This is a genomic window from Holosporales bacterium, from assembly GCA_031263535.1.
Taxonomy (GTDB): Bacteria; Pseudomonadota; Alphaproteobacteria; order UBA3830; family JAIRWN01; genus JAIRWN01.
The window spans coordinates 1-53,797 of record JAISFO010000033.1 but is presented as its reverse complement, the minus strand read 5'-3'; the positions used below and the strand labels follow the sequence as shown (position 1 = coordinate 53,797).

The 53,797-nt window shown below is 43.3% G+C and carries 50 protein-coding genes, 1 tRNA gene, 1 other RNA gene and 1 pseudogene; 36 read left to right on the top strand and 17 right to left on the bottom strand.

Going from position 1 to position 53,797, the window contains the following annotated elements:
- Positions 1-828: 828 nt before the first annotated feature.
- Positions 829-1,797, bottom strand: a complete 969-nt coding sequence (locus tag LBL30_04155) for a hypothetical protein (protein MDR1032282.1) — start codon at positions 1,795-1,797, stop codon at positions 829-831.
- Between the two features lie 249 nt (positions 1,798-2,046).
- A complete protein-coding gene (locus tag LBL30_04150) occupies positions 2,047-2,310 on the bottom strand; it encodes a hypothetical protein (protein ID MDR1032281.1) in 264 nt (87 codons plus the stop codon).
- 247 nt (positions 2,311-2,557) lie between these two features.
- On the opposite strand from LBL30_04150, the gene LBL30_04145 reads away from it, so the two are divergent.
- The gene (locus LBL30_04145; protein ID MDR1032280.1) at positions 2,558-3,934 is read left to right on the top strand and encodes an amino acid carrier protein; all 1,377 of its coding nucleotides are present in this window, start codon (positions 2,558-2,560) and stop codon (positions 3,932-3,934) included.
- Positions 3,935-3,942: 8 nt separating this feature from the next.
- On the opposite strand, the gene accC is transcribed toward LBL30_04145, so the two are convergent.
- From accC to LBL30_04120, 5 genes are read right to left on the bottom strand one after another with little or no spacing between them, the layout of a single operon-like run.
- The gene (accC, locus tag LBL30_04140) at positions 3,943-5,286 is read right to left on the bottom strand and encodes an acetyl-CoA carboxylase biotin carboxylase subunit (GenBank protein ID MDR1032279.1); all 1,344 of its coding nucleotides are present in this window, start codon (positions 5,284-5,286) and stop codon (positions 3,943-3,945) included.
- A gap of 12 nt (positions 5,287-5,298) precedes the next feature.
- Entirely contained in the window at positions 5,299-5,802 is a 504-nt protein-coding gene (accB, locus tag LBL30_04135; GenBank protein ID MDR1032278.1) for an acetyl-CoA carboxylase biotin carboxyl carrier protein, read from the bottom strand.
- 35 nt (positions 5,803-5,837) lie between these two features.
- Positions 5,838-7,235 carry an insulinase family protein gene (locus LBL30_04130; protein MDR1032277.1) on the bottom strand — a complete coding sequence of 466 codons (1,398 nt, stop codon included), beginning with the start codon at positions 7,233-7,235 and terminating at the stop codon, positions 5,838-5,840.
- 6 nt (positions 7,236-7,241) lie between these two features.
- Positions 7,242-8,675: an insulinase family protein gene (locus LBL30_04125; GenBank protein MDR1032276.1), complete on the bottom strand. Its 1,434-nt coding sequence runs from the start codon at positions 8,673-8,675 to the stop codon at positions 7,242-7,244.
- A gap of 52 nt (positions 8,676-8,727) precedes the next feature.
- Positions 8,728-8,940 carry a hypothetical protein gene (locus LBL30_04120; protein MDR1032275.1) on the bottom strand — a complete coding sequence of 71 codons (213 nt, stop codon included), beginning with the start codon at positions 8,938-8,940 and terminating at the stop codon, positions 8,728-8,730.
- Between the two features lie 100 nt (positions 8,941-9,040).
- Between LBL30_04120 and rnpB the strand changes: the two genes are divergently transcribed.
- The 19 genes and pseudogenes from rnpB (at position 9,041) to LBL30_04025 (ending at position 25,961) form a co-directional block, all read left to right on the top strand.
- Positions 9,041-9,422, top strand: an RNA gene (rnpB, locus tag LBL30_04115) — RNase P RNA component class A.
- Positions 9,423-9,443: 21 nt separating this feature from the next.
- Positions 9,444-9,899, top strand: coding sequence for a hypothetical protein (locus LBL30_04110; protein MDR1032274.1), 456 nt, complete (start codon positions 9,444-9,446; stop codon positions 9,897-9,899).
- Entirely contained in the window at positions 9,896-11,044 is a 1,149-nt protein-coding gene (gene neuC, locus LBL30_04105) for a UDP-N-acetylglucosamine 2-epimerase (GenBank protein ID MDR1032273.1), read from the top strand. The genes LBL30_04110 and neuC overlap by 4 nt, the downstream gene beginning before the upstream one ends.
- The gene (locus LBL30_04100; protein ID MDR1032272.1) at positions 11,041-11,442 is read left to right on the top strand and encodes a hypothetical protein; all 402 of its coding nucleotides are present in this window, start codon (positions 11,041-11,043) and stop codon (positions 11,440-11,442) included. The genes neuC and LBL30_04100 overlap by 4 nt, the downstream gene beginning before the upstream one ends.
- On the top strand, positions 11,391-11,924 hold the full coding sequence (locus tag LBL30_04095; GenBank protein MDR1032271.1) for a hypothetical protein: 534 nt from the start codon (positions 11,391-11,393) through the stop codon (positions 11,922-11,924). The genes LBL30_04100 and LBL30_04095 overlap by 52 nt, the downstream gene beginning before the upstream one ends.
- Positions 11,921-12,612 (top strand): annotated as a pseudogene (locus LBL30_04090) (PIG-L family deacetylase). Before LBL30_04095 ends, LBL30_04090 begins: the two are co-directional and overlap by 4 nt.
- 4 nt (positions 12,613-12,616) lie before the next feature.
- Positions 12,617-13,660: an NTP transferase domain-containing protein gene (locus tag LBL30_04085; GenBank protein MDR1032270.1), complete on the top strand. Its 1,044-nt coding sequence runs from the start codon at positions 12,617-12,619 to the stop codon at positions 13,658-13,660.
- A complete protein-coding gene (locus tag LBL30_04080; protein MDR1032269.1) occupies positions 13,660-14,394 on the top strand; it encodes an SDR family oxidoreductase in 735 nt (244 codons plus the stop codon). The genes LBL30_04085 and LBL30_04080 overlap by 1 nt, the downstream gene beginning before the upstream one ends.
- A gap of 51 nt (positions 14,395-14,445) precedes the next feature.
- On the top strand, positions 14,446-15,753 hold the full coding sequence (locus LBL30_04075; protein ID MDR1032268.1) for an aminotransferase class III-fold pyridoxal phosphate-dependent enzyme: 1,308 nt from the start codon (positions 14,446-14,448) through the stop codon (positions 15,751-15,753).
- A 24-nt stretch (positions 15,754-15,777) separates the two neighbouring features.
- Entirely contained in the window at positions 15,778-16,116 is a 339-nt protein-coding gene (locus LBL30_04070; GenBank protein ID MDR1032267.1) for a hypothetical protein, read from the top strand.
- 381 nt (positions 16,117-16,497) lie between these two features.
- Positions 16,498-17,178: a pseudaminic acid cytidylyltransferase gene (gene pseF, locus LBL30_04065; GenBank protein ID MDR1032266.1), complete on the top strand. Its 681-nt coding sequence runs from the start codon at positions 16,498-16,500 to the stop codon at positions 17,176-17,178.
- A gap of 127 nt (positions 17,179-17,305) precedes the next feature.
- Positions 17,306-18,559, top strand: a complete 1,254-nt coding sequence (locus LBL30_04060; protein MDR1032265.1) for an MFS transporter — start codon at positions 17,306-17,308, stop codon at positions 18,557-18,559.
- 152 nt (positions 18,560-18,711) lie between these two features.
- Positions 18,712-20,166 carry a hypothetical protein gene (locus LBL30_04055; protein ID MDR1032264.1) on the top strand — a complete coding sequence of 485 codons (1,455 nt, stop codon included), beginning with the start codon at positions 18,712-18,714 and terminating at the stop codon, positions 20,164-20,166.
- 24 nt (positions 20,167-20,190) lie between these two features.
- Complete coding sequence (gene trmD / locus LBL30_04050; GenBank protein ID MDR1032263.1) at positions 20,191-20,913, top strand: tRNA (guanosine(37)-N1)-methyltransferase TrmD; 723 nt, start codon at positions 20,191-20,193, stop codon at positions 20,911-20,913.
- 125 nt (positions 20,914-21,038) lie between these two features.
- Positions 21,039-21,112, top strand: a tRNA-Gln gene (locus tag LBL30_04045).
- Positions 21,113-21,252: 140 nt separating this feature from the next.
- Complete coding sequence (gene prmC, locus LBL30_04040) at positions 21,253-22,101, top strand: peptide chain release factor N(5)-glutamine methyltransferase (protein MDR1032262.1); 849 nt, start codon at positions 21,253-21,255, stop codon at positions 22,099-22,101.
- An 87-nt stretch (positions 22,102-22,188) separates the two neighbouring features.
- Positions 22,189-23,913, top strand: coding sequence for a cation:proton antiporter (locus LBL30_04035; protein MDR1032261.1), 1,725 nt, complete (start codon positions 22,189-22,191; stop codon positions 23,911-23,913).
- 4 nt (positions 23,914-23,917) lie between these two features.
- Positions 23,918-24,946, top strand: a complete 1,029-nt coding sequence (locus LBL30_04030) for an aspartate kinase (GenBank protein ID MDR1032260.1) — start codon at positions 23,918-23,920, stop codon at positions 24,944-24,946.
- A 1-nt stretch (position 24,947) separates the two neighbouring features.
- Complete coding sequence (locus tag LBL30_04025) at positions 24,948-25,961, top strand: nitronate monooxygenase (protein ID MDR1032259.1); 1,014 nt, start codon at positions 24,948-24,950, stop codon at positions 25,959-25,961.
- A 20-nt stretch (positions 25,962-25,981) separates the two neighbouring features.
- Here LBL30_04025 and lptD read toward each other — a convergent pair whose 3' ends face one another.
- From lptD to LBL30_04010, 3 genes are read right to left on the bottom strand one after another with little or no spacing between them, the layout of a single operon-like run.
- On the bottom strand, positions 25,982-28,198 hold the full coding sequence (lptD, locus tag LBL30_04020) for an LPS assembly protein LptD (GenBank protein MDR1032258.1): 2,217 nt from the start codon (positions 28,196-28,198) through the stop codon (positions 25,982-25,984).
- Positions 28,182-29,264, bottom strand: a complete 1,083-nt coding sequence (locus tag LBL30_04015; GenBank protein MDR1032257.1) for an LptF/LptG family permease — start codon at positions 29,262-29,264, stop codon at positions 28,182-28,184. Before LBL30_04015 ends, lptD begins: the two co-directional genes overlap by 17 nt.
- A 3-nt stretch (positions 29,265-29,267) precedes the next feature.
- A complete protein-coding gene (locus LBL30_04010; protein MDR1032256.1) occupies positions 29,268-30,353 on the bottom strand; it encodes an LptF/LptG family permease in 1,086 nt (361 codons plus the stop codon).
- A 95-nt stretch (positions 30,354-30,448) separates the two neighbouring features.
- Between LBL30_04010 and LBL30_04005 the strand changes: the two genes are divergently transcribed.
- Positions 30,449-31,744: a peptidylprolyl isomerase gene (locus tag LBL30_04005; GenBank protein MDR1032255.1), complete on the top strand. Its 1,296-nt coding sequence runs from the start codon at positions 30,449-30,451 to the stop codon at positions 31,742-31,744.
- The gene (gene rsmA, locus LBL30_04000) at positions 31,713-32,606 is read left to right on the top strand and encodes a 16S rRNA (adenine(1518)-N(6)/adenine(1519)-N(6))-dimethyltransferase RsmA (protein MDR1032254.1); all 894 of its coding nucleotides are present in this window, start codon (positions 31,713-31,715) and stop codon (positions 32,604-32,606) included. Before LBL30_04005 ends, rsmA begins: the two co-directional genes overlap by 32 nt.
- 27 nt (positions 32,607-32,633) lie before the next feature.
- Here the strand turns inward: rsmA and LBL30_03995 are convergent, their stop codons facing one another.
- Positions 32,634-33,044, bottom strand: coding sequence for a hypothetical protein (locus LBL30_03995; GenBank protein ID MDR1032253.1), 411 nt, complete (start codon positions 33,042-33,044; stop codon positions 32,634-32,636).
- 55 nt (positions 33,045-33,099) lie between these two features.
- Positions 33,100-33,684, bottom strand: coding sequence for a hypothetical protein (locus LBL30_03990; GenBank protein ID MDR1032252.1), 585 nt, complete (start codon positions 33,682-33,684; stop codon positions 33,100-33,102).
- Between the two features lie 766 nt (positions 33,685-34,450).
- On the opposite strand from LBL30_03990, the gene groES reads away from it, so the two are divergent.
- From groES to LBL30_03975, 3 genes are all read left to right on the top strand, one after another.
- Positions 34,451-34,741 (top strand): co-chaperone GroES, encoded by a 291-nt coding sequence (gene groES / locus LBL30_03985; GenBank protein MDR1032251.1) that lies wholly within the window; start codon positions 34,451-34,453, stop codon positions 34,739-34,741.
- A gap of 31 nt (positions 34,742-34,772) precedes the next feature.
- Entirely contained in the window at positions 34,773-36,410 is a 1,638-nt protein-coding gene (gene groL, locus LBL30_03980) for a chaperonin GroEL (GenBank protein ID MDR1032250.1), read from the top strand.
- Between the two features lie 331 nt (positions 36,411-36,741).
- Positions 36,742-37,122 (top strand): hypothetical protein, encoded by a 381-nt coding sequence (locus LBL30_03975; GenBank protein MDR1032249.1) that lies wholly within the window; start codon positions 36,742-36,744, stop codon positions 37,120-37,122.
- Here the strand turns inward: LBL30_03975 and LBL30_03970 are convergent.
- Positions 37,112-37,855: a hypothetical protein gene (locus LBL30_03970; GenBank protein ID MDR1032248.1), complete on the bottom strand. Its 744-nt coding sequence runs from the start codon at positions 37,853-37,855 to the stop codon at positions 37,112-37,114. The two genes, LBL30_03975 and LBL30_03970, sit on opposite strands and share 11 nt — an antisense overlap.
- 639 nt (positions 37,856-38,494) lie before the next feature.
- Positions 38,495-38,746, bottom strand: a complete 252-nt coding sequence (locus tag LBL30_03965) for a hypothetical protein (protein ID MDR1032247.1) — start codon at positions 38,744-38,746, stop codon at positions 38,495-38,497.
- Between the two features lie 254 nt (positions 38,747-39,000).
- Here LBL30_03965 and LBL30_03960 point away from each other — a divergent pair, with 254 nt between their 5' ends.
- The gene (locus tag LBL30_03960) at positions 39,001-39,666 is read left to right on the top strand and encodes a hypothetical protein (GenBank protein MDR1032246.1); all 666 of its coding nucleotides are present in this window, start codon (positions 39,001-39,003) and stop codon (positions 39,664-39,666) included.
- Here LBL30_03960 and LBL30_03955 read toward each other — a convergent pair.
- Positions 39,618-40,631 carry an NAD(P)/FAD-dependent oxidoreductase gene (locus LBL30_03955; protein MDR1032245.1) on the bottom strand — a complete coding sequence of 338 codons (1,014 nt, stop codon included), beginning with the start codon at positions 40,629-40,631 and terminating at the stop codon, positions 39,618-39,620. The genes LBL30_03960 and LBL30_03955 overlap by 49 nt on opposite strands.
- Before the next feature lie 72 nt (positions 40,632-40,703).
- Here LBL30_03955 and tsaE point away from each other — a divergent pair, with 72 nt between their 5' ends.
- The 9 genes from tsaE (at position 40,704) to LBL30_03910 (ending at position 51,084) form a co-directional block, all read left to right on the top strand.
- Complete coding sequence (tsaE, locus tag LBL30_03950; protein MDR1032244.1) at positions 40,704-41,195, top strand: tRNA (adenosine(37)-N6)-threonylcarbamoyltransferase complex ATPase subunit type 1 TsaE; 492 nt, start codon at positions 40,704-40,706, stop codon at positions 41,193-41,195.
- Complete coding sequence (locus LBL30_03945; protein ID MDR1032243.1) at positions 41,188-43,842, top strand: hypothetical protein; 2,655 nt, start codon at positions 41,188-41,190, stop codon at positions 43,840-43,842. The genes tsaE and LBL30_03945 overlap by 8 nt, the downstream gene beginning before the upstream one ends.
- On the top strand, positions 43,824-46,136 hold the full coding sequence (locus LBL30_03940) for a UvrD-helicase domain-containing protein (protein MDR1032242.1): 2,313 nt from the start codon (positions 43,824-43,826) through the stop codon (positions 46,134-46,136). Before LBL30_03945 ends, LBL30_03940 begins: the two co-directional genes overlap by 19 nt.
- A 92-nt stretch (positions 46,137-46,228) precedes the next feature.
- Complete coding sequence (locus LBL30_03935) at positions 46,229-47,137, top strand: hypothetical protein (protein MDR1032241.1); 909 nt, start codon at positions 46,229-46,231, stop codon at positions 47,135-47,137.
- Between the two features lie 131 nt (positions 47,138-47,268).
- On the top strand, positions 47,269-47,694 hold the full coding sequence (bamE, locus tag LBL30_03930) for an outer membrane protein assembly factor BamE (protein ID MDR1032240.1): 426 nt from the start codon (positions 47,269-47,271) through the stop codon (positions 47,692-47,694).
- Between the two features lie 64 nt (positions 47,695-47,758).
- Complete coding sequence (gene fabD / locus LBL30_03925; protein ID MDR1032239.1) at positions 47,759-48,712, top strand: ACP S-malonyltransferase; 954 nt, start codon at positions 47,759-47,761, stop codon at positions 48,710-48,712.
- Between the two features lie 20 nt (positions 48,713-48,732).
- Positions 48,733-49,470 carry a 3-oxoacyl-[acyl-carrier-protein] reductase gene (fabG, locus tag LBL30_03920; protein MDR1032238.1) on the top strand — a complete coding sequence of 246 codons (738 nt, stop codon included), beginning with the start codon at positions 48,733-48,735 and terminating at the stop codon, positions 49,468-49,470.
- 111 nt (positions 49,471-49,581) lie between these two features.
- The gene (locus tag LBL30_03915) at positions 49,582-50,523 is read left to right on the top strand and encodes a beta-lactamase family protein (protein ID MDR1032237.1); all 942 of its coding nucleotides are present in this window, start codon (positions 49,582-49,584) and stop codon (positions 50,521-50,523) included.
- Between the two features lie 12 nt (positions 50,524-50,535).
- Positions 50,536-51,084, top strand: a complete 549-nt coding sequence (locus tag LBL30_03910; GenBank protein ID MDR1032236.1) for an NUDIX hydrolase — start codon at positions 50,536-50,538, stop codon at positions 51,082-51,084.
- A 16-nt stretch (positions 51,085-51,100) separates the two neighbouring features.
- On the opposite strand, the gene LBL30_03905 is transcribed toward LBL30_03910, so the two are convergent.
- Entirely contained in the window at positions 51,101-52,303 is a 1,203-nt protein-coding gene (locus tag LBL30_03905; GenBank protein ID MDR1032235.1) for a hypothetical protein, read from the bottom strand.
- A 407-nt stretch (positions 52,304-52,710) separates the two neighbouring features.
- Between LBL30_03905 and LBL30_03900 the strand changes: the two genes are divergently transcribed.
- Entirely contained in the window at positions 52,711-52,893 is a 183-nt protein-coding gene (locus LBL30_03900; protein MDR1032234.1) for a hypothetical protein, read from the top strand.
- 225 nt (positions 52,894-53,118) lie between these two features.
- On the opposite strand, the gene LBL30_03895 is transcribed toward LBL30_03900, so the two are convergent.
- Positions 53,119-53,797: hypothetical protein (locus LBL30_03895; protein MDR1032233.1), on the bottom strand; the 679-nt coding region annotated here is incomplete at its 5' end.

The following is a 53,797-nucleotide window of genomic DNA, read 5'->3' as shown; positions in this document are numbered from 1 at the left end:
AAGCAGATTGAGCTTGAAGGTAAGAAGTGGGGATTTCGTGTGATGGGTGTTTACACGTTCTAAGCTTCTTAGGATTTTAGAGTATAAAAGCCCTTGCCTCATGAGGTAGGGGCTTTTTGGTTTAAATAATAATTGTTTAGTAGGGTTACTAACTAAGGCGGACATGAGTAAAGGTGAATCATTACAGATATCTAAATACTCAGGCAAACTAGCTAATAAACTCAATAATATGTCGCTAAGGCGGCACCTAGAAGGCTCTGAGGTTTCATCGGTTGCCAATTTTGCAAACTAAATGCTTCTCTTTGTAAAATCAATGACCGCTGCTGGATTAGCGCTTAACTGTTTATTAATGTATGCGGTTAGGAAAACTTTGCAGTTTCTAAACCATCTCAAGCATTTAGAAAGCTTCGATGATTCAGTATTATATTTACTGAGAGTGGCCCTGAGGCCTCCGAGCCGTCGCTGAAACGATATACTATAAAATTTACTTAACCATCTAAAGAATCACCATGATGACTATCGCATTTTTCAGAAGATCCTTCTGTAACCAATGCAATATCGGCTAGCCTTTTCAATAATAGAATTATCGCAATGTTTAAGTTTTAGTATAGCGCAAAACTGCCAATCATTAGCTATAGGGCTTTCTATCTAATTCCAGCGTGGTTTGCGCCTATCATGACTACACTCATGAAATATCTGAAGGAAGATTACAACATATTGAGCCATTAACGTAATGGATTCTTATATTTCAATTTTCACAAAGAGGAAGAGGCGTGAATGAAGGAATCATCACGCCTCTTGGTCTTCGGCATTTGATCTGAAAGAGCGTTATTTACTATCTAGCTCAGGGTTATGTTCTATTCCTAAAATCTCCCGCAAGCGAGTGGCTATTGTAGCATCGGCAGACAACAACCGTGATGCTTGCGACTCCCTAGCAGCATTTACTTCTGGACTTGCACTAAATGGCATAAGATGCTTCAGCATAAATTGATCTGAAGACGGAGCCTTAGGCAAATCGTCAGCAGCAACAACCAGCGCAACCTCTACATCAGTAAAATCCTGGCCTAGATAATATGCAACAACTGAACGCCAACCATCGATGTATAAAGTATCAAAGGTCGTATCTGCAATATCACATTGATTGCTCGAATATGACACTAAACTACGATCTGCCAAGATGGGGCGCCCTATCGCCAAACCTTTTAAGAACGCATGCATTGGTTCTTTATATTTCGGATCAGCTCTCTGCTCTATATAAACTAAATTATTTACTAATAAATCATAATCACCCATCAGCATTGGCACGACGGGTACATACCCAACTGTATGAAATAGATACATTTCAAGCCTTATCGATTGCGGGTTATCGCCGCGATTAAGAAGTATTGCTTCTATCATCGTATTAGTCAGAGCAGATAAAAATTCAGCGGTAATGCTTCCTAATGGATAAACTACTGCATTTAAAGCATCGCATAACTTGCCAATTGAGATTCTATCGTTAGCAACACCTTTTGCTGGAATTAAAAGATAATCTACGAACTCCTTCTGCGCATTGGGTTCTAATAGATAATAAGCCTTAAGTAGGCTGGTAGGTGTGAAATTATACTCATCCAACATCGCAGAAAAAATTGACTCTCGCTCACTATTCCTTGGAGGTAAAAACCTAGTTAATGTTGCAAAAGTTATCTCTATTAGATCAGGATTATAGTATCCCGCTTCCTCGAAGCTAGCCAACACAGAAGGCATACTCAATCTCAAAAATAAAGCTGCCCGGTCTCTATTTTTTGCTATAGCCAAAGATTGTTTAGCTAAATTTAAATCTGAGCCAGCTTGTTGAACATCGTCCGCTGTAGCCTGGCTTGATCTATGCTCGGCTTTTTTTGTTCGCAATTGGTCGCGTCGCTCTGACACTTTATCATCAGCTTGTTGTCTTTCGTCACTTACAAAAAACCGCACATCTCTCGCTTGAGTGAAAAAAACCTCACGAGCTCAAGATCAGGAAGTCCTGCAAATAACTTCATTGCATTTTTCGAAAATAGCTGAAACTTATTTTGTATTTTTTTTAAACTCACCCGATTGGTTCTGCGCTTTTTGGAAAAAACTAGCTATCTCTAAAACAGTCGTTGCGTCTTGTGGATTTCCAGCAATACGAACTCGTGGAAACACCTCAGTTTCTGCTTCGCTCTGGGCAAATGAATCGCCTGCCGTCTTTATTCTCTCAGGACGTCGAAACATTGCATCTACTGTTGAGCCGCTAAAGCAGCTGAAGGCTACAGCCGCAGCGTTTGCTAATAACAATTTCTTATTCATTTTATTCTCCTAATGTTAAAATGCTAACGATGTACTTATATACTATATCAATATCATTTGTCAATAACTTTTTTAAAAAAAATACTAAACAAATCATTAAAAGTTTTGTGCAGCGCCTCTTGTGCTAAAAATCAAGCTCATTAAAAGCTAAATCAGCCTTCTGTTTGCAAATCACCTCATCAAAGCATTGCCGCAATCTTTTTTTTACGAAAAAGCCCTAACATCCCATTATAACGCGTAAACAGCCTTGCTAAACATATCTATAGCGGATAGTTTTGTGGGCATGGAGCTAATAGAGCAATACATTATCACACTTAACGAGTGGATTTGGGGATGGCCGCTAATAACGCTGCTGCTTGGTGCAGGAGCTTATTTTACCGTTAAACTTAAAACACTTACGCTCGCCAATTTGAAGCTTGGCATTAGATACGTTTTTGAGAAAGAAAACCACAGCCACAGCGGCGATATTTCAAGCTTTGCGGCCCTATGTACAGCGCTTTCGGCAACGCTTGGTACCGGCAATATTGTTGGCGTTGCGGTCTCTATAACCGTAGGCGGGCCTGGCGTGATATTCTGGCTTTGGGTTTCATCTCTGCTTTGCTTATCCATTAAATATGCTGAAGGCGTGCTGGCCATAAAATACAGAATAACCAACCAATATAAGCAAATTATAGGCGGTCCGATGCGCTATATAGAGGTTGGTTTAAAAAGCCGATTGCCTGCAAAAATGTATGCCCTGTTCGGGGTTTTTGTGGCCATTCTTGGGATAGGGACGCTGGCGCAAAGCAACTCTATAGTGGCAGCGGCAGGAACATTTGGCATGTCGTCGACCATTGCCATAACGCTGCTTAGCGCCATAGTTGTTGCCGTGACCATAGGCGGGCTTAAGCGTATATCTCAAGTCGCTCAGCAGATTGTCCCAATCATGACCGTGATATATATCGGTGCCGCGATTTTGATATTGCTGCTGAAAATCGACCAGATACCGCAGGCTTTTTATCTGATATTTCAAGGAGCTTGCTCTCCTCAAGCGATTTTAGGTTGTGGGGCGGGGGTTACTGTTGCAAACGTTGTGCATATAGGAATCAGCCGAGGTATTTATGCTCATGAATCTGGCCTTGGAAGTTCGGCGATCGCTGTTGCTACAGCGAAGACAGACTCTTCTGTCAAGCAGGGCTTAATATCAATGGTCGGGGCGCTTTTATCTGTCGTTGTGTGCACTATGACAGGGTTGGTTTTGCTTATAACAAACGCTGATACTGGATTTTTCAGCGTTACAAGAAGCATAGACGGCAATCTGCTGACCTCATGTGCTTTTGTGGCTGGGCTTGGCATGGGCGAGTTTGGAAAATACATCGTTAGCCTTAGCATCATCTTCTTTGCATTCACCACAATAATAGGGTGGAACTTTTATGGAGAAAAATGTATTCAGTACTTGCTAAATGATAAGTATGTTATTCCCTATAAAATCGTATTTGTATGTTGCCTAATCTCAGGGGCTTTTTTGAAAATCGATACGGTCTTTGTGATTGCGGATATAGTGATTGGCCTTATGATAATCCCCAATGTACTTGGAATTATTGGCTTAAGGAAAGAGCTTACAAAGGAAAGCCTTATTTCTTAAAATAGGGCCTACTGTAAAGCCGCCATCATTCTTTCAAGCGTGGTGATGTCATATCGGCCTGAAATAACTTCTGGATTATCGATAATGCGCAAATGCAGGGGAATAAGGGTTTTTACTCCAGAAATAACGTATTCGCTTAGCGCGCGTTTAAGCCTGGCCAGGCACCTTTTCCTGTTTACTTCATAAACAATAAGCTTGGCGGCCAAGCTGTCATAATACGATGGAATCTTATAGCCAGAATAAAGATGGCTGTCGATTCTGACCCCTGGACCGCCTGGGGAGTGATAACTGCTGACTAGTCCTGGCGAAGGAGCAAAGGTATCGGGGTCTTCTGCATTAATCCGACATTCTATGGCATGACCGGAGAGCTTTACGTCTTGCTGAGAGAACGATAGCTTGTCATCTGCGGCAATTTTGATCTGCTCTTGCGCTATATCTATGCCGGTTATTTGTTCGGTTATTGGGTGCTCTACCTGAAGGCGAGTATTCATCTCTATAAAATAAAAATGGCCGCTAGCATATAAAAATTCAATCGTTCCAACGCCACGGTATCCAAGCTGCTTAATTGAATTAGCGACCAGTTTACCAAGCTCAGCTCGTTGCTCAGGCGTAATAACGGGGCTGGGCGATTCCTCAAAAACTTTTTGATGCCTGCGCTGCAATGAGCAGTCACGCTCACCCAAGTGTATAACATTGCCAAAGTTATCGGCGATCACCTGAATCTCTATGTGCTTAGGGTGCGGCAAGTATTTTTCTATATAGACCTCGCTGTTACCAAAGGAAGCTTCAGCCTCGCTTTTGGCCATTTGGATGGCCTCAGCTAATTCAGACTCGCTACGGACGATCTTCATGCCGCGGCCACCACCGCCGCTTGTAGCCTTAATCAGGATGGGATAGCCGATATTACGGGCGATACTTTGTGCTTCAGGTAAACTGGATACGCCGCCGTCAGATCCTGGAACGATTGGGATACCCAGCTTAGCGGCGATTTTTTTAGCCTTAACCTTATCGCCCATATCTGTAATGTGCTGAGGCGAAGGGCCGATGAAAACCAAGTTGTGATCCCTAACAATCTCGGCAAACTCGGCATTTTCGCTTAAAAATCCAACACCTGGGTGTATAGCGTCAGAATTAGTTACCGTTGCGGCGGTAATGATAGCCGGTATATTTAAATAACTGTCTTTGCTTAAAGGGCCGCCTATACACACGCTTTCATCGGCTAAGCGTACATGCATAGAATCAGCGTCGGCGGTAGAGTGCACAGCAACTGTATGAATCCCAATGTCGCGACAAGCACGCATAACCCGAAGGGCAATCTCGCCGCGATTGGCAATGAGTATCTTTTTAAACATCGACGGGTGAACCTAAACAATGACTATCAAAGGTTCACCATACTCCACTGGCTGTCGGTCTTGTACCAAAACCTCTTTCACAGTCCCTGATTTTGGGGCTTTGATCATGTTCATAACCTTCATGGCCTCGATCACCAGCAAAGTCTGACCTTCGGATACCGTTTCACCAACCTTCACAAATGGATCCGCCCCTGGAGACGGCGCAACGTAAACAACACCTACCATAGGCGACCTAATGGCTTCGCTTTCTGTGCCTACCTCATCGGGCTCTGATGTTGATTGGGCGGTTGTTGCTGTGGAAAGGGTGGCTTCAGGCTGAGCCTCCTGCGGCAATTGCACTATGGCAGAAACAGCAGCAGGGGCGGCCAATGCAGCATTTACCACCTGCACATTCTTGGCAACCCTTATGCGTAGATTGTCAAGCTGATACTCAATTTCGGTTAGTCCTGTCTCTTTTAACAGATCGGCAAGCGACCGAACTGCTTCGGCATCGATTTGATCTTTTTTACTTTCCATATCTTTAAATTATATATGAAAATCAGAGGACAGGTCTATTGCTTAGTCTGCGGCGTAGGCGTGGTAATTTCTGGTTGACCAACGATTATGCAGGTTATTTTGTCTGGATCGATCAGTTTTTTGTTAAACACATCTTGAATATCTTGCAAAGTTAAAGCGCTGACCTTAGCCGGATAATCGTATAAGTATGACAAAGGCAGCCGAGCCACATGCATGCTCATAAGATAACTCGCAAGCGTTTTACAATTAGAAAATGCGTTATAAAAATCCTTTAACAACTGTCCTTTAGCTAAAGCAAGCTCATCTTCTTCGATTTTTGAGTTGTCTTTCTTGCTGGCATCAAACTTCAGTTTATAAACAACATCTTTCATCATATTGACAACTGTATAGGCTGTTTTGTTGGAAGTTTCCCCAATCCCCACAAGCATGTCTGCATTAACATAATTCTTGACGTTAGTCATAATATAATAGGCCAGCCCTTCGTCTGCGCGGATTTTTTTAGCAAGTCGAGAACATTGATACGGTCCACCAAGTATCACATTCGCTGCTCGATAAGCCACGTAATCCGGATGACCAGTAGAAATTCCTTCTGTATAAAATGCTATAATTGATTGCTTTGTGTCATTATGTACAATCTTCAAGTCGCTAGAGCACTTTGGAGTAACTCGCGCAAGTGTTTTGCGTTTTCCACCAGACGGCACATCAGCAAACAGACGATCAACCAAGTTGACAGCCTCCTTGGCATCAATATTGCCAACTAACACTACAAATATATTTTGAACATTTAACACCGACGACCAAAACTTTCTTAGTACGTTTCCGCTTACACGTTTATAAGTCTCTTCTGTCGGCAACCTTCCATAAGGATGCTTAGGAAAAGCAGATTCTCTAATTGCCTTTCTTGCCAAATATTTTGGATCTTCTATTAAAGATTTATATTTATCGCACAGCTGATTAACAGCAATCTTAACCAGCTTATTGTCAAATGTTGGTTTGGTTATTACGTCTTTTATTATATCGGCAGCTTTGTAAAGCGAATTTTTAAGGGCCGTAACGCTACAGAACATATCGTCATCAGATGCCGAAAAGAAAAGCTCAGCGCCTAAATTAAGCAAAGCTTTATTGATATCCATTTTACTCATATTACCGGCACCATCGCGAATGGTTTTGGTAAGGACTTCCATAAGCCCCTTTTTGTCATCCGACTCATACGCGCTACCCAAACCTGCGAATCTAACTTTCAAAGCAATCATCGGCGTTCGATGATCTTCATAAAGCCAAATTTTGATGCCATTTTTTGCCACAAGCTTTTGGACGGCTATAACTGGTCGATTCTGAGCCTCTTGAGCCGGCGGCACGCCTTCATCTGCGCATATCACCGAGGAGGTCAAAACGCCAAGCACAACAAGCACATATTTTTTCAATGAAACCATTGCGTACTATCTCCTTCCGCCCGCAGAAACTGCAGAAAATTGCGAATCTGGCCACATAACAACAACCGCCACTGGTGGGCGCATCAAACATTCTCTTGCAACCTGATTAACAAAATCCACGGTCAACGTTTTTAGAATATCTAAAATCTTTGAATAAGAATCGTTTTCAAACATAGCCTCGAAATACCGTCCTGACGACATATAACCCTGCATTGCATACATGATGGATATAACGCGTCTGTTTCTGGCAAGATCAAACTCTTCAACCGTTAAGCCACTTTGGCATTTTTGTTTAATCGCCTCCAAAAGGCGTTTTTCAAGGATGTTCATCTTGGTATTGGGTGCAGGTGACGCAGCGATTTCAATTCTGTAAGGGTGCCTCAAGTTCATCTCAGCTGACAACCCTATTTTGGCCGCAATCTTGTGTTTTTCAATCAATTCTTGATACAGCCAGCTTATATCATCACCAGCGATTGAGTTAAGAAACAGTTCCAGCGCAACAGCCCGCTGTAAATCTTTATTATAGCAAACATCCGGCTGCCAAATCAGCGATACAACGGGATGCCCGAACTGATTGTTGTACTTCTCAAGCCGCAGAAAGGTCTTGCTAGAGTAATGTTTAGCGTTTTCTTCATCGTAAGCTTTGCTGGGTGCCGCCGACCTTGGAATGTCGCCAAAATATTTCTCGACCAACCGCACTACTTGATCGAAAGACACATCCCCAATGACGATGATTTTGGTGTTTTCAGTACAGTAATGCCTCTGTTTAAACAGCGTTGCGTCATCAAGGGTCAATTCGCTTACTTCAGGCAACCATCCAGCTATCGGCCGTTGTAACGGAGTTCCAAGACATAAGGCATTCGACAGATAATTGGACAACAGCTCTTTAACCTGACGTTCGTACATACGCACCTCTTCCAGTACGACACTACGTTCGCTTAACGCCTCTGCAGGAGGAACCGCGCTTTCCTTAAACCTATTTGATTCGATATCTGCAAAAAGCTCTAAGTGCTCCTTAGGTCCGTACTCCCAGAACACGGTGCGATCCAGCGCAGTATAAGCATTTATAGTTGCAGAGTTTTTCAGCAAATCGCCCAACAACTTTTCCTTTGGATATTTGGTGGTTCCTTTGAACATAAGGTGCTCAAGATAGTGGGCAACGCCGCTTTTCCCTGCCGGATCGTCCATACTGCCCGACATTACACATACGGAGAAGTACACCATAGGGGCAAAGTGATTCTCAAAGACCAGCAACTCTATACCGTTTGCTAGCTTAGTTTTTTTGGCTTTCTTGGGATCCAGGTCAGAAAAGTCTAATTGAAAATTTTGAGCGTTTTTAGTCTTATCGGCCGCAGGCTTCTGCGCATTGCACCAACAACCGCAGATTTGATATATAGCCAGAAGAAAGCAGAAAAATCCCCTAATCATTCTCTCCCTCATTTCCAATAACACCAAAACACCCTAGAACAGTCTGGCTCTAACATACGTGCCTTCACTTAGACGACTTGCGTTTCTTTTTCGTATCCTTTTTCGGCAAGATATCTTCACCATTTTCTGGCGCAGGACAATCATAAGCATCAGGAGGAACTATCAGCGCGTTATCTTTAATTTGGTAAACATTGGTTGCCCGGATTCCCATTTTCTCAAAGGCTTTGCAGCCGCTTAGTAAAAAGATAACGCAAAGCAAAAGCACCCTTAAAATCATATTGTTCCTACACTGATAAACTGTAATATCTTGGCTTTAAGGTATCTCAACGATCTTTTCTTTGCAACATGGATGTTTTGTGTCATAAAATACAATTGGGCGAGAAAGTTGGGTGATTGCTGCAGTTTTATGCAGAGGAAAGTCCGGGCTCCACAAAAGCAAGGTGCCAGATAACGTCTGGCGAGGGTGACCTCAGAGAAAGTGCCACAGAAAATATACCGCCGGGTTTGCGCTCGGTAAGGGTGAAAAGGCGGGGTAAAAGCCCACCACGCCGTTGGTAACAGCGGCGGTAAGGCAAACCTCACCTGGAGCAAGACCAAATAGGGGCATGTGTCAGTTTTGACGTGCGAGCTTTTGCGCATATCATGTCCGGGTTGGTTGCTAAAGCCAGGCGGCGACGCTTGGTGCAGATGAATGATTACCGTCACATAGCTTGGAAGAGCCATGTGCTACAGAACCCGGCTTACAGACTTTCTTTCCACCAACATTTTAAAAGGCGCTTGATGCGTAAGGTCGTTTTTTTATTGCTTTTATGCATGCCTTGTTGCTGGTGCACGGCGGATGATACTAAGATTGACTACATGAGCCTGCGTTCGCAAAGCGTTAACATGCGGGTCGGGCCAGGGAAACAGTATCCGATAATATGGCACTATAACGTCATTAAACTGCCTGTATTGGCTTTAGCTCACTTTAACGACTGGGTTAAAATACGCGATCATGAAGGGACAGAGGGCTGGGTTCACAAAAACTTTCTAAGCCCCAAAAGGACTGTAATTACTTTACCTAAGGTTACAATGATGTATAAAGCGCCCAGCGCTGATTCCCCCATTATCGCAAAGCTTGAGAAAAATGTTATTTGCGAAACGATCTCGGCGAAAGACAGCTGGGTTAGAGTCGGCGTTAACGGCCTGAAAGGGTGGGTTAATCTGCGTTCTTTGTGGGGATGTTGCGGTAAATGAGCATCAAGAAAATCTGCGTTGTAACCTCCACAAGGGCTGAATATGGAATCATGTCGAACTTAATCGACAAGATTTCACGCGATGCTGATTTGGACCTGCAGCTGGTCGTAACTGGAACTCATTTATCCGAACGGTTTGGTTATACTTGTTCGGAAATTACAACTGCGATTACCAAAAAAATAGACATTTGCATCGAGAAAAAGCCCGCATACGCTATGTCGGTTGCTGTTGAAAAGTTCTATGAAGCCTTTGGCGAGCTTAAGCCTGACGTGCTTATTGTACTGGGGGACAGGTATGAGATAATGGCCGTGGTCATTGCCGCTATGCTAAGCAAGCTGCCAATAGCGCACATTGGCGGAGGCGAATCTACATTTGGAATAATAGATGAAGAAATTCGCCACTGCATCACTAAGATGAGCCACTTACATTTCACGATTTGTGAAGAGTATAGAAATCGCGTAATTCAGTTAGGCGAAAATCCAGAGTATGTTTTTAATGTTGGCTCTCTTGGCGTTGAAAATATCAAAAACACAAAACTACTCTCCAAAGATGAACTGGAAGAACAGCTGCATTTTAAATTCAGCCTAAAAAACCTGCTTATTACTTTTCATCCCATGACTTTAGCACATGGTTACAGCCAGGCTGAGCAATTTCAAACATTGCTGGATGCTTTGTCCGAGCTGAAGAACACAAAGATCATTTTCACAAAACCCAACTCTGATGATGGAAATGAAGAAATATTTGATTTAACAGACGAGTATGTATCGCTGCATGAAAATGCAATAGCTTTCGAGTCTCTGGGCCAGCTTCGATATTTTTCCACTCTGCAGTTTGTTGACGCCGTTGTCGGCAACTCTTCCAGCGGAATAACAGAAGCGCCAAGCTTTAAAATAGGCACAATTAACATTGGCGACAGACAACAAGGCAGGATACAGTCCAAATCTATTATCAACTGTGAAAACACCAAAGAAGCAATCCTATGCGCTATGCAAAAACTATATTCAACTGAGTTTCAGCAAGCACTTAAAACAGTACGCAATTTTTACGAAGGAAACGACGCGGCGAACAGTATCATAAATAAACTCAAAAAAATCGATGCAAGTAAGCTGTTGAAGAAGGCGTTTTTTGATTTGCGTGCCAAATGAGAATCGTATTTATTGGCACCGTTGAGTTTTCCGCTCGGATGTTGGCCAAGCTTATCGCTATTGAAGCAGAGGTCGTTGGAGTAGTTACTAAAGAAAGATCAAGGGTTAACTCTGATTTCTGCGATCTGATTCCTCTGTGCAACAAAGCAAACATTCCTTATAGATTTGCAATCGATGTCAATGCCAAGGAGACAGTCGACTGGATCAAGTCGCTTAATCCAGATGTTATTTTCTGTTTCGGCTGGTCTAGCTTAATAAAGCAAGAGTTACTCAACCTAACAGAAATTGGCGTGATTGGCTTTCATCCAACAAATCTTCCCCAAAATAGAGGCAGGCATCCTTTAATTTGGACGCTGGCTTTAGGATTAAGCGAGACAGCCTCAACCTTTTTTTTATAATGGATGATGGTGCAGACAGCGGCGATATTTTGAGCCAGACGCCGATAAATGTTTCTTACGAAGATGACGCCAGAAGTCTATACAATAAAATTGCGACTACAGCCGAATCTCAGCTGGAGAAATTGCACGATAAGCTGAAATGTCGTAAATTTACGCGATCCAAGCAGGACGACAGACAGGCTAATTATTGGAGGAAAAGAGGCGAACATGACGGCGTGATCCGTTTTAATATGTCTTCAACGGCAATTTATAACCTCGTCAGAGCTTTATCTAAGCCGTATATTGGCGCACATTTGATTTATGACTCAAATAAAGTGACAATTTGGAAAGTTAAGGAAATGCCGTGCGAGGTGAGCAATATTGAATTTGGCAAGATTTTGGCAGTACCTGACAATTCAATAGACATCAAATGTTATGATGGGAGTATCAGGATATTGGAACATGAATTTAATACTTTGCCCAAAGTTGGAGAATACATATGAATGTAGTGGTGATTGCACCTCATCCGGATGATGAAAGTTTAGGCGTAGGCGGAACAATCCTTCGACACAAAAGCGAAAATGACAAAGTCAGTTGTATTTTTGTAACCTGTGCTGTTGCTAAAAGCAGTTGTACCCCCACCCCACCCCACCCCCATCTCAAAAACAAGAAAAGGAACAAGACCGTTTAATGAAAAATATTAGACAAGCTTATGATTTTGATGAGGTTTTTCAGCTGGGATATCCAACCACTTTTATGGATACTTTTCCTTTACTTGAAGCAATCTCCAAAATTGCCGACATATTTAAGCAATTAACTCCGGAAGTTGTCTATATTCCAAACAGATCCGACGTTCATAGCGATCACAGAGTTACTTTTGACGCTGCATTTGCTTGCACAAAAAGCTTTCGGTATCCATCTATTAAAAAGGTTTTAATGTACGAAACCATTTCGGAAACAGAATTTGCTCCGGCAATTGCAGGCAATATGTTTGCCCCAAACTATTACGTAGATGTAACTGAGCAATTTGAGCGTAAAGTCAGTCTTATTAAAAGATTATATGCTTCAGAGCTTGGTTATCAACCTTTCCCAAGAAGCATTGAGAATATAACGTTGCTGGCAACACTGCGTGGAAGTACAGTGGGCGTTAGATATGCAGAAGCGTTTCAGTTACTGAAACAGGTTGTATAGCTCTATGGAAATAGACAAATTCATAATTCACAAGAGCGAAACTATTCTTGCCGCATTAAGTAAGATTAATCAGATCTCGGATACGCAGATTCTTACTATTTTTGTAATAGACGATAATGGTACTTTAATCGGCTCGCTGACTGATGGAGATATCCGGCGATCCTTAATATCTGGTATTGCGCTGACCGACAGCGTCGCACAGGTGATGTGCACAAACTTTCATTACATTTCAAACATAAATGATTACGAGAAAATCAGGTTTTTAAAATCGATGAAGCTGAAGATAGCTCCGGTCCTGTCTGACGATGGAACAATCAAGGATCTGCTAGATCTGAAAAGTATGCGGGCGATTTTGCCGATGGACGCTGTGCTTATGGCCGGAGGTCAAGGACTTCGCCTTAAGCCGCATACCAACAACATTCCAAAACCTTTGCTTGACTTGGCAGGAAAGCCAATAATCGCACATAATATAGACAGGCTGATTAAATATGGAGTACGGGATTTTCATGTATCTGTAAATTGCATGAAAAGCCAGATAAAAGAGTATCTAAACAAAGCCTATAAGCATATCAATATCCATTACATTGAAGAAAAGATTCCGCTGGGAACCATTGGATCTGTTGGTTTAGTGAAGAAATTTGTTCACAATGATGTGCTGGTAATGAACGCCGATATACTTACTAATATAGATTTTGACAGTTTTTTCTATCAGCATAAAGAAACAGATAGCGATATGCTTGTGGCGACGTCAAACGTAAGAGTGGATGTTCCATACGCAGTTCTGAATGTCAGTAGTGATAAGGTTGACTCATTGACTGAAAAACCAACGTATACCTATCATTCAAATGCTGGTATTTATTTGATTAAAAATGAGTGTATAAACCTTATTCCGGGTGGTCAGTCCTTTGACGCTACAGATTTTGTAGCTTTGCTTATAGATCACAAGAAAAACGTCAGACATTTCCCTATAATGGGATACTGGCTTGATATCGGCACACCACAAAGCTACGCTAAGGCAAAAGCCGACGTGAATTATGTGAGGTTTTGATGCTGCATGACAAAGTGATTGTGGTAGCTGGTGGATGCGGTCTTATCGGCAGAGCTGTTGTCAAAGATATACGAAGTAAAGGCAGCAGCTGTATCAACTTTGATACTGCGGTTGATGGTGATTTGGACAACTATTCGCTTAAATGCGATATCAGCGACTATAATTCAGTGAAGCAAAGTATTAGTGAGGTAATTGCCAGATTTGGAAGGCTTGATGGCCTGGTAAATTGCGCTTATCCAAGAACTAGAGACTTCAGCGGAAGGTTTGATGAGATTTCTGTTGAATCTTGGACGAAGAACGTAGATTTACAACTTAACAGTGTATTCTACACTTGCTTTGAGGCTCTTAAGGTAATGAAAAAGCAAAAGGCTGGATCTGTGGTCAATTTCGGATCTATATACGGCGTTGTTGGAAACGACTTTAATATATATGAAAACACCGACATGCAGCCTCATGCGGCCTATACAGCCATTAAGGGTGGAGTTATAAACTTCACCAGATATCTGGCATCTTACTTTGGTAAATTTTGCATAAGGGCCAATTGCGTGTCTCCAGGTGGGGTTTTTGACAACCAAAGTCCAATTTTTGTGAAACAATACTCTAAAAAATGTCCCTTAAACAGAATGGCAAAGCCAGAAGAAGTAGCTCCGGCTGTTAGCTTTCTGTTATCTGACGAAGCGGGCTACATCACCGGTCATAACTTAATGGTGGACGGGGGATGGTGTGCGGTATAGTATTACGCTAGTGCTTAAGCGCTATTAAACTTAAAAAGTTTGAATTATACAGTGTCAAAAAACCAAAAAGCATACAACGAAGCTAAAAGTATTATCCCCGGCGGGACTCAGTTGCTGTCAAAGCGGCCGGAAATGTTTGTCCCAGACGGGTGGGTAAATTATTACACAGAGGCTAAGGGCTGTGAGGTAATTGACCTAGAGGGCCACAAGTACATCGATATGATATCCATGGGCATAGGGGCATGTGCTTTGGGTTTTGCGGACGATGATGTTGATTCTGCTGTCAAAAAGGCAATAGATAGAGGCTCGATGTCCTCGTTAAACTGTTACGAGGAAGTTGAACTAGCTAAGCAGCTTCTAAAGCTGCATCCTTGGGCTGAAATGGTGCGGTTTGCTCGCTGTGGTGGTGAGGCCTTGGCCATAGCAGTTAGAATAGCTAGAGCCTATTCATCAAAGGATAAGGTTTTATTTTGTGGATATCATGGATGGCACGATTGGTATATTAGTGCGAATTTAGCTTCTGATAAGTCTCTGGATGGCCACCTACTGCCTGGATTAAAACCAAAAGGAATACCGAGACAACTTTTTGAGACTTCTATCCCGTTTAACTATAATGATGTAGAAGAATTTTTGGAGCTCAGCTATAAGCATGGCGACGAATTAGGCGCAATTGTTTTAGAAGCCGTACGCAATTCTCCCCCAGATAAAGACTTTATCGCCGCCATTAGGGCTTTTACTCAGAAAAAGAATATTGCTTTTATAGTGGATGAAGTCACTTCTGGTTTTAGGTTGAATGTCGGCGGAGCGCATCTGATATATGACATAGAGCCGGATATTGCTGTGTTTGCTAAAGCTTTATCCAATGGCTATCCGATGGCGGCTGTTGTAGGTAAAAAGCAGATCATGCAATCTGCGCAGGAATCGTTTATCTCCAGCACCTATTGGACGGAAAGGATAGGGCCAACAGCAGCTCTAGCCACAATTAATAAAATGAAAGCCTTGAACGTTCCTTCGCACCTTATGAAGTCCGGAAAAGCGGTACAAGATTGTTGGAAAGAAAAAGCAGATAAACATGGGTTGAAAATAGATATATCTGGCATTTATCCACTTGGGCATTTTCAGTTTTTATCGAATAATCCGTTGCTATATAAGACTGTTTTCACCAAGCTCATGCTGTCGCATGGCTTTTTGGCATCCACTTTGTATTATGCCTCATATGCGCATAAGGATGGATATATTCGGGATTATGCAAATTCAGTCGATGAAGTGTTTGGAAAAATGAGCCTTATGTCTGAATCAGATATGATGGCTTTTGTAGATAGTAAAGTTTGTCACAGCGGATTCAAAAGACTAAATTAAACAAGTTGAAGGTAAGAGTTTATAATGAATCAGAAAGAACTATTTGTCAATGGTGAAGGGAATCGTTACTTCGCCGAAAATCTGGATTTTGAATTAAAGCAAGATTTATCAACGGATGTACTTGGTAGCATTGTTACTCGTCTATTAATTAAGCCAAAATCAGTAATGGAGTTTGGTTGTAGTAGTGGGTATAGGCTTAGCTTATTGAAAGATATTTTTCAAGATTGTCGCAGATTTGTTGGAATTGAAGCTTCCGAGAAAGCAGTTGCCTATGGGAAATCTAAGTTTGGTCTTGAGTTGTATTGTGGAGATATTTCTGCGAGATCAGGGGGGGGGGGATTTTTAATTCTAAGTTTGATCTAGTAATACTCGGCTACTGTTTACACTGGATAGATAGAGAGTCTATTTTTCAGTGTATAGCCAATGCAGATGGTTGTGTAGCCGATGGTGGAGTCTTGGTTATAGGTGATTTTTGCCCTACATATCCGCAGAAACGAAAATATCATCATAAATTAGAAGCTGATGCCTATACGTATAAAATTGATTGTGGTAAAATGTTCAAGTCTTTTGGAACATACAAAGAGATTTACAAATTTCGTTATGATTACTTTAATCCTTGCTGCAATACAATTAATTGTAGCGACATTGAGGATTTTTATTGTGTACAGGTTTTAAAGAAAGATTTGTATGGCGGCTACCAAGAAGTTTGATTATTGCCAGTTAATTTAATGTAGTAATCGTACTATGCAAAATGTCGCAATTGTCACTGCCAGAGGTGGATCTAAACGTATACCAAAGAAAAACATTAAAGAGTTTTTTGGTAAGCCGATAATTGCTTATCCCATTGTCGCCTGTGTAGAGAGCGGTATTTTTGATGAAGTAATGGTCTCAACCGATTGTCCCGAAATCGCAAACGTTTCTAAAAAATATGGTGCAAATGTTCCGTTTATGCGTAGTCAAGAAACTAGCAGTGATCAAGCTCCTACATTCGATGTTCTTGAAGAAGTAATATATGCCTATAAAGATCTAGTCAAGACGTTCAATAATATTTGTTGCATTATGCCTTGCGCCCCATTTTTAACGGCAGGATTGCTGAAAAATGCCTATGATAAATTCGCTGAGCATGATGCTCTGATGCCCGTGTGCAGATATTCCGTACCAGTGGAATGGGTGCTTAGGATACAAGATGGGCTTTTGATACCAGACAATGAAGAAGCACAACAAATGCGATCACAGGATCTTAAAGAAGGGTATTTTGACGCCGGAATGTTTTATTTTTGTAAAACCGAAATTTTATTACAGGAAAAAACTTTAGTGCCGCCAAAAACGCTGGCTTATGTGCTGCCTGAGTCTATGGTACAAGATATTGATACCGAAGAAGACTGGAAAATGGCCGAATTAAAGTATAGAGCTTTATTAAGCTAGTTGAATCGCATCATTAACCTTCAAATTTCACTTATTAGCTCTACCCAACCCCCATTCAAATATGTTATGAATATGTTACAATTCATCGCAATCTAGTGAATTTAAGCTGTTGGTAAAGGGCAGGGAAATGAGCGATTTACAACAATCTCAAAAGAAAAAAGATTCGCTTTCTGTACAATCCGGCCCTCAATCCGAGGGCTTTTTTTCTGCATTTAAAACTATTCCCAAGGCTGTGTCTGCAGTTTCGTTTTTCGGATTGTTTTTGGGAATGTCCACAACCATGGTTTACAGCCAGATCGGGATGTTCCTTAAAACCGAGCTGCACGTAGATGAATCTGTAGTCGCTTTTGTCGATGGCATAGTTGAGTTTGTCTCGTTCGTATGTCGCATTTTCGCTGGAGTTATAAGCGACTATCTTTGCGAGCGTAAAGCGATTCTTTTGATCGGATGCTTGGCTACTCTGTTTGCCAGGTCTATGTTGGCAAGCGCCGCCTCATCGTTAATGGTAACGATCATTCAATCCATCGAAAGATTGGGGAATGGATTTCAAGCCACTACTAGAGACGCTTTAATCGCCGATGTAAGTAAAGTCGAAAGCCGGGCTAAGTCTTATGGTTTTAGCAGATCTTTAAAGACAATTGGATCGCTTCTGGGTCCGCCCGTAGCGATAATTATCATGTATATTAGCTGCAATAACTACAGGCTTGTATTTTGCTGTGCGGTCATTCCAGTAGCTATTTCTATAATTTGTCTGTTTAGGATAAAGCCCCCTAAGATAGCGTCAAAAGACAAACGAATCAAAAATCCGTTTCAGAAAAAATATCTACAGTCGCTCGATTTTGGATTTTGGAAAATCATCCTGCTGGCGTTTATATTTGAGATTGGTCACTTCAGCGAAGTCTTGCTGCCAATATATGCAAGCCAGTATTTGTCCGTGTTCTCTACGGGTTTTGAAAGCATGTGTGTCAGCTTTGGTCAAGTGCTTATGTCATTTCCTATAGGATTTTATGCAGACAGGTTTGGAAGAGCTACTATGATAAGAATTTGCATGATCTGCATGATTTGTGCAAATCTGTTTTTCATCTTCATAGAATCGCTTTTAGGTGTTTGCTTAGGTGCGTTTTTGTGGGGGGGACAAATGACGGCCATTCAAGGACTGTTCCTTTCGCTTATAAGTGAAAAGGCCGACAAGCATGTTACGGCCACTGCTATCGGTATATACTGTTTTATGGCTGGTATTTCGTACCTTCTAGCATCTACATTGGCTGGACAAATATGGAGTAATTTCGGCGGTAAATACGCTTTCATATACAGCTTGTTTATTTCCTGCCTAGCGCTGTTGGCATCTAAGCCTTTGCTGGCACAACCAAAACACGCCTGACAGTTGTTAAGGTTGTGGTCTACTTTGCATCAACAGCACATGTCCGAAAGTAACTTATGAAAAAATATTAAAGAGGTTTTTCTAATTACTTTTTTACTTTTCTTATAAATCGACTTAAATTGACAGAGTGCATTGGGTATTAGGTGGTGGTTATGTGGCAAAGAGTATTGGCCGTTGGGATTGGTGGTTATCTACTGGCCGCAGGTTGCGAGCAGGTGTTGGGTGCTAAATTATCGGCCGAGGAATTGGCAGCATTAAAGGCACAGCTTAAGGCTGAGATTCTGGCCGAGATCAGAGCAGAACAGGCAGAAGAGAAACAAAAAGCCCTCGCCGAAAGTAAAAAACATGTCGAAAAGATCAAACCAACAGAGGCTTTGGCTGTCGTAAGCGACAATGCCGCGCTAAAGCCGGTTAAGGATAATAAATATAAAGGTCACATCAAGTCCGAAAGTATGAAGAGCTATTGGAAGTTTGATGGAAGGATTGCGTTTAATGCCTCTTACGCAAATCATCCAACTGGCCAAGGATATGCTACGCCTAATATATTCAGCGATTTAAGATCCGGAGCTGTTAAGGCTGGTACAAATGATCGGACTGGAGAATTCAGGTGGGGGGCGAAAAACAGTCGTTTAGGTTTTTCCACGATTACGCCTGTTGCTTGGGGCGAAGATACTAAAGATTTCAGTACCAAAATCGAACTTGATCTTAATGGAGAATCTGACAGCGATGAGCAGGTGACAAACGCACTTAAACCACGGTGCAGACACGTATATGTCAGTATTGGACCTTTACTTATAGGACAGACCAATTCTTTGTTCGCCAGCTCTTTGTCCGGCATGATAGATGGAGTTGACGTAACTGGTCCGGCGGGCGATTGCTGCATACGCCAGCCGCAGATTCGCTATACTTATGAGTTTTCAGATAAAGACAAAATCTGGATGGTGGCGATGGAAAATCCAGAAACGGATGGTGTTGATAAAAGTGGAGAGGCGGCCAAAAAATATGACGCTAATCGGTCAAATTCCCTAGACATTGTTCCAGACCTAGTCTCAAAGTTTGTGTATAAATTAGATGGTATGGAGCTGTCCTTTGCTGGTCTTTTGCGTCGTCTGAGGATAAAGCACAAAGATAATAAGTTCAGCAGAGCCACGGGGTATGGCTTAATGGCTGAAGGAAAGTTTTATCTGACCGAGCTGGACATTTTTACCGCTTCCTTGCGAGTAGGGAATGGGGCTGGACGGTATATTTGTGACGGCGCGATATCTGGCGTCTATGTCAAGAATTCCGGAGACTACGGCAAAAACGACATTGACAAGCAGAAGTCGTTTGGGACGGTTTTGGCGATACAGCATTACTGGGATAAAGCGCATGAGATTAGAAGCAATCTTGGTATAGGGTTTGCATATGCTGCTTTGGCCAACGATTTGAAGAAAAACAAAGTCAGCACGCTTAAGAGTGGTTATTCTGTGCATGCAAATCTAGTTTGGACGCCTATTCCGGACGTATTAGAGCTTGGCGTAGAGTACGTTTATGGTTATGCATGGATGGCCAGTGAGCATCACATCATTGTAAACCGACTGGCTTGTGCTTTGACTTACATGTTCTGATGGCATAGTGACGCCCTAGAGCAAATGAGCATTCCTTGGACAGCGCATGTCATAACCCTGTTTCCAGAAGTATTTCCTGGTGTTCTTGGTGCTTCTTTAATTGGAAAAGCCCTTGAGGAGCAAATATGGAAACTGCACTTAGTAAACCTTAAAGATTTTTCGCAAGATCGATATGGGCATGTGGACGCTCCGCCATGTGGAGGCGGAGGCGGCATGGTTATAAGACCAGATGTTGTTTCATGCGCGCTTGATTCGCTTGGTGATCTGCATGATGGAAAAGGCGCGCCTATATTCTATTTGTCGCCGCGCGGTAAGCTGGTCAATCAAAAGTTAGCTGAGGACATGGTCGCTCAGCCAGACGTGGTTTTCTTATGCGGGCGGTACGAAGGCGTTGATCAAAGGGTTCTTAATTCATATGGCATACAAGAAATAAGCATATGTGACAGTATTTTAGCCGGCGGGGAAGTTGCGGCTATGGCGGTTATAGAAGCATGTGTAAGGCTTTTACCTGGTGTATTGGGCAATCCCGCCTCGGCGCAATCAGATACCTTTAGTAATATACTAATAGAACACGATCAGTACACTATGCCCAAAAATTGGAACGATCAGGCGATTCCTGACGTTCTGCTGACAGGAGATCACGTTAAGGCAAAGGCATTCCAAAACCTCATCGCAAAGAATCTTACCAGAACTCGTCGGCCGGATCTTTGGGCGCAGTATGTTGCCAAAAGCCTGTCAGAAACTTAATGAGCTGAAGAACACCAATACATTTTGTATGATCCGTTGGGGCCTACGACTGGATTTTTGTCGGTATTTATGGCAGGGTGAGCGCTGTACTTTATTATGGCGCAGCGAACATGCCTAATCATCATTGGGGGATAGTTTAGCGGTAGAACTCCCGGCTCTGGACCGGGCAACCCTGGTTCGAATCCAGGTCCCCCAGCCACCGCTAGCCACAAAAAACTATCGATAAAATTGCATCCATCTGGCACGCGCGCTACAGTCTTTTGCAAAAATAAAATTGTTAACTAAACACGATTTTTAGTAGCTTAACCTTAAAGCTACGTTGCTTTTAGATCGTTATCTATGCATCTAAGTACGGCTTTGAAATTGGCCAAAGATATAATGTCGCGTTTTGAGGCAAGTGATGAGGCTGAGTCCTTCGCCAAGCATGTGCTGGCATATCTTACGGGCATAGAAGTCAAGTGCCTGTTTTTGCACAACGACCAAGCGCTGTCTGATGACGAGGTGCAGCGATATTTGGCGTATGTGCGAAGAGGCCTGTGCGGAGAGCCCGCCTCAAAAATATGCCATAAAAGGTGGTTTTGGAATCATGAATTCTATGTAAATGAGGACGTTCTGGACCCTAGGCCAGACAGCGAGGTGGTAATAGAAGCGGTGAGAGAGCATATAAGCGATCCCAGTGCTGCAATAAGGATTCTGGACCTAGGGACAGGAAGTGGTTGCCTGCTTATAACCCTGCTGCACGAATTCAGAAATGCATACGGAATTGGCGTTGATCTGTCTGAAAAAGCGCTAAAGGTAGCGGTTAGAAACGCTAAATCCCTTAAGGTGTGTGGTAGGGCTGATTTTATCTGCGGCTGTTGGGGTCAGGCTTTGTACGGTGGATTCGACGTGATTGTGGCTAATCCGCCTTATATCCCCAGCGAAGAGATTTTGGACCTGTCAGACAACGTAAAAAATTTTGACCCTCGTCTTGCGTTGGACGGCGGCAAAGACGGCTTGGCTTGCTATCGAGAAATCGCAAAAGTCTTAGGAAAACTGTTGCGCCCAGACGTAGGTGCAGCTTTTTTTGAGGTAGGGGCAGGCCAAACCCCTGATGTCAGCAGGATTTTTGAAGCGCAAGGATACCGCGTAAAGAAGGTTTTTAAAGATCTAAATGGACTAGATCGTTGCTTAAAAGTTCAGATCTGAACAAATTATGGTTCTGTCAAGAGTTTTTTTGATGCAACAGATCGTGTTCATGATTATTATTCTAAAAGGATTTTTGGGAATTATCGATTGTTTTCGATTGAGATCATAACGTTTTTGGCTGTAGCGGTGGTTATTGCTGCTTTATCCAAGCAGTTTAATATAAGCTCTGTACTGTGCTATTTGGTGGCGGGCGCACTGATGGGTCCGAATTGCGTCGGTATAATATCAAACAGTGAATTTGTCGAGGCTGCGGCACACTTTGGCGTAATATCACTGCTGTTTACCATAGGGCTGCAACTGCCTTTAGAAAAATTTAAGGCGCTTAAAACCTATGCCTTTGGTCTTGGGTCCCTGCAGGTAGTTATCTCGGCCATAGCCTATGGTTGTATTTTGTTTTTCTGGAAAAATTCCAGTCTGTACGAGGCTTTACTATTTGGTTTTTCAGTATCGCTGTCATCGACTGCGGTGGCTGTCCAGATACTAAACGATCAAGGCGATTTGGCCGCACAGTACGGTAAAGCAAGCTTCGCGGTACTTTTATTTCAAGACTTGGCCGTAGTACTGGCCCTTGCTTTGCTGCCTTTGGCGCAACATGGCGGAACGATAAACTTAACAAACAGCGTGATTGCGGTTGTTAAGGCGCTGGTTGTATTGGCGCTTTTGCTGTCAGTTGGAAGTCAGGCACTTAAACCCGTATACAAATGGGCGTCCAGGCTGGGTTCTGAGACTTTTATGGCGATGACGATAATGATTGTTCTTGGCGCTGCGTCAGCGACTTTGTCAATCGGGTTGTCAATGGAGCTTGGGGCGTTTCTTACCGGCATGCTTCTTGCTGGCACTGAATACCGACACCAAATAGAAGCCGACATTAGACCGTTTAAGGGACTGCTGCTTGGGCTGTTTTTCACAACCGTCGGCATGTCCATAGACTTTATGGTTTTGTACAATCATTTCTATAGCGTTACTAAGACTTTGGGTTCGATTATAGCGGTAAAGTTCAGTATTCTGTTTATATTGTGCAGGCTGTTTGGACTGATCAGGTCGTCCTCTATACGCGCAGCAGCCTTACTTTGCGCCGGGGGTGAATTTGCCTTTGTTCTTATACTGCCGGCCGTCAAAACAGGCATTGTTGGCTTAGAACAGCAGCAAATTATATGCTTAGCAATATCGATATCCATGGCGCTTACGCCTTTGTTTTCAATGATTGCCAGGATTATAGGCGACGCAGTAGATAAACGCGACGCCAAGACTTCCGTTCAATCTGTGCTGAGTGGTGATGATAAGTTGGAAAACCACGTTATCATCGCCGGCTTTGGAACCAGCGGGCAAGCCATTGCTACGGCCATTGCTCAGCATCTTATTCAGTTTGTGGCTATTGACTTTAACATGGCCAGAGTCAGCTCGGCGCGGGCGCGAGGGCTGCCGGTGTTTTTCGGTGATGCTAGGCGAAGTGAAGTGTTCAATTTGCTGTGCGTAAAAGAGGCCAGATTGGTTGTTGTTACGCTTGACAGCTATACGGCCTCATCCCGCACAGCGCTTATGCTGCTGCGTAATTTCCCAAAGCTTCAGGTATGGGTTCGTGCTTATGGATCCGATCTTGTGAAAACATTAAGGCAAGCAGGTGTGAATGTTATAACGCCTGAAGTGCTAGAGCCAAGCCTTCAATTGGCTGAGGCGGTTTTGTTAGCCAGTGGAGTGTCCACAGAAGAGGCCAAGCAAACCATATACGACTATCGACAGAAAAGCGGCGTTAAGGACACGGTTTCATCGAAAGATGAAGTTCTGGATAGCAAGCCGATATCTTTGACATAGCCTTGTGGACACGGCAACTGTGACCGCGCATAAAAACGACATTGTGGTGCAAAAGTTTGGTGGCACTTCGCTGGGCACCACAGAGCGAGTCAAGAAGGCTGCTGCAAGGATTTCGCAAAGCATTAAAAATGGCGAGGTTCCCGTCGTTATCGCGTCGGCGATGGGTGGTGTAACTGACAGGCTTGTGCGTTTGGCTGAGCTTATTAATGCGGATCAACACTGCAATGAATATGACGTGATAATTTCAGCCGGCGAGCAAGTCTCAGCAGGCCTTGTTGCTGCGGCCCTTGTCGATATTGGGGTTAAGGCACGATCTGTTTTAGCTTGGCAGTTGCCCATAAAAGTACAATCCAGCCCCTGTGGCGAGCCTATGCCGCAAACGCTTCATGTTGACTGCGAAATTATCGATGAATGTATTGCTTCAAGGATTGTGCCGATTATTGCTGGATTTCAAGGAATAACAGCGAATAGTCGCTTGGTAACGCTTGGCCGTGGCGGGTCAGACTTAACGGCAGTTGCGGTTGCCGGCGCGCTATTTGCCAAAAGATGCGATATATTCACCGATGTGGATGGGGTGTATACAGCCGATCCCCGACTGGTTCCAAAATCGCATAGAATTGCGTCTTTATCTTATGATTTGATGTTTGAAATGGCCGCTCATGGCGCTAAGGTGCTGCAAGGATATTCGGTTGAGTGTGCTGTGAAACACGGCGTTCTAATTAACGTAGCCTCTAGTTTCAACAATAAACCTGGAACGGCAATAAGTGATAATGTTGCTGAGAAAGCTCATCTTGCGATCGGCATTACCGCAATGCCTTATGAGGCTAGCCAAAGTAAAGTCAGCGTTATAGGATACGACATCTTTTGTAACGCTGAGATAAATACGGCGATAGAAAAAAGTATGAAATCCATCGGAGTTGATTACGCTTCAGTAGACGGATCCAAAAATAGGCTTAGCTTTGTAGTAAATGAGCAGTACACAGAAACTGTGCTTAGCAAAATTCACTCCGCGTGTGGTTTAGATGTTGGATAAAATGGCTAAAACAAATATGGGTAAACTGGATATTCTTTTTGAAAAAGGCGCCGGGTTCTTAGGAACCAAATACGCCATTCTTGGCGGGGCAATGACATGGTTATCAGACTCGGATCTTGTGTCGGCGATATCGAACGCCGGCTGTTTTGGCGTACTGGCTGGCGGGGCTATGCCTCCTAAAGATTTAGAGCACGAAATCACCCTGACAAAGAAAAAAACAGATAAACCGTTCGGCGTTAACTTGATTACCGCACACCCTCAGCTGTCGGATCTGGTCGACACGGTTGCTAAAACCGGCGTAAAACACTTGGTGCTTGCTGGAGGCCTGCCAAGCAAGGAAATCATAGAAAGGGCGAAATCGCATGGATTAAAACTGATGTGTTTTGCCCCTATCTTAAGCATTGGGCAAAAGCTTTTAAAGATGGGGGCGGACGCCTTGATTATAGAGGGACATGAAGCTGGAGGCCACGTAGGGCCAACTGCTTTGACGGTTTTGGCACAGGAAATACTGCCGTCGCTTAAAGATCAAATAGTGTTCGTAGCCGGCGGAATAGCAACTGGCCCCATGATGGCAAGCTTTTTAAGAATGGGCGCATCCGGCTGTCAGATAGGGACTTTGTTCGCTTGTGTAAAAGAATCAAACGCCCACCCGAATTTCAAGAAGGCTTTCTTTAGGGCAAACGCACGAGATGCAGTCTTGTCCGTTCAACTTGATAAAAAGTTTCCGGTTATTCCTGTTCGCGCACTAAAAAATGAAGCCTATCAGGATTTTATGAACCTACAAAGACAAGTGATAGCCGAATTTGAGGCTGGGCAGCTGGACCTGAAAGAAGGTCAGTTAAAGATTGAACATTTTTGGGCAGGGGCTCTTAGGCGTGCGGCTATCCAGGGGGATGTAGAGCGTGGCTCAATTATGGCTGGGCAGGCCGTTGGCCTTGTGAAGGAAGAACTCAGCATTGGCGAGGTAATAAGTAGCCTTGTAGATGAAGCTGAGCGTTACTTAGCCGTTCAGTAAATATTCAATCGCTGCCTGTATTAAAAGGCAATTTGGCCTATGCTCTTAAGTTCTAAGGAAAACATGATATTTGTACAGGGCTTGATGTCGTTTATAACGTAAGCGCTGTGCTCGACCCATATATTAAAAACAAAGCATTCGTCATCATATTTAGCCCCAACTCGATAGCTTAAGGTTTTGTACTTCTCACCCAGTACGATTGCGTAATCCCCGCGCCAGTATCCACCAAGCGGGGTATCTAAGGCTAGCCTGCAGCCTTTGTAATGTGTTTTTACTGGGTTGATCGCATAGTGTTTGCCCCTAAATATATCGAATGAAACGTTAGCATCATCGAACACAGTGACGCTGGTCCCCGCTTCTTGCCGAATCATTTCATTGGTTTCTTTGGCGTAGCAAAATCTGTAATAAACGCGGCTTTTTTCGGACGGATAAACTTCACCCAGTCCCACCATATTGGACCATCGGTGACGTACTCCGCTGGTATAGTGTAAATCCAGCTGAGGCTTTGAAATGTTATAGTTTTGACCAATCGCAGTGCGTAATATTTTTTTGGACTTATAGTATGTCATGGCATTAAGCCCGCAAACAAGCCGACTTCCGTTGTCTACATAATCGGAAATGCTGTCGCAGTAAGACGGGCTGACATAATTAATATCGTTAAGCTCAAACGACCGAGCGAGCAGACTCGATGAATTGATCATTTCAGCATATTTTTTTGAAAGCGTAGTTGTAACAACCGTGCCTACTACTGGTTCAAAAATGCAGGAAGTATTTTCGCCAGAGGCTACAAGCGGCCACCTCCAAAACAACGCACCCTTGGGATAAAGCCTTCCGGCACTGCTGTCATTGGTCAAAAATTTTAAGTCTTTATACCGATTGCTGAAGTTTTCGGAAACCGCGCATCCATCGGCCATACCGCCGACTTGAAACATTATATCGTGTCCCCCAGGGATCAGCCATTTCCTAGTCCACTTAGCACCAACAAACGCGCGTCGTTCAAGTAAAGAATGCCGAAATAACATCTGTGTTGCAAGGGCGGTTACTTCAACGTGTCCGCCAATCAGCTCTGGCGTAAATACAAAGCTTCCATGCCCTATGGGAAGCACGACAGGTATATATTTTGACTCAGTATCCGTTACTGATAAATTTTGATATGAGGCTGTTTTCACTGTGGCATAGCTGCGATCGCTGAAGAATTCAACGCCTACGTTACTTTCGATTAGCGTAGGCAAATTGGGACGCAGCATTCTATATTTTGCTAGGTAAGTCTTATCAGACACCCAATCTACGTTGGCGAATGCTCGCCATTTATCGTTCATATCCTTTTTTATGTATCCTAAACAGTGTCCACGCCATCCGCGCTTTCTCAACCGGCCAATTTCTTTGTTTTCAGTAGATGTAAGATCTGCCCTGTTATACTTTGCCCCTGTAGAACTTCCGATGCTTGAATCTAGTTTGATTTCTCCATTCATTATACGAGCCGCATAAGTTCCCCACAGCACTCCGCCAGCAGAGCTGGTTAATACCGTTCTCATCAAAAACTCTTGTGAGGGGGATATTGACCAAACATACCCTGGCACCAAAATAATACCTAGATCGCTGCTGTGCCCAAACTTGGGAAATAATAAGCCATTACAGCTCTTTTTTTTATGACTTGGGTGCGAGAAATACGGCGTGTATAAGATGGGGACACCTTTAAACTCGACAGATGCGTTCTGACAGGTCATGTGCTCACTTCTTTGATCGTATTCAAGTCTTTCTGTCCTTATCTGCCAAACCAAAGGCTTATCTTTATCGCTCTTGCAGTTCTCACATACGGAATACAGCGCTTTGTCGACAGTCGTCACGCCGCCGCTGTTATAGTCCATCCTTCGTCCAGAAACGCGTGTTTTTTTATTAAGAAGCCCCCTAAGTTCTTTGGCGACCCCTTTTTTTAAATTAGAAGTTAACTGAAAATATTCTGCCTGGAACCTAGTTTGGTCTTTGCAATGGAGGGTAACGTTACCTTTAGCCTCAACCGTATCTTTGCGCCGGTCATAGACAATTGAGTCGGCTTCCAAAACCTCTTCGCCATAAGCCAACTTTACCCCGCCGCTTAAGGATATAACGTTGTTCTTGTTGTCATACTGAACTTGATCAGCAGACAGAATCACTAAGGTTTTATCCTCCTGGGCCAGAATTAAACCGGCGCTTATCGCCAGCGAAACTGTAATGATGTACTTAGCTGAAAACCGCATGGCGTCTTTCTCGTATGCTTATGAAGCATAGGCTTGCAAAACCAAGCAGCAGTACGGGAATCCAAACCAACAGAACATGCGGATGCGTTTTGCTTAAGCCCAGCATTCTTAGGACATTTAGGGCGAAGTACATGAACACCGACCCCACTACTAACAGAAAAAATGCATGTATGCCTCTGTAATTTCTAGAATGCACCATGCAAGGAACCGCCGCAAACAAAGGCATAATGGCCGTCAGCAAAACAATCGCCAGCAAGGAATGTATCTGCGTTAACAGCTTTTGGTACCCCAGATTGGCATCTAAGCGCAGGATAAGAAGCTCTATTAAGTCATAGATTCCCATGAAATCTGACTGCCTGAATTCGCTGGCAAAATGGTCCGCTGAAATATTCGTCTTAAAAAATTTTTCAGTGAATTTGGTGATACTTTCATTAGAGGAATCCGATGAAATCCCATCGTGCAGAAAAAATCCTTTGTCCGAAAGAAAGGCCTCTTTAGCCATTATTTTGCTGCACAAAATCCCAGTTTTATCCAGTGAATATATGCTGATTCCTGTGGCAATTTTGCTGTGAAGCTCATCTATATGAATCAGGGTTTCTGCGTCTTCGGTCCGTTGATGCAACCAAATGTTTTCCATCTTGCTGTCCGCGGCATACATTTTGGCGATCAGTTCCGGATTCATCACTTTTAGGTACATCTTGCAGGCAATTGGCTGCAAAACCGCCAACCACAACAGGCCGATTACAAAACCAAACGCTACAAGAGGTTTTAGGATACTTATATCCTTAAAGCCTATGGTCTTAATTATTGTTATTTGATTCGATTTGATAAACCTCCACAAAACTATACCGGAAGCGCCTAAGAAGATATACGGATACACGCTCAGAACTATATATGGGAATTTGAAAAGCGATTTATAAAGGATGGTGAAAACTGTATGCTGCTGAGCAATTTCAACTCTTACGGTCTCAATAAAATCCGTTGTGAAAACCAAAACCGAAATAATACAGGTCATAAACAAAAGCATTTTGGCCTGATTTTTTATGATGTACCGATGTAGGATCAACCGCTATTTCCCTGATGCAGGCTTGAATACTAGCAACATGGCCACAATAAGAACAGTGGCAATTCCGGCATAATTGACGATATTAAACTGCCAATATTTGTGGGAAAGGTTGAATGCCGCCAAATTAAAGCCTTGTATGGCGATGATACAAGCGCCGGCAATAATAATGTTTTTAAGCGTACTTTGGCGAAATTTGTCGTGACTCGTTACTATTAAAAAGCAAATTAAGGCAAATATAAGCGCTAGCCAAGGCGCTATGATTCTTTGGTGCCCCTCGGCTTGCATTTTCTTTTCAAGCGGGTTATCTGGCCCGAACAGGTTTATATCAAACAGCTCGTATATATATCGCTCATAGATTTTTATATCTCGCGAATCTAGCTTTACAAGCTCGCCCAAAGATATATCGCTGGAATAATTTTTAAACCTGAATCGCGTCGCAGTCCCGGAATTTAGGTTAATCGACGCCCTTTCACCGTTCTTAAGCGTAAGCTGATTTTTCGATCCATTTTGGCGCAGACAACCCTCTTCTGCCTGAATGACGATTTGTTTTTGCGCAGAGCGCTGATCGAATACAGCCACTCCTTGGAATTTACCTTTAGAGATTTTTTTTACGAAAATCGCAACTTTCCCCTCAAGATTCAATAAATTACCTTCACTAAACAATCGGTCAACATCTTGGTTGATGTGAAACTGGATATTTTTAAACTGACGCAGCGAGTACGGGGCAAAATAGAAATTTACTAAATATAAAAACGCTATAACCCAAGAGCCAACCTTTATTACAGTAAGCGCTATTGAAGATAAAGGCAGGCCAGCCGACTGAATTATGGTTAACTGATTTGTCTCACGCAGCCTTGTCAGCACAATCCCACACGAAAGGGCAAAAGCCAATGGCAAGATTATGCCAAGCAAATCCGGGATCAAATACAGCATCAGAAGAGCGAATTCACCAATTCTCATTTCCTTTTTGGTAATAAGGTCGATGAAGCGGACGGACTGCTCTATCCACACCAGAAATGTCAGCACAAACGTAACAAGAAGCGTTGCTGCCAACAAAGTCTTCGTAAAGTGCTTAGAAAAAATATTCACTTCGAATAAGTTGCCCGATTGAAATTATGCCAAAACGCTGTTAAACTAAGCAGAGTTTTTACAATCTAGTTCATTTTTTGGAAAACACAAAGAGTATGAAGGTTAATAAGAATTTACTTGCTTTGGCTTTTACGATTGCCGCTGGTCTTGCTTGGTCATCTGCTAAGGCTGAAAAGGCAGCGTCAGGTCGCCGCGTTATTGTTAAAGAAGTTAATGGTGAGGCCATAACCGAACGCGATATCGAGATAAAGTCCAGAATAATCGCTTTATCTATGGGCCGGCAGTATACTGAAGACTTTGCTCAAAGCGTACGAGAGCAAGTCATCGAGGCTTTGATCAGCGACAATATAAAGTTTCAAGAACTTAATAGGATAAAAAGACAAATAAGAAGAGCGGAGCTGATTCCGGATAAGCAGGTCATGAGCTCTATTCAAAACATTGCCAAGCGTGCCGGCTTAGAATTGGATGCTTTTAAGCGCCTGCTGGAAAAGCACGGCATTCCTTTCGAAGCTTTCAAAAAACAAATATTCCTTCAGGTCGCATGGCACACGATAATGCATGAAATGTTTGCGAATAATATTGAGGCTTCTGATGCTGAGGCAATTAAAGAGCAAGATGCCATCAGAAAGCAGCTGACCCAAAAGGCCTATCTGCTAAGTCGTATTTATTTGCCTATAGAATCGGACAAGGATGAAAAAAGAGTCAAAGCGATGGCGCATAAAATTCACGGCACATTAATGTCCGGGCCTATCAGTAATTTTCCTATGTTGGCGCAGCAATTTTCCAAAGCCCCCGAGGCTGTAAATGGAGGGTGGCTTGGTTGGGTAACTGGCAGTCAGATTTCTATTCACGAGGCTCGTCTTGCCAACTCTGTCGCTGTAGGCGCAGTTTCCAGCCCAATTAATATTGGCAATGCTTATGTAATACTGATGGCGCACGGCAAGAAGGACGAAGGAGAGAAGCTCGTCCACGAGGTTAAGTTGCAAAAGGTGATAATGCATGCTCCTGGCGGCCAGATAACCTCAGATGACGAGGCGCGAAGCGTGTTTGCCGAAGCGCAGAAGCTTAAGGCAAGGATGAATCCGCTCAGCAGAATAGCTGAGATAGCCTCAATTTCGCCTAACATAGAACTAAGTCCGGTTGAATCAGTTTCACTTGATGAGATCACGCCTCAACTTAAAGGCATCATTGAAAAACTACCGGCAAAATCAATAAGTGAACCTATGCTGTTCCCTCAAGGGGCAATTCTGATCGTCGTGTGGGATAAGGTCAGCAAGGTCATGGCTCCGCCACCGCTGGCTGATATAAAAAATATGCTAACGGAAAGGCGGCTTAGCATGATGGCAGAGCAATACTTCCGTGATCTTAAGAGGATGGCCTATATTAACTGAGGCCTCTGCACTGAAAAGTAGTTTCAAAGATGCGTCTTGCGGGCAATCGTTCGTTAAAGAAAATCTGAATGGACTACGCGCCTTAAAATCCCTTGGGCAGCATTTTTTACTTAATCCCCAAATTAATCAGGCAATTGTCCTAAAAGCCGGCGATTTAGTCGGAGTTAATGTGATTGAGGTTGGTCCCGGTCCCGGCGGCCTGACCAAAGCGATACTGGCAGCCAAACCCAAAAGCATTACTGCCTTGGAAAAAGATTGGCGTTTTGTTGATCTTCTGCATCCAATGGAAAGCCAGCATGACTGTCTAACGGTATTACATGCTGACGCTTTATCGTTCGATTATGACCGAATTGATTCGCCGAAAGTCGTTATCGCCAACTTGCCGTACAATATCGCTTCACAGCTGCTGTTTAGGTGGCTTGAGGATTTGCAAAGTTACCGCGCGCTTTACCTGATGCTGCAACGAGAAGTAGTTGACAGGATTTGCGCCGCTCCTGGAACAAAGGCATATGGCAAACTAAGCGTACTGGTTCAGTATCAAGCTAGTGCCAGAAAGGTTATGGATTTATCTCCTGAAAGTTTTACTCCACCCCCTAAAGTAGACTCGGCTGTAGTCGAAATTATCCCTAATCCCTCAAGTAATGTTGATTTTATAAGCATAGAGAAGCTCTGCCGCATAGCTTTTGCTCACAGAAGAAAAATGGTTATAAAAGCCCTTGGCAGTTTGTTTAAAAACCCCGCGTCGATAATGGAGTCTGTAGGCGTTCATCATAATGCCCGGGCTGAGGATATAAGCGTCGCCCAATTTACCTCAATCGCCCAACTTTTGCCTTTAAATCCTGCATCAGTAAGCTCAAACTAAGAGAGGCTCAAGTACTGCTTAAATAATCTACAAATCCATAATGATACCGAAGCGAGTGGAGAATTTCTTGTGCCTCAAAGGTAATTTATATTCCCTGTTGCCCAAACGATCTACCCATCCCGGTCCTGATACAATCGTCTCTGTTGAAAAATTACAATCAAATTTACTTTTGCGAATCCAAAAAAAATCAAACCTGAACTTGAAACGCTTAAAAAAAGCAAGCTCAAAACCACATCCCAGTCGATTATTACGGATAATTTTGTTGTTTTCTCTACAATATGCTACTCTATCCGCAGGAAAATTACCTACAGTGCCAACAACAGGAAAATTATATCTAGCGATTCCATTATTCCTGAGACAAGGTAGTTCTACTCCGTTGAGTGTATTGAACTCTATTCCTGCAAGTAGATAAGGAGTGAAATAGTTACCTATCTTCAAACCAAATCTATAGGACAATCCAAAAGAGAAATTGTCAAGCAGACTATCTATCTGCTTATTTTTTTCCGTAGTTTATATTGGAACAATCAGCTTCTAAAGACATCCGCAACTTAAAAACTTTCATCTCTAGACCAACTAGTGCGCCAGTACCAATTCCTGAGGCTTTTGCGGTTAAATCCTTGTCTACATCATGTACAATAATACCATTTGCCGCATAATTGACTGCTGGAGCACCTACTATACTCATACCACCACGATAAACAATCCAACCAGCTCCAGTAAGACCGCCGCCGGCATTTGTTTCAGGTACAAAATACTTTGGCTCCAGAGTAGCATTTGAGTCCGAGTAATTACTGGTCACGCCTAGGTACAGATGTGGGCGAAAGGAATCTTTACTTGGACTTGAGCATCCAGATAAAAATGTTATCGATGAGGCCATAAACAACATTGATGCAAATTTGCTGAACCCATCGTGAGAATTTGAACAGCCAGCGATCTGTATGTTAGATAGGCCCAGTTTGGGCTTGCTGCCGCAAGGCTCGCAGGCATTAGCCTGCTCGTTTGACAGTTCTGCGAACTGAACTCTTCTTAGATTAAAATCATCATTCGGTTTAAAATCACTGCAACACCTAACCCTCAATTTAGAGCAGGACTGCCCCTCAGCACTAGTGCTAAAGAGAAGGAGGGGGGGGGGGCAATCTCTCTAGCTCCAGCACGCTTTGCGCCTATCATGACTATTCCATAGCGAAATATCTGAAGGAAGACTACAACATTGATGCGAATCAAGGCAAATAAAAAATAGAAAAATACGAAAATTTTAGTATTTTAACTTCGGTTTACTGTTGACCTCTTACCCCTCCCCCGCGCTATTCTTTCACGACCAACTGAATAGTACTTGAGCGTCTCTCAGCTTGGTCTTGCTAACGCAAGGCTCGGAAGCCTTATTGGCTTCCTTGTTTGACAGTTCTTCGAACTGAAGTTTTCTTAAGTTGAAGCCGTTACTAAATTTAAAGTTATGTGCTCTATCTAAAGATAACGTAAAGCTAGTACTGGCTTCTTCAGAAACATAATTATCGCAATACCTAACCCCTAGTTCAGAGCAAAGCTGTCCCTCACTACTAGTGCCAAAGAGGGGGGTAGGCCCCCCCCCATGTCTTTTCTATTTGCACCACCAGTCACCATAATAAGCGCCTCAATAAATCGTAAGATAGTACTTCATCTTCTTTACCATGATCAATAAATAATGTCATCCTCGATAATCGCTGACCTCTGCTATTGATTACTTAAAATTGGTTTATTAAAAAAATATTAATAAAAGTATTTGCATTAAATATGTAAATGTGTAAGGTATTAGCACTCGTTGGATGCGAGTGCTAAAAAGTTGTTGTTTTTAGAGGAAAGTGATCATGAACAAATTCAAGCCTTTAAAGGATAAAGTTCTGGTCCAAAGGTTGGATCAGGAAGAAAAGACCAGCGGAGGTATCATCATACCGGATACCGCAAAAGAAAAGCCTATCCAAGGCAAGGTGCTGGCAGTTGGCGGTGGCGCGCGTGACGACAAGGGCAATATTGTGCCCATGGACGTGAAGGTCGGCGACAAGGTGCTGTTTGCCAAGTGGGGCGGTACTGAGGTCAAATTTGACGGCCAGGAATATCTGATTCTGAAAGAGTCCGATATCCTGGGTATAGTTGCCTAAAAGATTACAGATTTATTAAAGAGGAATAAAAATGGCTGTAAAAGATGTAAAGTTTTCTAGTGACGCTCGTACTCGTATGTTGCGGGGGGTGGATTTACTGTCGGACGCTGTAAAAGTGACGCTGGGGCCAAAGGGACGCAACGTTGTCATACAGCGCAGTTTTGGTGCCCCAAAGGTGACCAAAGACGGCGTGAGTGTAGCGAAAGAGATAGAGCTTAAAGACCCGTTTGAGAATATGGGTGCCCAAATGGTAAAGGAAGCCGCCAGCAAGTCAAACGACTTGGCTGGGGACGGAACCACTACCGCTACGGTTTTGACCCAAGCAATTGTGCGTGAGTCTTCTAAAGTGGTTGCCGCTGGGGTTAACCCTATGGATCTTAAACGAGGCATCGATATTGCTGCCGAGGCAGTGACTAAGCACTTGTCTTCCATTGCCAAAAAGATCTCAACCAAAGAGGAAATAACCCAGGTCGGGACGATTTCTGCCAATGGCGATCGCATTATTGGCGAAATGATTGCCAACGCGATGGATAAGGTTGGTAAGGAAGGCGTTATAACCGTTGAAGAGGCTAAATCTCTGGAGACTGAGCTTGAGGTAGTTGAGGGGATGCAGTTCGATCGCGGATACTCTTCGCCTTACTTCGTTACTAATTCCGAGAAAATGGTTTGCGAGCTTGAGAATCCGTATATTCTTTTGCATGATAAGAAAGTATCGACCCTTCAGCCGCTTATCCCGGTGCTTGAGCGCATTGTGCAGAGCGGTCGTTCGCTGCTTGTCGTAGCGGAGGAAATCGAAGGGGAGGCGTTGGCGACTATGGTTGTTAATAAACTACGCGGCGGTTTGAAGGTTGCTGCTGTCAAAGCGCCTGGATTCGGGGACAGAAGGAAGGCCATGCTTGAAGATGTTGCGATTCTGACCGGCGCCCAGGTTATAAGCGAGGAGCTTGGTTTTAAGCTTGAGAACGTGGCTTTGGATATGCTTGGTTCCGCCAAGAAGATTATCATTACTAAAGAAGATACGACCATCGTTAACGGAGCTGGCACTAAGAAAGACATCGATGCTCGCTGTGGGCAGATTCGCTCGCAAATTGAGGAAAGTACCTCCGACTATGACCGCGAGAAGCTGCAAGAACGTTTGGCTAAGCTTTCTGGCGGGGTTGCAGTGATTCGTGTAGGCGGTGCGACCGAGCTTGAGGTTAAGGAAAGGAAAGACCGGATAGAGGATGCTTTGAACGCCACTCGTGCAGCTGTAGAAGAGGGCATTATTGCTGGTGGTGGGGCATCGTTGCTGTATGCTGCTAAGGTCTTGAGCAAGGTCTCAGTTGCAAACGATGATCAAAAGACTGGTGTTGATATCCTAAGGCGCGCTTTGCCTGAGCCTGTTCGTCAGATCAGCAATAACGCTGGCGATGATGGCTCTGTGGTGGTTGGCAAGCTGCTTGAAAGCGCTGATAGCAATTTGGGCTATGATGCGCAGAATGGTCAGTATGTCGATATGATCAAATCCGGCATCGTTGATCCAGCCAAGGTCGTAAGAATCGCTTTACAAAGTGCCGCTTCGGTTGCAGGATTGATAGCAACAACCGAATGCATGGTTGCCGAGCGTCCAGAGCCAAAGCAGCCAATGGCCCCTGGCGCACCCGATATGGGCGGTGGTTATGATTTCTAAAAACTGCTAGATTTTTTGATAGTTTAGCGTTTATCAGGCACGGCGACGAGTCGTGCCTTTTTGTTCAGTATAGTTATTTATTTAATACCATAGATAATTTACGTTAGACGTGCAGTCGATTTATATAAATAGTAGCCTATGTTTTGATTTGTTTTTCTAGAATAAATAAACAGTTTATCCATTTCAGCACATAAACCTTTCTACGTATTAGTTGCGAAGTTTTTTAAAAATCGTTTTACAATTTAAAATCGGCCATTAGCTGGGCTATCAATTGGCAGCTGCGCAGTTTAACGCTGTGAATTCCACACAGAATTTTTGGAATTCTTGATATTTGACGAAAGCTGCCGTTATTTTATTTAGATTTGTGGTTGAGAAAATTAAACAAAATCCGCAAGTACAAGGATTAGTTGATAATCTGCAAGTCTTACTAAATTACGATAAGATAAAACTTAATTTAGACGTATTGGCAGCAATCTTTATAGAAGCATGGGATCCTCTACATTACCGATCATACTTGAACATGGTAGACAGCAATACAGTCTATGCTTCTTCGTCTAATACATTCATTGTAAACCAAAGTGCAGCCCAACCTAAATTCCAGGCTGAGCTGCTGAAGATCAGGGCAAGCCCTCATCAAAACCGCTCATCGCTTCCTTTTCCGCTGCTGCTGTACAAATACCTCACAACACCGAGAACCACTGTTAATCTATAAGCCCTATTGCCGCCTTTTTGTCATCTTCTGTTTTGCACAGAAACCGCTCATAAGGCGTTAATTGAGGATTGGTCGTAAGATCGTCTATTATGCCCTGATCCCGAGCTACTTCCTGATTTAACATAGCCTGAACCTCTTCAGCTCTCTTTTTATCCAAACCAGCTATCGTTTGAAGCGTACCAGTTACATCCTCAGCAGCCATCCAACGGCTGGGGTCGTATTGTTTAGTGATACCGCTTGCGCGGACAGCAATACCCTCCCTATCTTTGGCTGGAACCCCTACATCAGAAAGCAAATGCGCCTTTGCTACTGATCCAATAAACCACGACACTAATTGATCACAGCTCTCAGTGCAGCCAATCGTGTCACAAATCGTTTTAATAGCATTGACAAGCCCCGGTTGCATTCCAGCTCCATCCATAAAATTGCGGTCTGCTACCTTCTCTAGCCATGATTCAAACTCAGCTCTGTTTTGCGGATCTAGATTTTTACACACACTCTCAAGACGTTCGCCGTGCCAACCTATTGGTCCATCAGCAGGATAGCATCTTTGCATCAAACGATGCACACGTTCCTGATCTGTCTCCGCCTGAGGTTGTAGCGCCCTTGCGGCCTGCACTTCTTCTGTCAACATTCCAACGCCTACACCAATAATCCCACAATACCCAAGGCATCCTGCGACTACTGCGCCGGAGGCTGTCAACTTACTAAAACTCAACTTTTCCTTAGACATATAATTTTTCCTCTCAAACAATTAGGTTCTAAATCATCCTGACCCAGATTAACCTTAGAGCCACTATCGACCCAATTGTAAGCATATATTTTTGTTAAAATTTCAATAATAAAATGCGTAAAAGACAATCACCTAACTAAAAAGGCAAAACATCCTTTGTTCAGATGAATGATTAAGGGCAATATTCTACAGAATGTTGGCTGTATAAATACTTACCCTGAACGATGGTCGTAAGAATCGCTTTACAAAAATATTACTTATTTAATATAATGGATAATTTGTACTAGACGTATAGCCAATTTTATGCACAGTAAAATTGAAATGAAAATACGAACATCAATTATCACGTTATTGTTCTGTAGTGTTGGTGCGTAAAACATTATGTTAGATATAGTAATGAAAAATCTCTTGAATTGGATTTTTCCAAACAAATTCAATAATTTCCGTATGAAGTTGAACCGGTTGATTTAAGTAATTACGCTCCTGCCATTTTTCTCAAATCAATTCTCAATTACCTCACTAATGCTTGGAGCAAGTGTATCGGGAAGAAGATAAGGCTTTCCTATTAAGTTAAGATAGTCCATATAATTATAGCCAAGTCTTTGCATTTAACTAAAGACTTGGCTATAATTATATGCGCTATTTTGACTCGACAGGAAAAACTTTTCTTACCCCTGCCCCATTTGCTCCAAGCCTTCGGGATTTGATTGAGAATTTCCTTGAGCGAAGGCGAGAATCTACTCCCTCGTCTTTCATTTTTTGCATCAGGTTATGCTGATATTCCGCTGTACTTAATGGTGCTGGGTTCGTTGATTCAACCTCCGACAAACAAACATCAGAGCAGATAACCCCACCAACAACAGCCATGCTCAATAAAAGTTTCTTATTCATCATTGTTCCTCTTAATCCATAATAGTAAAATTATCATGTCATCATGAATAAAAAGTTAATTTAAATGAGCTTTGTTTCTTATTCGCTAAATTTGGCAAGTAACTTATTGATCATACTAGCGAAAGGGGATTTATATTTCATTTAGGCGCGTATCTAAATCACAGCCGCGCCATAAGCAATGTTTTAGAGAAAAACCTCTGTTCCAAAGATTATGTCTTGCCAGCGTATAATAAAAAATCAGTAGCTGTTCAGATGTGGTTGATCTAAAACTTAAGCTGCTAAGATTAAAAGGAGTGGGGGATATAGCTTATTTTGAATATAGTCAGGAAGAGGTTGGCCATCTAATTAGGTCAGACCCGGTTTTGGGCAGGTTCATAATTCAAGTAGGGTTCATAGAAAGAGCAGTAGAGCCGGATCTTTTTTGTGGTCTGGTTACAAGTATTGTCGGTCAGCAAATATCGTCAAAAGCAGCCAATACAGTGTTTAACAGATTACTGCATGCGGTTGAAAGCATAACCCCACAGAACATCATGGCTGCACGTAACCTGAACGGGATTGGTATACCAAAACGAAGAATCGAATACATTCAAGCCGTAGCGTCCGCCTTTTTAAGCGAAAGCTTTCCTGCCAACGCTCTGGCTGACTTATCAGACGATGAAGTTATAAAGCGTCTTGTATCGCTGCCAGGTATTGGAAAATGGAGCGCGGAAATGTGCATGATCTTCTCGCTTAAAAGGAAAAATATCCTGAGTTGGAATGACTTTGGAATCAAAAAAGGGATATCTGTGCTTTATAACGAGAATACGTTCAGCCCAGAAACTTTCGCTTTATATAAAAGCAAATACTCGCCTTATGCGTCAATTGCCTCTTTTTATCTTTGGGAAGCCGCTAAAGACCCACGACGATCCAGTCCTGTTTGACCCTTTAGTTGCCGCCTTATTGACCTGGCTGCAGCTGCACCTTCGGCGAATGCAGACAGAAGTGAGGTGATTTTGCCTTCATAGGTCGCTGCGTCGCCTATGGCGTATATTAAGGGCAGATTGGTTGCATAGCTTGCTTTATCAACGATGATCTTGCCGCTTTCAATATTAATCCCCCAGGCCTCAAAGGTGTTTCGCGCCATAGCCAATCCGAAGCAGGCCAAAAGCACATCTGTATCCAAAGTTACCTGATTGGCCGCCCCATCGCCAGAACATGCAGCTAAGGTAATGGAGGTCAGCTGGCCGTCGTGTCCAGCCATAACGCCTAGTTGGTATGGGGTAAAAACTTTAACTTTGCCTTGATCTGAGAGGGTCGCCAGCCTATCTAAGCTGATAGGAGTGGCTTTGAAGTTGTCCCTGCGATGTATAAGGTTAATCGTCTTAGCTGTATCTGCCAAAGCAAGCGTCCAATCCAACGCAGCATCGCCGCCGCCAATGATTGATACGACTTTATCTTGCATAGCCGACTTGTCTTTTATGGCGTAAAATAAGCTGACGCCCTCGAATTGGCGAGCTTCTGGCAAAGGAATTTTGTTGAAGTCAAAAGCCCCTCCGCCAGTTGCGATAACGACTGACTTACACACGACTGCATCATGGCTGGTGCAAAGACGCCACGTGTCCGCCTCGACGCCTTTTGTAAGGGCGGTTATTTTACGCTCAAGCAAATACTCAGGCCCGAACTGCATGGCTTGCTTGATTAACGAGGATATTAAATCCCTGGCCAATACTCTGGGTAGTCCAGGAATGTCCAAAATCTCTTTATCAGGATAAAGAGCGGAACACTGCCCGCCAAGGTTTCCTAAGGCCTCGATAAGTATACACTCAAGCCCCATAAGCCGGCACTCAAGGGCGCAAAACAGACCCGCTGGCCCGCCACCGATAATCGCAACATCTGCGGTTTTCACCAAATCCCTCTTTCGTTTTAGTTTAAAGTTAAGCTAGCATCGACGTGCTTAGTATACTCAATTGTAAAAAACATGCCAGGAGATACGCTTAACTTCAAAAGTACTAACGTGCAACAAACATGGGCGCTGGCCGAGCGGCTGGCGGCTGTGCTGAAGAGTGGCGACTGTCTGGCTTTGTACGGCAATTTAGGCGTCGGCAAAAGTGAATTTGCCAGGGGCATTATCCAAACCCTCAACAAAAACCAGACTAGCATCCCAAGCCCAACATTTAATTTAATAAAACCCTACCAAACGCGGATAGGAACGGTTTTTCATATAGATCTGTACAGGCTTAACAGCGAAAGCGAACTTTTTGAGCTGGGCTTTCCGGATATACTTTCACAAGGGGTGTGCATCATTGAGTGGCCCCAGCTGGCCGAGGCCTTATTGCCCAAAGATACATTGCGAATATATTTTGAGATTCTAGGAGACGAGAGGGAAATAAAGCTTGAGTCCAATACATTCTGGCGACAAAGGCTTAGTCCTGTAGGCAAACGCCTGTTACCCGCGAAATCTGATGAGTAGTAACGTTATTAACTTTGGCTTTTCTGAGCCGTTTATCCCCGCATTCAGTAAATGGATGTTGGATAAGGTGAAAGACGAGCCGATTTTACTGCTAACCCCTACACGCAGATCGGCAAAAAAGCTTAGGCGCGGTGTAATTGAACAATTAGGCGCGACCGACGACAGCAATCTTATTAAGGCTTATTCTGTTTTTGACCTAGGCCCTGAAGGTGAGCCAATTCCTACAGAGCAAACGGATCAAATCCCTCTGTTTAAGGCAGTCCGTGAATACTTTGGACGCGACAAGAGCCTAAGTCAATGCTTGGCAATTACTTATAACGCTCAGGAAATTTTGACGTTGCTAAACCTTGAGGAGATCAATTTAAAGGCGATTAAGGACATTGTGCCGCTGGACCTTTCGGCTTACGCCCAGAAAATACTTAGCTTTTTAAGCCATATAGCCGGGTTTTGGGTTGAGGATAAAACTAAGCATAGCCTGGATATGCTGAGTCAGAAGTGGGCCAGTAATCCTCCGCAATATCCGGTTTTCGCCATTGGCCTGAACGGCGCATTCCCGTCAGTTAATCGGCTAGTAAAAACTATCTCTGAGCTGCCTTTTGGCTGTGTAGTTCTGCTCGGCGCTGATCCGGAAGCTCTAGGGCATACGCTCAAGCGTTATTCGCTGCAGCGCTCATTCCAGCGCTTGCTTACCTCAATTGGTGTTGAGCCGGGCAGCATTTCGACGATCTGTAAGATTAGCCCAACAGAAAAACATATAAGTGCAGTGCTGCCTTCTGCTGATTATAAAATCCAAGCTGATATTCCCAGCATCACGATAATAGAGTGCGAAAATCCACAGGAAGAAGCCGCCGTAAACGCCCTTATTATTAGGGAAATTTCGCCAACACCCTTGTTGATCACCGCAGAGGCTTCATCCGCTTTGCGCATCAGGGAAATAGTAAAATTATTTGGTTTTGGGTTTTATAACTCTCAGTCAGATCCGCTGTCCAAGACGGCAGAGTTTACTGTGCTAAGGCAGATCGCAGAGGTTATTTCGAGCAGCTTTTCGACCCATCCGACGCTGGAGGCACTTAAAAATACATTTAACTTTGACAAGGATATTTTTAAAGAGCTTGCGACCTTTGAATTAGCGCTTCGAGGTGAAACTCAAGCGCATAGATATTTTATATCTGCCGTCAATGAACATGCACAGTTCATAGAAGAAAAAATGCCGTGCTCATCGCATAAAATCTTTAACGTTATGTCATTTTTAAAATCCCTTCCGTCAGTTGACAGGCCCCACGCCATACGTGACTGGATAAAGATTCATAAGGATTTTGTTGACGTTTTAAATCAAGAATCGTCTGGGCATATAGCCAATGATATTTTGCGCCCTGAAAGCGATGTTGCCGGCATTTGGAGCAAATTAGAAAACCTGCTAAGTCCGTTGCTTAATGAAATCGTGCCGGCAGACGAGTACGTAAATGTATTTTGCCTTTTATTTTGGAAGATTAAACCAACCTCACAAGGTGATGGCGATGGCAAACACCTGTATTCGCTAGGGGTGCTGGAATCCAGGCTGTTAGATGCGCCTAACTTAATTATCCCAGATGTTAACGAAGGAACCTGGCCACCCATAAAAAACATCGCAGGCAACCTGCTGAGCCAAAGCATACTAAGCAAAGTAGGCCTGCAGTCATTTGACCGAAAGGTTGAGTTGTTTGGGCTGGAGTTTTCAAAAGCCCTTTGCGGCAAAAATGTATTTCTTACCCGCAGCAAAACCAAGGACGGCTCGCCTACTCAACCGTCCAGATGGCTTGTACGGCTTATGGCTTCCCTAAAAGGTAATGCCGAGTTAGCCAGACAGCGGGGGGAACACTGGCTGAGCCGAGCTCGTGATCAAAATCGCAGTAACCCTCAATCAAAAGTTCTTCCACCGTGTCCCTTAGCGCCAGCGAGCACTCAAATAAAAGAGTTAAGTCTTAGCGATTTGAATACGTTATTTAAAAATCCCTATGAGGTATACGCTAAGCATGTTCTTAAGCTGACTCCTTGCCCAAACTTTTGGGACGAGCCGAATAAAACCCTAAACTTAAGAAGAAAGATATCCGGCCGAAGCTTGTTAGCTGAAGCCGATAAAACTCTGCAACAGCTTAAGGATAAGCGCATTGTACAAGATTTAGATATGATGTTTTCTTCCGATCAGGGGTCAAGAGAGATCGCAGGCAGTATCACGTTTGATCTGCTTGATGGCAGTAGCCTTGAGGTTAAAACAAAGTTTGATTTGGTCAAGTTTGGATCGTCTGATGATCAAGCCAGTATTGAAATCGTAAATTACAAAGGATCGGCCCAGCAAAATATAAGCGATATTAAAGCTGGGCTGGATTTAAAGACTAATTTGCAAATCATCATTGCCAGCAGCATTTCCCTTGCGCAAAAACCAAGCAAGATAAACGTACGATTTCTGCACATGCATGGGGGTATTAAATCGATCAAAGAAACAACGGTGTTTGGCGATAAAATCCTGGAAAATAAGCAAGCGATTATCAGCAAAATTCAAGAGGAGATTTATCATCTATTTTCCAGCGGGATGTTTCCAGCCAAACCCTGCGGCGTGAGTCATTATAGCCGTCTGGCGCGAGAAAAAGAATGGTCGGCACCGAGTTGAGGAATATATGCGATATCGGGGCAAGCGTCTGGATTGAGGCCTCGGCCGGTACCGGAAAGACCAAAGCGCTGGTCGACCGAATCTTAGCTTTACTGGCCAGTGGTGTACCTACGCAAAAGATATTGTGTATCACGTTTACCAAAGCTGCTGCCGCCGAGATGCTAAGCCGCGTAAAGGATAAGCTGAGCCGTTGGAAAGCGTGTGATGACAATGTACTACGCCTCGAACTTAACGAACTAATCCCTTATTCTAACGGCGATCAAATAGACAGGTGTAGGCGTTTGTTTGATGAAGTCCTGGACGCCGGCAGTGACTTTAAGGTTCAAACGATTCACAGCTTCTGCCAAAGGTTGCTTGAGGCCTTTCCGATGGAAGCCGGCTTGAGCGCGCCTATACAGGTTTTGGATGATTATGAAGCTTCCGAATTGTTAAGGTCAGCGTTGCGGGCCTCGATTGCCCTGGCAGCCACAAATCCCAATCTAATAAAGGCATACGAAGCCATCAGTATGTTTAAAAACGATGCATCAGCGGTTGACCTTATTGCGCAGTTAATAAAAGACCGCATTCACGCTGAGCTTTTATGTAAAAAAACCGATGATGAGATTCAATCAGGATACGATGAGCTTTTTGGAGACGAGGCTGACGACCTTTTCGTTAATGCCAACGCAGCGTTGGCTTTGGTAACCAAGGATGTGTACGGTCGGTACCGATGCCTTAAGCGCGACAGGCTTGATTACGACGACCTGATCTTCAACGCCCTAATACTGCTTCGCGATGTGGACAACAGCTGGATCATGTATAAGCTTGACGGCGGCATCTCACACATATTGGTTGATGAAGCCCAAGATACCAGCCCCTTGCAGTGGGAGGTACTAAAGGCGCTTAGCGCCAATTTCTTTGCAGATAGCGCGAAAACGTTGTTTGTAGTAGGCGACCACAAACAGTCTATCTATGGATTTCAGGGGGCCAGTCATCAGTCATTTATAAACGCCCGCAAGTATTTTAAGCAAAAAACCATCAAAGCCGGCCTCAGATGGCATGACGTAAGGCTTAATTTGTCATACAGATCTGTGCCTCAAGTGCTTAGTTTCGTCGATAAAATCTTTGCTGATCCGCAAAAAACGCCAGGCCTAGGAACACTTCCGACTGAACACGTTGCTTTTAGAGAGCGTGACACTGGGCTAGTCGAATTCTGGCCGCTTATTGAAAACAAACAGGACGGGCAAGCGTTACCTATGACAATTTTGCTCGAAATTGACGCTACAACAGAGCCGGACATCGTTCTGGCGCGCAGTATAGCCGATAAAATTGCAAGAATTTTAAAGCATAAAACTTTTGTTCCATCGAAAAATCGCGAAGTTACCGCAGGTGATTTCCTAATACTCCTGCAACAGAGAGGGGCGCTAATGGGGCTTATTATCAAAGAGCTTCAGAATCTGGGCTTGCCGGTCGAAGGAGTAGATCAGTTTACCTTAACCGACGAAATCGTAACGGAAGATCTTATTGCCCTCAGCAAATTTGTGCTTAACCCATACGATGATTTCAATTTGGCCTGTCTTTTGAAGTCTCCGCTGATTGCAATGGATGAGGCCGTTTTAATGAAGCTATGCATGAATCGTCAGGAAAGCGTGTATCAACAAATTGAAAGGCTAGCCGATCAAACACAAATGCGCGACGGGCTTGGCAACACGCTCATGCTGCTGAACAAGTGGCGACAGATGGCAAGTAGTCAGCCTCCGTACAGTTTTTTTGAAGGTGTTTTGGATGACCCTATACATGGCATTAGAAGCAGTATTATTGCTCGTCTGGGAAGTGGGGCAAACGACGTGATTAATGAGTTTATGGAGGTTATTTTAAAGTATGAAAACAGTAATACTCTGACCATTGAGAATTTTGTTCCATGGCTTCTAAAAAGGCGCCCCAGGCTTAAGCGCGAATTTGGTCAGTATAATAAAATTCGTGTAATGACCGTCCACAGGGCCAAAGGGCTTCAAGCCCCTTTTGTAATACTGGCCGATATACACAGTCAAAGCAGGAATGACCTTCCCCCTGCCTGGCTTAACACCAATGATACTTATAGCAGCATACTGCCGGTTTTCTCTCCAAGCGGCCTAAAAATACCTGCCAAAATTGCTGATTATTTTAATGGGCTGAAACAAGAGCAAGAACACGAAAAGCAACGATTGCTTTATGTGGCGCTTACCAGAGCGCAAGACCACCTGTATATCACTGGTAAAAATACATCACGCAAATCAGTGTGGTCCGGCCTTTTAATAGATTTTATGCCCTTTTAAATAACCGTCAGTTAATCTAAACTTAATTTTGTTTACACAAAATTGATTTTTGTATGACATAATATAATTTATAGTGTGATTGTGCAAAAAATATGCCCATAAAAATCGCCAAATCATCGCTGCTTATTTTAAGTATTTTTTCAGCAGAGCTAGCATGTAGTACTTTTCCAGACAGTAGCTTAGAAGCATTGCCTCCACAAGAATTTTTATCCGGCATAAACTTTGCCAATCCGCAACATTACTTAGACTATCTTAAATGTAAAGTTGACGCTCTGCCGGCTACGCTGATTGTTGGCAATGGCAGAGGGGAATATTCCAATGGTACTCGTATAGATGTAAGAAACTATGGACGAGGCGCATATTCTTACCTGCTAATGGACTTCGTTCAAGGAGTAGATACATTGCGAGGTGTAGAATCATTTACTCCAGACTTAAATTGCGATGTGTTGCAATTACAACAATTTGCTGTTGAGCACGATATGGCTGGCAAATTGGATATTGTGATTCTTGAAAACCTTCCAGCGTGTTACGCATTTACTCCTAATGCGGTTACTGGGGCACTAACCTGTCTAAAACCAGGCGGTCACCTTATTATATCGTCATTTCCAATGATTGGTGATAAGGTTGATGCTGAGGGCTTATCTTTGATTAGGCAGTATAATTCTAATTCGGTTGAACTTGGGGACTACACGTGGTTCTACAACGAAGTATCTAATAATCCATTGGCATTTTTGAGTGTGCCACAAATAATAAAGGTCAGAAATCTTGATTCAGGCCCTCAACTGATGCCAAACTCGCCATTTGAAGAAGTTGCCACCTTTTTAAATGGATATAAAGAAAGCTTTATTGATTATTTTGGCGAACCAGCTAAATCACAAATAGATGGTTTAGAATTCACAACTGTTTCTTATGTAAGTCGGTTTTGGCCGCAGATGCCCAACACAAGATTAAATGCTTCTGGGCCGCAGCTTAAGCCAGTTATGATGATAACAAAGAAATAATGGCGTTATCTTTGCTAATTATCACTAGTTATTACGTCTGAGCATCAGTACTAGCAGCATTTGTTTTTCTTAGTAAAGCTGTTATACTTGCTTTATTATAAGCAAGGCTAGGTCGTATCTAGGTGAGGTGTATGAACGGTTTAATTAGAATAGTTTTTGTATTTTTGTTGATGTTTGTTTCGGGATGCAAGCCTGTAATAAGCACATCCGGCAACTTGTGCGAAGCTGACGACCTAAACAACTTAAAAATCGGCGTACACGGTGTGAACGATGTTTATGAAATCCTTGGCACTCCGTCGTTTAAGCTTGATGGTAACAGGGTTTTATATATAGGCCGCAGATTGAGGAGTATTTCCTTTTTCGACCCCAAGGTTACAGAGGAAAAAGCCGTTCTGGTCACATTTAACCAAAGAGGCATTCTGTCCGACTGGCAGATAGTTGAGCTAGATCATCAAAAGATAGTTTTCGACAAAGCCATAACGCCTGTCAGAGATACTGGCCGTACTCATGCAGATCACATCCTTGATAACCTTCAAAAGCCTGGAAGAAGAAAATAAGGGCGGTTTTATCAATGCCTTATAGTATTCGCTGCTTTGGCGATTTGAAAACAAAGCGACTACAATGGATCGCATAGCGACTGTTTTCCCAGGCCAAGGGGTTCAAAAGCCTGGCATGGGACAGTGGTTGTATGACAATTTTTCATCGGCTAAGCTGTTGTTTGAAGAAGTCGATGATGCTTTGGAAATGAACCTAAGCGATATAATGTTTCGTGAAGAACACAGCGATCAGCTTAAGCTTACCCAAAACGCTCAGCCAGCGATTATGGCCGTTGGCATAGCTGTTTTGCGGGTTTTGGCGAATGATTTTGGCCTTAAAGATTTCGCTTGTTGCATGGCGGGACATTCGCTTGGCGAGTATACGGCCCTGATTGCGGCTGGCATGTTCAGCGTTCAAGATGGGGCCCGACTACTTCAAAAACGTGGATTAGCCATGCAATCGGCTGTCCCCGCCGGGGTTGGGGGTATGCTTGCAGTTTTGGGAATAGATGACATCAAGCTGATTGAAAAAATTGCCGCAACTGCGACCGAAAAAGCAAGTTTATGCGAGGTTGCTAATGATAATTGTCCCGGTCAGTGCGTACTAAGCGGCTATAAAACAGCTTTAGAGCTTGCCGGCGATCTTGCAAAGGAAAACGGGGCCAAAAAAATCGTCCCACTTGATGTATCTGTTCCCTCGCACTGCAGCCTTATGGCACCAGCCGCCAAAGAGCTAAAGGCTCACCTTATGGAGTGTAAAGCAAACAGTATTTCAACGCCAATAATTCAAAACTACACTGCTCAAAAGGAAACCGATGCGAACATTATAATCAACAATCTAGCCGCCCAAATAACTGGCCGTATCAGATGGCGAGAAAGCATATTGTCGATTTCCTCTGTGAAGGTACATAAAATCATAGAAGTTGGACCAGGAAGCGTCTTAAAGGGGCTTATAAAAAGGACTGCGCCCGATATTGAGGTTTTATCCATCAACTCGGTGGTTGATCTAGAGTGCGCTGCTGCCATAATATCTGGTTAAGATAGGGAAGGGCGGTCATCATGTTTGGCTTATCTGGAAAAACTGCATTTATAACTGGGGCTACTGGCGCAATTGGCTCAGCTATTGCCAGAGCATTTCACCAGCAAGGCGCGCATGTTATTTTGTCCGGCACCAACGCCGAGGTTTTAGACAGCTTAGCTTACGAGCTTGCGGGCAATGTGTCTATTTGCCATTTAGATCTTTCAAAAACGGACGAAATTCCTGCGTCTTATCAAGAGGCCGAAAAAGCCAATGGCTTTATAGACATATTGGTCAACAATGCAGGAATTACGCGCGATAAGCTTTTTATACGTATGACCGACGACTCTTGGCAAGAGGTTTTGGATATTAACTTGACGGCGCCATTCCTTCTTATGCGCGAAGCCGTTAAAAGCATGATAAGGACCAGTAAAGGCAGGATTATCAATATTTCCTCGATTGTGGGGGCTACTGGCAATCCCGGGCAAGCTAACTATACTGCGGCCAAAGCAGGCTTGGTCGGTATGACAAAAACAGTCGCTGCGGAAATTGCCAGCCGTGGGATTACGGCAAACTGTATTGCTCCTGGGTTTATAGACTCTCCTATGACAAGGAAGCTTACCGATGAGCAAAAGGAAAAATTAGTTGAAAGGATCCTGATGCGCAAGATTGGAACGCCACAAGACGTTGCTGCAACTGCGGTTTTTTTGGCTAGCGATGAAGCCCAATACATTACAGGCCAAACCATACATGTAAACGGCGGCATGCTTATGGTTTGATGCTTGATGCATGTTTCATTCGCTCAGTGGATAACGTGGGGGGGCTATATTATTGTTTTATGGGCATTCCGCTAAAATTATGAAAACCAACTCATATGGCGATGAGCAGACATGAATCGGCTGTGTAATTGCCCGAAACCATGCCTAAGTTGCTGTGTATTTTTTGTAATTATATTTTGCCTTTTTAGTTTTTCCCTTTGTAAGGCGAGTATAATTGCCACAAACACCAAACTGGTGTACGCAAAACCTAAAGTTAATTTAGATACCCCCTTTTTTATCGGTTCGATAAGTAAACAAGTAACCGCTGTTTTGGCCTTAAAGTACCTAACAGGGCGGCTAGATTCAGATGTTAAAAAATTTCTAAAAGAAAAAGCTTATTACCGTTTACATGGTTGTACGGTCAGGCAGCTTTTGCACCATACTTCTGGCGTTGATTTTAAAACTGGCAAGAGGCGCATCGGATACAATTATCAAAACGAGAACTATGATATTATTGGCCGAGTGTTGGAATCGGTTACTGGGCGTAGGTATGAAGATTTGGCCAATGAATTATTCAAGCGTGCAGGTATGCGTGGAACGTTTTTTCATTCCGATGTCTCTGAAGAAGAATTGTTTAAAAAGCTGCGAAAGTCTTTGAGGTTAATTGGCCTAAATCATGCAGCGCTGACAAACATTTTGATGAAACAGATGAATCCAAGCGGAGGCGTTATATCTACAGCTAGAGACCTTCTTAAATGGAGTCAATATTTGGAAAAGCACGGCTTGTACAAAAAGTTAACAGAAAGCCAGGTTGAAATGAACCGAGGCGGCTCAGATCGATACGGCTTTGGTGTAGTTATCTGTGGTGATTTGATTATGCATTGTGGGGCAATACTTAATGCGATTGATGAATACTGCACCATATGCGTGCTTGTTTATAACATCAAAACAAGAAAGACCACCGTCGGTTTCGAAGTTTTTAAACTGAGCAAAGGTGAAAGCCTTGACCAAAAAACCAAACACCTTCAGGCAAAGGTCATTACCAGCCTTTCTTCCGATCAGTGTAAATCTTGAAGAGAAGGCGACGTGTCACTGCTTAAGTTATTAAATAATTATCTTCCAGAAAATCAAGCAGAGCTTAAAAATAAAACCAAAATGCTAAATTTTCTGGCAGATGAGCCAAATTGCTTTAAGCGTGATTGCTTGAAAGGTCATTTTACGGGAAGCTGTTGGATTGAGAATTTTTACGGAGATTCTATCTTGCTTATGCATCACAGGAAGCACGAAGGCTGGCTTCAACTAGGAGGCCACGCCGACGGTGACAGTGATTTGCTTAGAGTATCGCTAAAAGAGGCCTATGAAGAATCAGGGCTTTCCGTTAAGCCCGTTAACGGCGATATCTTTGACATCGGTGTGCACCTTGTTCCTTTATATAAAGATATTCCTGAACACTATCACTATGATGTCAGGTTTTACCTAAAGGCAACGAAAGACGAACCTTATGTTATCAATGAAGAATCATATGACTTGAGATGGGTTAAGTTTGACGAAGAAGATTCGCTTCCCGATGACCAAGATATCAAACGAATGTTCAGAAAATGGAAAGCATTAAAAGCGCCTTTCGTATGTCATTGAGGCCAATGATTACGAATCAAATTACTTCGCTCATCGTAACGAGAATGCCAAAAAGAAGCAGCAGCCCAAAAAGCCATTTGTTTGATAACTCCTGATAAAAAAGTTGTACTGAACGCCGTCCGCTAATCATTTTTAGGAACAAATAAACTGGCATGAAAATCGCGATGAAAGACAATATCGCCCCAGCAAAGCCAAAGATCTTGATAAATGCGTTCGGAATAACAGTTGCTGTAAGGTACGCAGGAACGACGGCTAAAACCGAGCAAGATACCCTCCTGATTGAATCTGATGCAATCCTGCTTTTTAGCATGAAGTCTAGAGAACTGGTCAGAGCGGCGCCTACCCCAAGGACCGATGTAAAAACAGCAGATATTGAAAGTATCCAGACCAAAATCTGCATATTCGGCTGGTTCGATATTGAGCTAAGCTCCTTAATCAGATCGCCTACATCTTTATGTCCAGCGCTCATTTGGATATAGAACGCTTCATTAGCGTTGTACAACACCCCTAACACGCCGTATGTCCAGGCTATGTATACAAGCAAGGGTATAATGCTGCCATAAAAGAACGCTCGTTTCAAAATTTTTGCATCAAGTCCACAGTAATTGGCAAGTGTATGAAATATCACGTGAAATCCGAAGGATGTGAAAACAACCGATAAGACAAAAAACATACTTGAAGGCTGTGCGTCAATCACCAATGGCAAACGCGAAACATTTACAGACGCAACAATTCCGCACAATAATACTAAAAAAACCACCAGTAAGACGGCGAAGAAGACCCTGTTCACGTAATCAATCCACCTTATGGGAGCCGTCAACAGCGCAATGGTTCCAATTGCGATCCAAGTTGACAATTTAAGGAATGAAAAGTTTATCTGCCAATAAGTTGCCAATATTTCCTGACCGATCGAGGCCATGCCACACACGTAAACCGCAAGCAGAGAATATAACAGCAGCTTCAGGCTAATATTGCCGATAATTTCGGCTTTGCGGCCAGAGAATTTATTTCCTAAAGCCCCTAAGGCTAAGCCGGCTCCAGCCTGAAGATTCAATTCAACGCTAACCAGCGCGCTTTTGTACGAAGACAACCAAACGATCAGCATGACTAATATGCTTGGAAGGAGTCCAAGCTTAGCCAAAACCATAGGCAAAGCAATCATTCCGCTGCCAATGCTTGTTCCGGCGATAAGCAAAATAGCCCCAATTTGTTTTTGCATTTTTGTGCTCCAAATTTTATCGGTAAATAAACTAAATGTATTAAGGCGATGTTAAAATGACTCGGCTGCTAGCCGATAAATCGATGGAGAAAAAAGCCGCAGAACGATCTTATATACTCAAGCACGCTTAACATCCAAAAAGTAAGCTAAGCGCTTGTATAAACAATTCTATATAACAAATCAAGTGCATAAAAGCGCCAAGTAGATTTCTGCATAACAAGTCTATGAGCAGCGCAAATATAGTAAAAATCAAAAATTATTCATTCATATGGAATCTTTCAGTATTTTTCACAAGACCTATACATGCGCAACCCTTTGAAAGGCAGCGCATCGCTTAACCTATTTAAAAATTTGCTCCTAGTCGTCTCTTCTACAGCGAGATACGTCGTCTATTTGATTCGGACGCAATGTTAGTAGATGCGACTGAGAAGCTGAGACTACCATCGAGAGGGTATTATCGTGTTATTCGTGTTTCCAGGACTATAGCAGACTTGGAACAAAGCCAATCCGTATCTCGCCTGCATGTATCTGAAGCCCTGTCATATCGGCTTAAATTGGGAACCCAATCCCTGCTTAGCAATTGCGCTTAGGAAGGGGGCGAGTTAGCACAACCGCAAAAAAACCTAAAGGCTAGACCTATTGCGCTAACTATACGACCGTCCTTACCCTCTAAGCGTCTTCCTAAACAACAAACAGCCTGCAACTATTAAGCAAGAATTTGTTGTTTGCAAAAGCTTTCTAATATTGAGCGTCCAGCTTTACGCATCAGTTATAACTAATGCATATTTCTTGCTGGACGACAGTGTATAAATTACTTACTCTAATCCCAATAATCGCTTTCTTTCTGCACCAGACTTGCACAGATAATGTCGACATGTATACCTACCATCAGCCTCACGTTCCATTATATCCCAATCACGACGCTCATCAGGTACAGTCAACAAAGCCTGCATTTCTCTAGCCAGCTCTTGATTCAGTCCGTATTTACCCATCAAGATATCGACAGCTTTACCACTAAGCCTAAGACTGCCATCATCTTGCCCATAGCCAGTTGCTGATTCTCTGATTATATAATTTCTGTCTGCCGCATTATCTATACCTAACTCTAAAAGTACGCGATTACGCGCTACGTCATCGACAAAGTTTAGTATATGCTCACGTGCCATTGGATTGACCGCATCAATGGCCTGCACAAGATTTCCCTCCATATCATTTTGATCCGCAAAGTAATCGCTGCCTACGTCTCTATGCAGATTTTGCAACCATCTTTCAAGCTCAGCTCTATTGGCAGGATTTAGACGTCCATGCACTTGTTCAATTATGTTACCATCTTCCGGTATCTCGCCGTTTTGTGAAAAGCTCAGCAGCAACTGATGTATATTAGGTCTTGCAGCCAGTGTTTCCTGTGCTGCCAAGCTTAGGCCTAAGACACCAACAGTACAGCAGCCCAGGCAGTTTGCTAAAACAGCGCCAGAGGCTAACAGATTCTTCAAA

What these genes read in the sequence shown, in the direction of transcription:
- LBL30_04150 (MDR1032281.1), bottom strand. Translation starts at nt 2,310, where the DNA reads ATGAATAAGAAATTGTTATTAGCAAACGCTGCGGCTGTAGCCTTCAGC.
- accC (MDR1032279.1), bottom strand. Translation starts at nt 5,286, where the DNA reads ATGTTTAAAAAGATACTCATTGCCAATCGCGGCGAGATTGCCCTTCGG.
- accB (MDR1032278.1), bottom strand. Translation starts at nt 5,802, where the DNA reads ATGGAAAGTAAAAAAGATCAAATCGATGCCGAAGCAGTTCGGTCGCTT.
- LBL30_04130 (MDR1032277.1), bottom strand. Translation starts at nt 7,235, where the DNA reads ATGGTTTCATTGAAAAAATATGTGCTTGTTGTGCTTGGCGTTTTGACC.
- LBL30_04125 (MDR1032276.1), bottom strand. Translation starts at nt 8,675, where the DNA reads ATGAGGGAGAGAATGATTAGGGGATTTTTCTGCTTTCTTCTGGCTATA.
- LBL30_04120 (MDR1032275.1), bottom strand. Translation starts at nt 8,940, where the DNA reads ATGATTTTAAGGGTGCTTTTGCTTTGCGTTATCTTTTTACTAAGCGGC.
- LBL30_04110 (MDR1032274.1), top strand. Translation starts at nt 9,444, where the DNA reads ATGCGTAAGGTCGTTTTTTTATTGCTTTTATGCATGCCTTGTTGCTGG.
- neuC (MDR1032273.1), top strand. Translation starts at nt 9,896, where the DNA reads ATGAGCATCAAGAAAATCTGCGTTGTAACCTCCACAAGGGCTGAATAT.
- LBL30_04100 (MDR1032272.1), top strand. Translation starts at nt 11,041, where the DNA reads ATGAGAATCGTATTTATTGGCACCGTTGAGTTTTCCGCTCGGATGTTG.
- LBL30_04085 (MDR1032270.1), top strand. Translation starts at nt 12,617, where the DNA reads ATGGAAATAGACAAATTCATAATTCACAAGAGCGAAACTATTCTTGCC.
- LBL30_04080 (MDR1032269.1), top strand. Translation starts at nt 13,660, where the DNA reads ATGCTGCATGACAAAGTGATTGTGGTAGCTGGTGGATGCGGTCTTATC.
- LBL30_04070 (MDR1032267.1), top strand. Translation starts at nt 15,778, where the DNA reads ATGAATCAGAAAGAACTATTTGTCAATGGTGAAGGGAATCGTTACTTC.
- pseF (MDR1032266.1), top strand. Translation starts at nt 16,498, where the DNA reads ATGCAAAATGTCGCAATTGTCACTGCCAGAGGTGGATCTAAACGTATA.
- LBL30_04060 (MDR1032265.1), top strand. Translation starts at nt 17,306, where the DNA reads ATGAGCGATTTACAACAATCTCAAAAGAAAAAAGATTCGCTTTCTGTA.
- LBL30_04055 (MDR1032264.1), top strand. Translation starts at nt 18,712, where the DNA reads ATGTGGCAAAGAGTATTGGCCGTTGGGATTGGTGGTTATCTACTGGCC.
- trmD (MDR1032263.1), top strand. Translation starts at nt 20,191, where the DNA reads ATGAGCATTCCTTGGACAGCGCATGTCATAACCCTGTTTCCAGAAGTA.
- prmC (MDR1032262.1), top strand. Translation starts at nt 21,253, where the DNA reads ATGCATCTAAGTACGGCTTTGAAATTGGCCAAAGATATAATGTCGCGT.
- LBL30_04025 (MDR1032259.1), top strand. Translation starts at nt 24,948, where the DNA reads ATGGCTAAAACAAATATGGGTAAACTGGATATTCTTTTTGAAAAAGGC.
- lptD (MDR1032258.1), bottom strand. Translation starts at nt 28,198, where the DNA reads ATGCGGTTTTCAGCTAAGTACATCATTACAGTTTCGCTGGCGATAAGC.
- LBL30_04005 (MDR1032255.1), top strand. Translation starts at nt 30,449, where the DNA reads ATGAAGGTTAATAAGAATTTACTTGCTTTGGCTTTTACGATTGCCGCT.
- groES (MDR1032251.1), top strand. Translation starts at nt 34,451, where the DNA reads ATGAACAAATTCAAGCCTTTAAAGGATAAAGTTCTGGTCCAAAGGTTG.
- groL (MDR1032250.1), top strand. Translation starts at nt 34,773, where the DNA reads ATGGCTGTAAAAGATGTAAAGTTTTCTAGTGACGCTCGTACTCGTATG.
- LBL30_03970 (MDR1032248.1), bottom strand. Translation starts at nt 37,855, where the DNA reads ATGTCTAAGGAAAAGTTGAGTTTTAGTAAGTTGACAGCCTCCGGCGCA.
- LBL30_03965 (MDR1032247.1), bottom strand. Translation starts at nt 38,746, where the DNA reads ATGAATAAGAAACTTTTATTGAGCATGGCTGTTGTTGGTGGGGTTATC.
- tsaE (MDR1032244.1), top strand. Translation starts at nt 40,704, where the DNA reads ATGCCAGGAGATACGCTTAACTTCAAAAGTACTAACGTGCAACAAACA.
- LBL30_03945 (MDR1032243.1), top strand. Translation starts at nt 41,188, where the DNA reads ATGAGTAGTAACGTTATTAACTTTGGCTTTTCTGAGCCGTTTATCCCC.
- LBL30_03940 (MDR1032242.1), top strand. Translation starts at nt 43,824, where the DNA reads ATGGTCGGCACCGAGTTGAGGAATATATGCGATATCGGGGCAAGCGTC.
- LBL30_03935 (MDR1032241.1), top strand. Translation starts at nt 46,229, where the DNA reads ATGCCCATAAAAATCGCCAAATCATCGCTGCTTATTTTAAGTATTTTT.
- bamE (MDR1032240.1), top strand. Translation starts at nt 47,269, where the DNA reads ATGAACGGTTTAATTAGAATAGTTTTTGTATTTTTGTTGATGTTTGTT.
- fabD (MDR1032239.1), top strand. Translation starts at nt 47,759, where the DNA reads ATGGATCGCATAGCGACTGTTTTCCCAGGCCAAGGGGTTCAAAAGCCT.
- fabG (MDR1032238.1), top strand. Translation starts at nt 48,733, where the DNA reads ATGTTTGGCTTATCTGGAAAAACTGCATTTATAACTGGGGCTACTGGC.
- LBL30_03915 (MDR1032237.1), top strand. Translation starts at nt 49,582, where the DNA reads ATGAATCGGCTGTGTAATTGCCCGAAACCATGCCTAAGTTGCTGTGTA.
- LBL30_03905 (MDR1032235.1), bottom strand. Translation starts at nt 52,303, where the DNA reads ATGCAAAAACAAATTGGGGCTATTTTGCTTATCGCCGGAACAAGCATT.
- LBL30_03900 (MDR1032234.1), top strand. Translation starts at nt 52,711, where the DNA reads ATGTTAGTAGATGCGACTGAGAAGCTGAGACTACCATCGAGAGGGTAT.